This is a genomic window from Paraburkholderia sp. GAS206C, from assembly GCF_050435645.1.
Taxonomy (GTDB): domain Bacteria; phylum Pseudomonadota; class Gammaproteobacteria; order Burkholderiales; family Burkholderiaceae; genus Paraburkholderia; species Paraburkholderia phenazinium_B.
In genome coordinates this window covers 1-57,234 of the sequence record NZ_JBNDKR010000013.1, presented here as the reverse complement: position 1 = coordinate 57,234, position 57,234 = coordinate 1, and the positions used below count along the sequence as shown (strand labels likewise).

Annotated in this window: 54 protein-coding genes (1 of these 54 only partly in view); 32 read left to right on the top strand and 22 right to left on the bottom strand. The window is 58.8% G+C overall.

The features are described from left to right. On the bottom strand, positions 1-479 hold the 5' portion of the coding sequence (locus P3T20_RS31615; RefSeq protein ID WP_429288873.1) for a TetR/AcrR family transcriptional regulator. The gene continues 208 nt to the left of window position 1, outside the view; 479 of the gene's 687 nt are visible here — the first part of the coding sequence; it begins with the start codon at positions 477-479; its stop codon lies beyond the left edge, outside the window. Between the two features lie 97 nt (positions 480-576). Here P3T20_RS31615 and P3T20_RS31610 point away from each other — a divergent pair, with 97 nt between their 5' ends. The 3 genes from P3T20_RS31610 (at position 577) to P3T20_RS31600 (ending at position 3,503) form a co-directional block, all read left to right on the top strand. Continuing rightward, positions 577-1,710: an FAD-dependent oxidoreductase gene (locus tag P3T20_RS31610; RefSeq protein ID WP_429288872.1), complete on the top strand. Its 1,134-nt coding sequence runs from the start codon at positions 577-579 to the stop codon at positions 1,708-1,710. Between the two features lie 139 nt (positions 1,711-1,849). Continuing rightward, positions 1,850-2,494, top strand: coding sequence for an ureidoglycolate lyase (locus P3T20_RS31605; protein WP_429288871.1), 645 nt, complete (start codon positions 1,850-1,852; stop codon positions 2,492-2,494). A gap of 166 nt (positions 2,495-2,660) precedes the next feature. Further along, entirely contained in the window at positions 2,661-3,503 is an 843-nt protein-coding gene (locus tag P3T20_RS31600) for an EamA family transporter (RefSeq protein WP_429288870.1), read from the top strand. A gap of 191 nt (positions 3,504-3,694) precedes the next feature. Here the strand turns inward: P3T20_RS31600 and P3T20_RS31595 are convergent, their stop codons facing one another. Both P3T20_RS31595 and P3T20_RS31590 read right to left on the bottom strand, forming a co-directional pair. Beyond that, complete coding sequence (locus P3T20_RS31595) at positions 3,695-4,015, bottom strand: pyrimidine/purine nucleoside phosphorylase (protein ID WP_122157017.1); 321 nt, start codon at positions 4,013-4,015, stop codon at positions 3,695-3,697. A gap of 114 nt (positions 4,016-4,129) precedes the next feature. Further along, complete coding sequence (locus tag P3T20_RS31590) at positions 4,130-4,834, bottom strand: hypothetical protein (RefSeq protein WP_429288869.1); 705 nt, start codon at positions 4,832-4,834, stop codon at positions 4,130-4,132. A gap of 184 nt (positions 4,835-5,018) precedes the next feature. Between P3T20_RS31590 and lspA the strand changes: the two genes are divergently transcribed. Further along, complete coding sequence (gene lspA, locus P3T20_RS31585; RefSeq protein ID WP_429288868.1) at positions 5,019-5,528, top strand: signal peptidase II; 510 nt, start codon at positions 5,019-5,021, stop codon at positions 5,526-5,528. A gap of 63 nt (positions 5,529-5,591) precedes the next feature. On the opposite strand, the gene P3T20_RS31580 is transcribed toward lspA, so the two are convergent. From P3T20_RS31580 to P3T20_RS31570, 3 genes are all read right to left on the bottom strand, one after another. Further along, positions 5,592-7,139, bottom strand: a complete 1,548-nt coding sequence (locus P3T20_RS31580; RefSeq protein WP_074267327.1) for a methyl-accepting chemotaxis protein — start codon at positions 7,137-7,139, stop codon at positions 5,592-5,594. Positions 7,140-7,420: 281 nt separating this feature from the next. Beyond that, positions 7,421-8,512 carry an alpha/beta fold hydrolase gene (locus P3T20_RS31575; RefSeq protein WP_429288867.1) on the bottom strand — a complete coding sequence of 364 codons (1,092 nt, stop codon included), beginning with the start codon at positions 8,510-8,512 and terminating at the stop codon, positions 7,421-7,423. Continuing rightward, entirely contained in the window at positions 8,509-9,471 is a 963-nt protein-coding gene (locus tag P3T20_RS31570; RefSeq protein WP_429288866.1) for an AraC family transcriptional regulator, read from the bottom strand. Before P3T20_RS31570 ends, P3T20_RS31575 begins: the two co-directional genes overlap by 4 nt. A gap of 126 nt (positions 9,472-9,597) precedes the next feature. Here P3T20_RS31570 and P3T20_RS31565 point away from each other — a divergent pair, with 126 nt between their 5' ends. From P3T20_RS31565 to P3T20_RS31555, 3 genes are all read left to right on the top strand, one after another. Beyond that, positions 9,598-10,485, top strand: a complete 888-nt coding sequence (locus P3T20_RS31565) for an SDR family oxidoreductase (RefSeq protein WP_429288865.1) — start codon at positions 9,598-9,600, stop codon at positions 10,483-10,485. A 371-nt stretch (positions 10,486-10,856) separates the two neighbouring features. Beyond that, positions 10,857-11,723, top strand: a complete 867-nt coding sequence (locus tag P3T20_RS31560; protein ID WP_429288864.1) for a hypothetical protein — start codon at positions 10,857-10,859, stop codon at positions 11,721-11,723. Between the two features lie 232 nt (positions 11,724-11,955). After that, the gene (locus P3T20_RS31555; protein WP_429288863.1) at positions 11,956-12,915 is read left to right on the top strand and encodes an alpha/beta hydrolase; all 960 of its coding nucleotides are present in this window, start codon (positions 11,956-11,958) and stop codon (positions 12,913-12,915) included. Here the strand turns inward: P3T20_RS31555 and P3T20_RS31550 are convergent, their stop codons facing one another. Continuing rightward, complete coding sequence (locus P3T20_RS31550) at positions 12,916-14,091, bottom strand: GGDEF domain-containing protein (RefSeq protein ID WP_429288862.1); 1,176 nt, start codon at positions 14,089-14,091, stop codon at positions 12,916-12,918. A 443-nt stretch (positions 14,092-14,534) separates the two neighbouring features. Between P3T20_RS31550 and P3T20_RS31545 the strand changes: the two genes are divergently transcribed. Beyond that, positions 14,535-17,411 (top strand): sensor domain-containing phosphodiesterase, encoded by a 2,877-nt coding sequence (locus P3T20_RS31545; protein ID WP_429288861.1) that lies wholly within the window; start codon positions 14,535-14,537, stop codon positions 17,409-17,411. Positions 17,412-17,503: 92 nt separating this feature from the next. On the opposite strand, the gene P3T20_RS31540 is transcribed toward P3T20_RS31545, so the two are convergent. From P3T20_RS31540 to P3T20_RS31530, 3 genes are read right to left on the bottom strand one after another with little or no spacing between them, the layout of a single operon-like run. Next, positions 17,504-17,923 (bottom strand): c-type cytochrome, encoded by a 420-nt coding sequence (locus tag P3T20_RS31540; protein ID WP_429288860.1) that lies wholly within the window; start codon positions 17,921-17,923, stop codon positions 17,504-17,506. Further along, complete coding sequence (locus tag P3T20_RS31535; RefSeq protein ID WP_429288859.1) at positions 17,916-19,508, bottom strand: NAD(P)/FAD-dependent oxidoreductase; 1,593 nt, start codon at positions 19,506-19,508, stop codon at positions 17,916-17,918. The genes P3T20_RS31540 and P3T20_RS31535 overlap by 8 nt, the downstream gene beginning before the upstream one ends. A gap of 20 nt (positions 19,509-19,528) precedes the next feature. Then, complete coding sequence (locus tag P3T20_RS31530) at positions 19,529-19,948, bottom strand: winged helix-turn-helix transcriptional regulator (RefSeq protein ID WP_074267317.1); 420 nt, start codon at positions 19,946-19,948, stop codon at positions 19,529-19,531. Positions 19,949-20,053: 105 nt separating this feature from the next. On the opposite strand from P3T20_RS31530, the gene P3T20_RS31525 reads away from it, so the two are divergent. After that, positions 20,054-20,938: an SDR family oxidoreductase gene (locus P3T20_RS31525; protein WP_429288858.1), complete on the top strand. Its 885-nt coding sequence runs from the start codon at positions 20,054-20,056 to the stop codon at positions 20,936-20,938. A 255-nt stretch (positions 20,939-21,193) separates the two neighbouring features. On the opposite strand, the gene P3T20_RS31520 is transcribed toward P3T20_RS31525, so the two are convergent. Further along, positions 21,194-21,682, bottom strand: a complete 489-nt coding sequence (locus P3T20_RS31520; RefSeq protein ID WP_429288857.1) for a hypothetical protein — start codon at positions 21,680-21,682, stop codon at positions 21,194-21,196. Between the two features lie 437 nt (positions 21,683-22,119). Continuing rightward, positions 22,120-23,679 carry an FAD-dependent monooxygenase gene (locus tag P3T20_RS31515; RefSeq protein WP_429288856.1) on the bottom strand — a complete coding sequence of 520 codons (1,560 nt, stop codon included), beginning with the start codon at positions 23,677-23,679 and terminating at the stop codon, positions 22,120-22,122. Positions 23,680-24,190: 511 nt separating this feature from the next. Between P3T20_RS31515 and P3T20_RS31510 the strand changes: the two genes are divergently transcribed. From P3T20_RS31510 to P3T20_RS31465, 10 genes are all read left to right on the top strand, one after another. After that, positions 24,191-25,426: an urea ABC transporter substrate-binding protein gene (locus P3T20_RS31510; protein ID WP_429288855.1), complete on the top strand. Its 1,236-nt coding sequence runs from the start codon at positions 24,191-24,193 to the stop codon at positions 25,424-25,426. Between the two features lie 65 nt (positions 25,427-25,491). Beyond that, a complete protein-coding gene (locus P3T20_RS31505; protein ID WP_074267312.1) occupies positions 25,492-26,361 on the top strand; it encodes an ABC transporter permease subunit in 870 nt (289 codons plus the stop codon). 9 nt (positions 26,362-26,370) lie between these two features. Then, positions 26,371-27,441 carry an ABC transporter permease subunit gene (locus tag P3T20_RS31500; RefSeq protein ID WP_429288854.1) on the top strand — a complete coding sequence of 357 codons (1,071 nt, stop codon included), beginning with the start codon at positions 26,371-26,373 and terminating at the stop codon, positions 27,439-27,441. Continuing rightward, positions 27,438-28,148, top strand: coding sequence for an ATP-binding cassette domain-containing protein (locus P3T20_RS31495; protein WP_429288853.1), 711 nt, complete (start codon positions 27,438-27,440; stop codon positions 28,146-28,148). Before P3T20_RS31500 ends, P3T20_RS31495 begins: the two co-directional genes overlap by 4 nt. Then, positions 28,145-28,852, top strand: a complete 708-nt coding sequence (locus P3T20_RS31490; protein WP_429288852.1) for an ABC transporter ATP-binding protein — start codon at positions 28,145-28,147, stop codon at positions 28,850-28,852. Before P3T20_RS31495 ends, P3T20_RS31490 begins: the two co-directional genes overlap by 4 nt. Positions 28,853-28,865: 13 nt before the next feature. After that, entirely contained in the window at positions 28,866-29,852 is a 987-nt protein-coding gene (locus P3T20_RS31485; protein WP_074267308.1) for an acetamidase/formamidase family protein, read from the top strand. A 77-nt stretch (positions 29,853-29,929) separates the two neighbouring features. Continuing rightward, positions 29,930-31,084: a transporter substrate-binding domain-containing protein gene (locus tag P3T20_RS31480; protein WP_074267307.1), complete on the top strand. Its 1,155-nt coding sequence runs from the start codon at positions 29,930-29,932 to the stop codon at positions 31,082-31,084. Between the two features lies 1 nt (position 31,085). After that, positions 31,086-31,736 (top strand): ANTAR domain-containing response regulator, encoded by a 651-nt coding sequence (locus P3T20_RS31475; RefSeq protein WP_074267306.1) that lies wholly within the window; start codon positions 31,086-31,088, stop codon positions 31,734-31,736. A 47-nt stretch (positions 31,737-31,783) separates the two neighbouring features. Next, on the top strand, positions 31,784-32,548 hold the full coding sequence (locus tag P3T20_RS31470; protein WP_074267305.1) for an SDR family NAD(P)-dependent oxidoreductase: 765 nt from the start codon (positions 31,784-31,786) through the stop codon (positions 32,546-32,548). Positions 32,549-32,577: 29 nt separating this feature from the next. Further along, on the top strand, positions 32,578-34,122 hold the full coding sequence (locus tag P3T20_RS31465; RefSeq protein WP_074267304.1) for an amidase: 1,545 nt from the start codon (positions 32,578-32,580) through the stop codon (positions 34,120-34,122). Between the two features lie 8 nt (positions 34,123-34,130). Here P3T20_RS31465 and P3T20_RS31460 read toward each other — a convergent pair whose 3' ends face one another. From P3T20_RS31460 to P3T20_RS31445, 4 genes are all read right to left on the bottom strand, one after another. Continuing rightward, positions 34,131-36,713 (bottom strand): ATP-binding response regulator, encoded by a 2,583-nt coding sequence (locus P3T20_RS31460; RefSeq protein WP_074267303.1) that lies wholly within the window; start codon positions 36,711-36,713, stop codon positions 34,131-34,133. Positions 36,714-36,742: 29 nt separating this feature from the next. Further along, positions 36,743-37,780 carry a 3-oxoacyl-ACP synthase III family protein gene (locus P3T20_RS31455; RefSeq protein WP_074267302.1) on the bottom strand — a complete coding sequence of 346 codons (1,038 nt, stop codon included), beginning with the start codon at positions 37,778-37,780 and terminating at the stop codon, positions 36,743-36,745. Between the two features lie 213 nt (positions 37,781-37,993). Further along, entirely contained in the window at positions 37,994-38,932 is a 939-nt protein-coding gene (locus P3T20_RS31450; RefSeq protein WP_167379436.1) for an alpha/beta fold hydrolase, read from the bottom strand. A 195-nt stretch (positions 38,933-39,127) separates the two neighbouring features. Then, positions 39,128-39,853, bottom strand: coding sequence for an SDR family NAD(P)-dependent oxidoreductase (locus P3T20_RS31445; RefSeq protein WP_074267300.1), 726 nt, complete (start codon positions 39,851-39,853; stop codon positions 39,128-39,130). Positions 39,854-40,072: 219 nt separating this feature from the next. On the opposite strand from P3T20_RS31445, the gene P3T20_RS31440 reads away from it, so the two are divergent. Continuing rightward, positions 40,073-40,669 (top strand): TetR/AcrR family transcriptional regulator, encoded by a 597-nt coding sequence (locus P3T20_RS31440; protein WP_074267299.1) that lies wholly within the window; start codon positions 40,073-40,075, stop codon positions 40,667-40,669. A gap of 89 nt (positions 40,670-40,758) precedes the next feature. Here the strand turns inward: P3T20_RS31440 and P3T20_RS31435 are convergent, their stop codons facing one another. From P3T20_RS31435 to P3T20_RS31425, 3 genes are all read right to left on the bottom strand, one after another. Beyond that, complete coding sequence (locus P3T20_RS31435) at positions 40,759-40,917, bottom strand: hypothetical protein (RefSeq protein WP_167379435.1); 159 nt, start codon at positions 40,915-40,917, stop codon at positions 40,759-40,761. A gap of 159 nt (positions 40,918-41,076) precedes the next feature. Beyond that, positions 41,077-41,928 carry an aldo/keto reductase gene (locus tag P3T20_RS31430; RefSeq protein ID WP_074267298.1) on the bottom strand — a complete coding sequence of 284 codons (852 nt, stop codon included), beginning with the start codon at positions 41,926-41,928 and terminating at the stop codon, positions 41,077-41,079. A gap of 43 nt (positions 41,929-41,971) precedes the next feature. After that, the gene (locus P3T20_RS31425; protein ID WP_167379409.1) at positions 41,972-42,136 is read right to left on the bottom strand and encodes a hypothetical protein; all 165 of its coding nucleotides are present in this window, start codon (positions 42,134-42,136) and stop codon (positions 41,972-41,974) included. A 156-nt stretch (positions 42,137-42,292) separates the two neighbouring features. Here P3T20_RS31425 and P3T20_RS31420 point away from each other — a divergent pair, with 156 nt between their 5' ends. Both P3T20_RS31420 and P3T20_RS31415 read left to right on the top strand, forming a co-directional pair. Further along, positions 42,293-43,264 (top strand): LysR family transcriptional regulator, encoded by a 972-nt coding sequence (locus P3T20_RS31420; RefSeq protein WP_074267297.1) that lies wholly within the window; start codon positions 42,293-42,295, stop codon positions 43,262-43,264. A gap of 746 nt (positions 43,265-44,010) precedes the next feature. Next, the gene (locus P3T20_RS31415; protein WP_429288851.1) at positions 44,011-44,553 is read left to right on the top strand and encodes a GNAT family N-acetyltransferase; all 543 of its coding nucleotides are present in this window, start codon (positions 44,011-44,013) and stop codon (positions 44,551-44,553) included. 776 nt (positions 44,554-45,329) lie between these two features. On the opposite strand, the gene P3T20_RS31410 is transcribed toward P3T20_RS31415, so the two are convergent. Beyond that, positions 45,330-45,836, bottom strand: a complete 507-nt coding sequence (locus tag P3T20_RS31410) for a hypothetical protein (protein ID WP_090685957.1) — start codon at positions 45,834-45,836, stop codon at positions 45,330-45,332. A gap of 271 nt (positions 45,837-46,107) precedes the next feature. After that, a complete protein-coding gene (locus P3T20_RS31405) occupies positions 46,108-46,848 on the bottom strand; it encodes a Type 1 glutamine amidotransferase-like domain-containing protein (RefSeq protein WP_429288850.1) in 741 nt (246 codons plus the stop codon). Between the two features lie 369 nt (positions 46,849-47,217). Between P3T20_RS31405 and P3T20_RS31400 the strand changes: the two genes are divergently transcribed. From P3T20_RS31400 to P3T20_RS31375, 6 genes are all read left to right on the top strand, one after another. Next, positions 47,218-47,910 (top strand): M24 family metallopeptidase, encoded by a 693-nt coding sequence (locus tag P3T20_RS31400; protein WP_429288849.1) that lies wholly within the window; start codon positions 47,218-47,220, stop codon positions 47,908-47,910. 36 nt (positions 47,911-47,946) lie between these two features. Further along, positions 47,947-48,540, top strand: coding sequence for a pyridoxamine 5'-phosphate oxidase family protein (locus P3T20_RS31395; protein WP_429288848.1), 594 nt, complete (start codon positions 47,947-47,949; stop codon positions 48,538-48,540). Positions 48,541-48,890: 350 nt separating this feature from the next. Further along, complete coding sequence (locus P3T20_RS31390; RefSeq protein WP_429288847.1) at positions 48,891-49,445, top strand: GntR family transcriptional regulator; 555 nt, start codon at positions 48,891-48,893, stop codon at positions 49,443-49,445. Further along, complete coding sequence (locus P3T20_RS31385; RefSeq protein WP_429288846.1) at positions 49,442-50,338, top strand: ABC transporter ATP-binding protein; 897 nt, start codon at positions 49,442-49,444, stop codon at positions 50,336-50,338. The genes P3T20_RS31390 and P3T20_RS31385 overlap by 4 nt, the downstream gene beginning before the upstream one ends. A 1-nt stretch (position 50,339) precedes the next feature. Then, positions 50,340-51,860 (top strand): hypothetical protein, encoded by a 1,521-nt coding sequence (locus P3T20_RS31380; RefSeq protein WP_429288845.1) that lies wholly within the window; start codon positions 50,340-50,342, stop codon positions 51,858-51,860. Positions 51,861-51,903: 43 nt separating this feature from the next. Beyond that, complete coding sequence (locus tag P3T20_RS31375) at positions 51,904-52,041, top strand: hypothetical protein (protein WP_429288844.1); 138 nt, start codon at positions 51,904-51,906, stop codon at positions 52,039-52,041. A gap of 229 nt (positions 52,042-52,270) precedes the next feature. Here the strand turns inward: P3T20_RS31375 and P3T20_RS31370 are convergent, their stop codons facing one another. Then, positions 52,271-52,969, bottom strand: a complete 699-nt coding sequence (locus P3T20_RS31370; protein ID WP_429288843.1) for a TonB family protein — start codon at positions 52,967-52,969, stop codon at positions 52,271-52,273. 327 nt (positions 52,970-53,296) lie between these two features. On the opposite strand from P3T20_RS31370, the gene P3T20_RS31365 reads away from it, so the two are divergent. The 4 genes from P3T20_RS31365 to P3T20_RS31350 all read left to right on the top strand — a co-directional run bounded on the left by P3T20_RS31365 (position 53,297) and on the right by P3T20_RS31350 (position 56,603). Continuing rightward, a complete protein-coding gene (locus P3T20_RS31365; protein WP_429288842.1) occupies positions 53,297-54,127 on the top strand; it encodes a class I SAM-dependent methyltransferase in 831 nt (276 codons plus the stop codon). A gap of 464 nt (positions 54,128-54,591) precedes the next feature. Then, positions 54,592-55,317: a CPBP family intramembrane glutamic endopeptidase gene (locus P3T20_RS31360; RefSeq protein WP_429288841.1), complete on the top strand. Its 726-nt coding sequence runs from the start codon at positions 54,592-54,594 to the stop codon at positions 55,315-55,317. Between the two features lie 216 nt (positions 55,318-55,533). After that, positions 55,534-55,812: a hypothetical protein gene (locus P3T20_RS31355; RefSeq protein WP_074267276.1), complete on the top strand. Its 279-nt coding sequence runs from the start codon at positions 55,534-55,536 to the stop codon at positions 55,810-55,812. Positions 55,813-56,036: 224 nt separating this feature from the next. After that, positions 56,037-56,603: an NUDIX domain-containing protein gene (locus tag P3T20_RS31350; RefSeq protein ID WP_429288840.1), complete on the top strand. Its 567-nt coding sequence runs from the start codon at positions 56,037-56,039 to the stop codon at positions 56,601-56,603. Positions 56,604-57,234: the final 631 nt, after the last annotated feature.

Below are 57,234 nucleotides of genomic sequence, written 5' to 3'. Positions count from 1 at the left end.
GCGTTCTGCCCACCGACGCCAAGGATGTAGCTCAGCAGCGCGGACACCGTCGCCCACTGCTCTTCGTCTGGCACGCCAAGAGCGCGCAACGGCTGGCCGATGCGTTCGAGAACGCGCACCATCGGCAACTGCCCGGGGGCACGTGTCAGTGCTGAGCCAACCCAGGGATGCGCGTCGATCGCGTCGAACATGGCAAGCGCGAGCGCGCGAATGGTTGCTTTCGGCGTCGCGTCATCCACAGGCGCGCTCATCGTGCGAGCGACGATGGCGTCGCACGCAGCGGTCAGCAGATCGTTCTTGCTGGCGATGTGCCAGTAAATAGCACCAGGCCCCGTGGCGAGCCGCTCGGACAGTGCGCGAAAAGTCAGGCCCTTCTCTCCGCTGCTGTCGAGAAGCGCGATCGACGCCTCGATGATTCGATCCGGCGACAGCGAGTCCTCGCGCCGTTGAGTGCCACGTGCCTTTTTACCCTGCCTCATCTTGACGCCTATGGAATGTTGTTCCAATATTACTCTGGAATGACGTTCCATTGAGTGCCCGTAACTTGCGGCTACCTCCGGCTATCGAGGAATCAGGATGAATACTTCAGTTGCGATCGTCGGCGCGGGGCTCGGCGGGCTGACTCTTGCCCGCGTCCTCCACGTCCATGGCATCACTGCGACGATCTACGAAGCGGAAGCCTCGGCAAACGCGCGGGCGCAGGGCGGCATGCTCGATATCCACGAAAACAACGGGCAACTCGCGCTCAAGGATGCGGGACTCTTCGATCAATTCCGCGCAATCATCCACGCCGGCGGGCAGGCAACACGCGTGCTCGACAAGGACGGCAAGGTCCTCTTTGAAGAGCCCGACGACGGCACAGGCGGTCGGCCTGAGGTTCCGCGAGGCGAGCTGCGCAGGATTCTGCTCGACTCGCTTCCTGCTGACACGGTCCGCTGGGGACACAAAGTCACAGCGGTGTCCGCACTCGGCGATGGACGGCACGAATTGACCTTTGCCGATGGCACAACGGTGTCTGCCGACCTCCTCGTGGGCGCCGACGGCGCCTGGTCAAGAGTGCGCCCCCTTCTTTCCGATGCCAGGCCGGCATATGTCGGCACGTCGTTCATCGAGACGTACCTGTTTGACAGCGACACACGTCACAAGGCGAGCGCGGAAGCGGTCGGCGGTGGCGCGCTGTTCGCGCTGACACCCGGCAAAGGCATCGCCGCGCACCGCGAACCCAATGGGGTGCTACACACGTACGTGGAGTTGAACAAGCCCAAGGAGTGGATCGACAGCATCGACTTCTCCAACCCGGCGACTGCCTTGGCCCGCGTCGCCGAAGAGTTCGACGGCTGGGCGCCGGCACTGAGAGCGCTCATCACCGATGCTGAGACCGCCCCGGTGCCGCGCGCGATTCATGCGCTCCCGGTCGAGCACAGGTGGGCGCGCGTGCCCGGAGTGACGTTGCTCGGCGATGCGGCGCATCTGATGTCGCCGTCTGGCGAAGGGGCCAACCTCGCCATGTTCGATGGCGCTGAACTAGGAAAGGCCATCGCCGCGAATCCAGGTGACATCGAGGCCGCTCTTATCGCGTATGAGAAGGATCTCTTTCCTCGCAGCGCGGCCGAAGCTGTCGAGTCGGAAAGAATCCTGAACATGTGTCTTGGCCCCAACGCACCCGAGGGCCTGGTTGCCATGTTCACCGGTTATGAGGCCATCAGGTAATCACACGCCTTCCCTGCTCCTACCTCGCATTCTGGCGCGTGCCGCGGCGCAGCTTGCGTGATCCAGCCGGACAGGCGGCGCGTCTTCCAAGGTGCCCGCGGAAGCGAACAGGTACGGCCGAGTCGTGTAAACTGTCTCCATGTCCGAACCTATCGATTACCTCAATCCCGCTCTTCCTTCTGGGCTCCGCCGCGTGACGATGCCCGTGGTTGACGCGACCCCGTCGACACTTGAAGGCTTTGGCAAGCTTGTCGAAGACCCGCGTGAGTGCTCAATCGAAATCGTGCAATGGCCGAGGGTGGGTTCAAGACCCATCGACGCGGACACCGGTGATCAGGCAGGCACGACCGAGGGCGTCTTCGTGAGCGAGTGGCGTGGCGACATTCTCTACGGTCGAAACGAGGCTGTAGGCGGTCACTACGTCCTGGCATACGCAACAGAACCAGAAGCGGCCCGCGAAGACAATCCGCATGCGCCGGAGCGCATGTTGCTTTGGCATGCGAACTATCATCCTGACGGCGGGCAACTGTTTTTCCCGCTCGACCACCGCCCCTTCTACATCCCCTTAGCGTTACCCGGGGATGACATTGCACCAGAGAAGTTCGTGTGCTTTCGCTTCGACGGGCAACAGGGCCTCTACATCCATCCAAACATCTGGCATGAAGGCGTGTTCACGCTTGGCGGCACGCAACGGTTCTTCGACAAACAGGGTGCCGTCCACGCACGGGTGTCTGTCGAATTTGCCCAGGAGTTTGGTTGTCTTCTCGAAGCGCCCATCCGCTGAGACGCCTAAGGGTCAGCCGTTGACCGCGGCGCCTGCCCGCCGCGGTCAATGAGCCATGCCTTCTCACTCACGAGAGTTTATCTAACGTGAGATCTCAACTTATATGGTTTGTCAGCTGATGCCGGGATAGATATCCTGTTTGCCATACCCTTGGCTACAAATCTAAATGCTTAGTTATGCTGGCGGTTTCGTTCTGCTTGCCGCCCTGCTTCACGCGAGCTGGAACGCGATGCTGCATGGCAATCGCGACCGGTTCCTCTCCATGACGTGGATGAGCATCGCCATCGCGGCAATCTCCACGCTCGTCGTCCTGTTCGTACCGTGGCCAGCCCGCGCGGCGTGGCCGTACATCGGCGCATCGGGACTCGTTCATATCGTCTATAACGTGACGCTCGTGCGGTCATATCGCCGCAACGATCTGGCACAAGCGTATCCGGTCGCGCGCGGCTCGTCGCCGCTGCTTGTCACGCTCGGCGCAGCACTCTTCGCACACGAAGCGATCGGCCCCTTGCACGCTCTCGGGATTGCAATGATCTCCGGTGGCATCATCGCGATCGCGCTGCAGGGGCAACACGTGTCGCGCGCAGGCGTGCTGGCTGCGCTGACAACCGGCGCGACAATCGCGGTCTACACGGTGATCGACGGCATCGGCGTGCGCTTATCCGGCGGCCAGGCGCTCGCCTACACCGCGTGGATGTTCATGTTCTATTGGCTGATGCCGGTGCTGTTCGTCGCGGTGCGTGGGCTCACGGCGCTGTGGGAACCGGTGCGAGAGGCGCCGCTGTCGGTCGGTTCGTCGCTGATTGGCGGTGTGGTATCGATCGCTGCATATGGCATCGTAATCTGGGCACTGCAGTCGGGCGCGATGGGTGCGGTGTCCGCGTTGCGCGAAACCAGCGTGGTATTTGCAGTGCTGATCGGGCGAGTATTCTTGCGGGAAACGGTAAGCGCAAAGTGCTGGCTCGCATGCATGATCGTCGCAGCCGGGGCGATTTGTCTGGGGCTTTAACCCGGCACGATTCAGATCTCGCTCGACACGGCCAATGACGAGCTATAACCTGCTGACCGTCGAATTCAATCACTGGCGTGCGCTGTGGCACGACCTGGTTGCGGCGCGTTCGATACAGGAAGGGGTGGGAGCAACCGTAGTGTGCCTTGATTGCATGAGTACGGGGCGCCGCACGCCCCACTGCCCTGCGCTTACAGATACGTGCAGACGTAGTCCAGCGTTTCGATCACGTCGATATCGAAGCGGCTCTTGCCGGGCACCGAGAATGTCTCACCCGCACCGTATGTCTTCCACTCGTCACTGCCTTCGAGGCGAATGCGGCATTGGCCGGCCTGCACTTCCATGAGTTCCGGCGCGTCGGTCCCGAAGTTGAGCGTGCCGGGCAAGATCACGCCGAGGGTCTTGCGGGTGCCGTCGGCGAAGAGAACGGTATGCGAGACACATTTGCCGTCGAAGTAGACGTTGGCTCGTTTGATAACGGAAACTTGATCGAATTGCGTTGCGGCCGACATGGCGTTCCTCTGGGTAATCGTGAATGGATGCGTTGACGTTGGGCGGCCCCGCTGCGCGGGCTTTCTAACGGGCGCAAGCCTGTCATGATACAGGCCCCGACGCGGCCCAGAAAGCTAGTCGGCCGAGCGCCAGCGACCAGACTCCGGGCACACCGCGACACGTTCGCCGTTCAGGCAGACCTGCTCTGTGTCCAGTTGCAACTCGGTCGAAGGGTCGATATCGAAGTCGACCTTAAGCGCGTGCGCTACGTGGATATCTTCGATGGGTAGCTCCCAGGTCAGGAATATCTGCTCCCAATCCTGATCAGGCGTGAAATCAGGCACATTAAAACCATTACTGCCGCGCGGAATTACGCCATGCGGCTGGCATGTGTCGAATATGACCGCCGTTCCGCGGGTTAGAGGAATACGAAGGTCCAAAGAGGGAAAATGCAGGTCCAGCCCTTTGTCCTCACTCAGGAAGAGATTGCAAAAGGCCGCGCTGCCATATTGCTCACCGTCATAGTGATAGCGCGCACCGCGGCTGGCCATGAGGGCTATGTCACTAGACGCCAGCACATCGGGCAGTCCAAGCGAGGACGTCCAGTCGAGCATCGTCTGCACGCAGCGCGAGTAATCGGGCCAGCGGGCACGTGCCCGCGCTAAAGGCATGACTTCGACGTCGCCGGGCTCCAGAACCATGCGCGACGATATCTCCCTGTCCCAATCCGCAAGCAGACGCACGGGCGGCACGGGCACGTCGATCGTGTCGAATAGAACGATGTCGCTAACGCGCCGGCTGCGGATAGCGTCGCCGCTCCAGAAATAGGAGGTCAGCATGTCTTGCTCTCGATGCGGATGCGGGACATGGTTCATCGAAGCATTGTAACGATTCGACAGGACCTTTCAGGCCAAAGAGACCGCCATCCATCGGTTGCTGACTGTGGATCAAACCGGCTGGACGCAAGCAAAAGCCTGGCTACAATACAACGGACTCCTTCCCCGTCTATATGCGGCATCTCCAATGACGACAAAACAGCGAATCGCCACCGCAGTGCTCTGCGCGCTTGGCTGGATCATAATCGACCAGCTTACAAAGGCATTGTTCAAGCAGATCTTGACCCCAGGAGACATGCTGTCACTCGTGGCAGGAAGCCTCCTGGTGTTTCCAACTTATAACCACGGTGCATTCTTGAGCCTTGGCGCAGGAATGTCCGACGCGACTCGCAATCTGGTTTTCATATACGGCGTGCTGGCGATCCTCGTCGGCCTGTGTGTCTGGCTAATGCGTTCGCCAAGAGCCGGCCGCCTGGAAGTGGTTGGCATCGCGAGCATTTTGGGCGGTGGTCTTAGCAATCTGCTCGACCGTTGTCTCTACGACGGCCGCGTCTTCGATTTCCTGAACGTGGGAATCGGAACACTGCGAACAGGCGTGTTCAACGTCGCCGACATGGGAATCATGCTTGGCGTGGCACTGCTCCTTCTCAGCGGTTTGCAGCGCAAACCCACCCTACCGGGGCCAGCAAGCGCATAACGCCGTCGGCGCTCGCTACGCGCTTGCATCGGCGTATTACAAAGCCGCGCGACCCACGTCGATTCAAACCGGCAACTGGAACACCGCCACCACATCGCTCATGCGGGTGGCCTGCTCCTCGAGCGAGACGGCCGCGGCCGCCGCCTGCTCGACCAGCGCTGCGTTGCGCTGCGTAACTTCATCCATCTGCGAGACGGCTTTGTTGACCTGCTCGATGCCGTCGCTCTGCTCTTCGGACGCAGCCGCAATCTCGGCCATGATGTCGGTCACGCGGCGCACCGCGTCGTTGATCTCCGTCATCGTCTTGCCAGCGCGACCGACCAGCTCGGTGCCGTTCCCCACCCGGTTGACCGACTCGCTGATAAGCGTTTTGATTTCCTTGGCCGCCGATGCGCTGCGTTGCGCCAACGTACGCACTTCGCCCGCCACGACCGCAAAGCCCCGTCCCTGCTCACCTGCTCGCGCCGCTTCGACTGCCGCGTTCAACGCGAGGATATTGGTCTGGAAAGCAATGCCCTCGATCACGCCAATGATGTCGGCAATCTGCTTCGAGCTCGCGTTGATCTCGTCCATCGTCGTCACGACCTTTGAAACGACATCGCTGCCTTCGTGCGCAACACCTACCGCGACTCTCGCGAGATCGCTCGCCTGACGTGCATTGTCGGCGTTCTGGCGCACGGTCGAAGTCAGCTCCGACATGCTCGAGGCGGTTTCTTCGAGCGAAGCCGCCTGCTCTTCGGTTCGCTGCGACAAATCGGTGTTGCCCGCAGAGATCTGCGCGGTCGCCGTGGAGATGGATTGCGCTCCGTCGCGCACCGAGACCATCGCCTCCCTGAGGCGGGACTGCATCATGCGCAGGTCTTGCAGCATCTGACCCATTTCGTCGCGCGAACGTACCTCGATGTGCCGGCTGAGGTCGCCATCGGCAATCGCGCGGAAGTGGTGCATGGCCTCATCGAGCGGGCCTGCAATCGATTTGCGCAGCGCATGCCATGCGAATGCAGCCATCGACAGCCCGATCAGAAGACCGACCGCGGCGAGCGCGAGAATCGTGTGGAAACGATCCTGCGCGGTGTCGTACCGGCTGCGTGCCTGATCCGCCTGCATTCTCTCGAGCTCAGCGGAACGGTCCGTGATTTCGTTAAACGGCGCCGTCATCTTGTTCGAGATCAGATCGGCCAGTTGCGCGGTGTCTCGCCGGTCGATCGCGGCAAACACCTGGGCAACCGGCCCGTTCATGGCAAGCGTCCGCTTGGCTTCGACCGCTTCGGCCAGCTGCTGCTCTTGCGGCACCGAGGGTAGCGCACGGTAGGTCTGCCAAGCCTGGTCGCCGATCGCAAACTGCTCGCGTGCGCGAGTTTCGAGGCTTGCGACATCCGGACGATCTGGCTGAGCAGCAATCCGGTCCAGCACCAGCCGGCCGCGCGCGTAGAAGAAATTGAACTTGCCGATCGCAATCGCCGACGCGAGTTCGTTGGAATAGAGCTCCTTCTGATCTGCGTTGCTCAGGGCAATGCCAACCACGCCCAGAACAGCGCCAATCGTCATGAGCAAGCCGAGGAAGCCCATCGCAAGGGCGAGACGGGCGCGGATCGTGATGTTGGAAAACATAGACGCCTCAAGGCACAGCCAGCGGAACAGGAAAACGTCGCACCGGAAAGGCGCGCGCGGTCATTGGGGTTTACGGCAATAGATCGGGAAAATGAAGGGGCAATTCGAACTTCAGGTGTTCAACGGGCTGAGAACGGCGTAGCAAAAGCGTAGTAACAGCTTCGTCACCATGTTACGGCCCGTTGCAGGACGCGTGATGGGTCCTGCAACGGGCCATCAGAAACGCTTGCGCCGGCACGATACGGGATGACCGTGCTGGCGTCCTTCGGTCATTGCATCGGTCAGTGAGCCTGGGCCGTGTCGCTCAGCAACTGCACCAGGTAGGGCTTCCATACTTCAGGATGAGCGAGGGTCTGGTGGCCGTAAGAATGCGCAGTCTCGGGTATTTCGACGTACCCACCGTTCGGCACCGCTTTCATCTCCCGTTGCATGATGCCTAAGTCCGCGGCGTTGATCAGATCGTCGGCAAAGTTGACGGCAAACAATCGCGCGCGAATCTTCGACAGATCAGGCGCCGGGTTGTAGTCCCACGACGATTCGAACCAGTACAGCACGTCGTTGGCGTCGCTCTTCTGGGCGTTGTCGACCAGCGTGTCGTACAGATGCGTGGCCGCGTCGCGATCTGGAGCTTCGCTTTGCATGCGAGCCGGATTGTTGGTGAAGATCGTGAAAACCGGCATCACGCGAGTCCATTGGGTGGGCGGCACGGTGTAGTCGCCGCCCTGCCAGCCCGGGTCGTTGCGAATCGCGCCGACGATCATCTGCCGCCAGAGCCAGTTGCGGCCGGCCATCGGGATGGGTTGGCTGGCAATCGGCATCAACGCATCCGCCATCTCCGGATAGCGCTCACCCCACATCCACGTCTGCATGCCACCCATCGACGTACCGAGCACCAGGCGCAGATGACGAATATGCAAACCCTCGACGAGCAAACGATGGTTAGCCTCGACAACATCGCCATAGCCGTAGTGCGGAAATCTCGCGTGCATGCCATCGCTCGGCTTGCTTGAACCGCCTCGGCCCAGGCCATCGGGCATCACGATGAAGTACCGGCTCGTGTCGAGCGGTTCGCCGGGAGCGAAGAGTTCCTGGCGCATGGTCGGCGTGAGGAAAGCTTTGCCGGTGCCGGTAGTGCCGTGCATCAGCAGCACCGCGTTGTCGATCTCGCCGTGCGCATCGCGCCGTGGCGTGCCTAAGGTGGCGTAGTGGATATGAATATCCGGCAACGTAGCGCCGTCGGCGAAATGGAAGTCGTGTTCGGTGAAATCGGCTGCCTGTTCGGAAGCAGGCTCAGTTGTCGCAGCGTGGGCCGGCACGAGGCCGGTCAGTACGAACATTCCTGCCGTGGCCAGCAGGGATGTGAAGCGGATCATAGCGGTGTCCCGTCGATTGTGCGGAAGGAGAGAATATCGTAACTGCGTGACGTCGTGCTCTGCCGGCTGTGCTGCCTCGGCGAACAGCCTACGACGCGTTTGAAAGCCTTGCCGAACGCGCTTTCGGACTCGTAGCCGAGCGATGCGGCAATGCGAGGAATGGAGTCGTCCGGATTCTTCAGCCGGTCGCACGCCAACAGCATCCGCCAGCGGGTCAGGTACTCCATTGGGGACGTCCCCACGGTCTCCTTGAAGCGCAGCGCGAAACTCGAGCGTGACATGCCTACGCGAACAGCCAGCGACTGCAACGTCCACGGATGCCCCGGGTCATCGTGCATGCAGGTGAGTGCCGCGCTTAGCTGTTTATCCGCCAATGCGAAGAGCCAGCCCACGCCCGCATTCGCCTTATCGCCCAGATGCAGGCGCAGTGCCTGAACCAGCAACATGTAGGCGAGTTGCTGGGCGATCAACGATCCCCCAGGTTGCCGATCGCGCATCTCTTCGGTCATGCGCTCGAGCGACCAACGCATCGCCGCCCTATCCGATTCCTTGCGGATATGCACGATGGCCGGTAACGAGCCCAGCAGCAACTCGGTGTGGCCGCCAGTGAGGACAAAGTGGCCGCCGACGAGATAACACCCTCCGCCTTCGCTGCTAGCGGGATTGCTATCCAGGCCGCCTGTTATCCGCAGTTGTGCAAAGTCCACAGGCTTCGCCGAAAGGTCAGTGGCGAGACAGAAAGGCGGACCCGGCGGCAGCAAATAGCAGTCGCCAGCAGTGAGAAGCACCGGGTCGGCAACGCCATCCACGGATAACCAGCATTGACCGGAGGCTACCGCATAGCACTTGATGCCTTCATGTCGCGGCCATTGAATCGCCGTGTTGGGCTTCACTGCAACACCACCCGATACAACGCTGCGAGGTTTTAGCAGGGACAACAGATCTGAGAGCGGGTCCATGAGATTCCCGGACGATTGATCTAAAAATGCGGACTATATGACATTGATCGTATCACGGGCGACGCCTACATTAGGCATCGTTGGACTGCGACTGCAGCCCTTAACCTACATAAAGGCCAATTCATCATGCGTATTTTTGTTACCGGTGCGACCGGCTTTCTAGGTTCCGCCATTGCCCAGGAACTCATCAATGGCGGCCATCAGGTACTCGGACTGACGCGATCGGAGGATGGTGCGCGTTCGCTCGCCGCGATCGGGGCCGAAGTGCATCGTGGCGATGTCGAGGACCTCGACAGCCTGCGCCGCGGCGCGGGTATGGCCGACGGTGTCATCCACACTGCCTTTAATCACGACTTCACAAGGTTCGCTGCGAACTGTGAAGCAGACCGGCAAGCTGTCGAAGCAATGGGTACTGCGCTGCTCGGCTCGCAACGCCCTCTCGTCATTACCTCCGTTTGCATGTTGGGTACCTCTGCGCCTGGCAAGCCGGCAACGGAGGACTACACGAATCCCGACCACCCGAGCCCGCGTAATGCGTCGGAACTAACTGCGATTGCTCTGGCACAGCGTGGCGCCCACGTATCGGTGGTGCGGCTTCCGCAAGTCCACACTCCCGTCAAGCAAGGGCTTATTACCAATCTGATTCAACTGGCTCGAGAGAAAGGCGTTTCCGCCTATGTCGGCGACGGGCTTAATCGTTGGGCTGCAGTGCACCTCAGCGATGCAGTCCGTGTCTATGTGCTGGCGATGCAGAAAAACGTAGCGGGCAGCCGATACCACGCGGTCGACGAAGAAGGTATATCGCTTCGGACGATTGCCGAAACCATCGGTCGAGGTCTAAACGTACCGGTAAAGAGCATTGCCGCTGAGGAGGCACCCGCAAACTTCGATTGGCTCAGTCCATTCGTCAGCCGCGACATGCCCGCATCCGGCGCGCTTACGCAGGAACGACTTTCGTGGCAGCCGAAGGGGCCGGGACTGATCGCCGATCTTGAAGCGATGAACTATAGATAGAAGTTGAATATTTGGTAACGTGCGCCCTGGAAAAATCCGTTACCAAATATCACCCTCCGAATCAGGAGGGTGATAAATTATTAACGCCGAATAAAACGGTATAGAGAGATACCACCACATTGCTTTGACTTGGCGCACGCGTCCAACTAAAGCAATTCAAAAATATAACAGCAGGCTTACAACCAAGAAAAATGAAAAACATCAATCGACCAGGGATAGCGATCGCGGTTACTTTGTCAGTTCTACTGATAGGGTGTGGTGGGGGAGGTGGAGGTAGCAGTTCATCTTCGACTGCGGGCCTGAGTGCGGATCAGAAAGCATTCGAACAGTTTGCGCTGGCGCCGAATGCCTCATACAACGTTCAATGGTCATTGCCAGCCTCAGGCACGCCGGTAAACGGCACTAACTATCTGATTGAATCGCATGCGTCGACTGCCGCGTCTCCGTCCACCGGCACACAACCGCTGAACGGCACTCCGTCGACGTCGCTTGCCGCCACGTTAAGTGTTCCGACCACCTTCGACAATGGCCGCTACCTGATCAACGGTGCAATAGTCGTGGGCTCCGGATCGCTTAACACTGCGAGTTTCCAGGGCACCGGCATCGTGGTCGACGCTCTTGCGACCGATGGCGTGACGGTGGTAGCAAGCCAGTTGCGCAGCAATCTTTCGGTGGTCCCCTTGAGCGGAGCCGTCGCGGCCGCTCCGACCGCTCTGGCGCAATGGTTCAATGCGCTTTACTACAACGCATCGCTACTCAGTGCATCGGCCGTCTGGGGCACTGGTTCCGCATATCTTCAATACACGGCGACCGAAGTTGCTGATACCTATACGGTTGTCGATTACGCCGGTTCTACAACGGGCAATACGCCCGATCCAGTGGCAGGCGGTACGACCATCGCCGCTTTGATGGCTGCAGGAGGCATTGTCTCGAACGATGACGGCACGACCTACACGCTGACCAATGGCAGCGTGTCGTCGATCAACGGCGTGACGACGTATGTGTCTTCGGCGGTGCGCCCTAACCTGACGACACCTACCTACAGGACCTTTTACCAGCTCAACGGCAATGTCTATGAGGGTAACTTCGTTAAGGCGGGAACCGTATTGGGCGGCAGCGTGTACCTGGTCGCGGCACCCGGTACGTCCACCGGCTATACACTCAATTACTCGCACCAATATCAGATTCGCCTGAATGCCGTTGCCGTCGCCAGCTTGCGTACAGCGGTGACGTTTTAAAGGGCGGCCTCAGCCGCCGCTCAGTTGAACGGCTCGCAAAACGACACCTTGCCGCGTAGCGCGTTGCCTGCGGCGGCAGGGTCCTATCCTGCCGGCAACGAATGTCCGGCGTTCTACCACGCGCAAAGTTGCTTTGCAATTCAGGAGATATGCGCGCCCTCGCTGCCACTCTACTATCCGTGCATAGGTCCGATCGCCGGACGATGTCTCTTACACGATAAAGGAGTTAGCGATGGAAAATTCACCCGCCAACGGCGTATCTAACTCTTTTGTCGTGACGCATCCACTCGATCCTGAGGACGGCAAGATCATCGCGATGATGCGAGCCGGCGCCAGTTCCACCAAAGGGGTGAGGCTGGGGATCGAAGCGCGCGGGGCCTTCGATGCCATGATGGAAAGCGTTTTGCCGCACGAAAACGTGACGTTCGAACAAGACGCAGTGGGCGGCGTCCCAGGCATCTGGGTGATTCCTGAGCACTGTCGGCCGGGCGAGGCGATCATCCATTTGCATGGAGGATGGTTTAACTTCGGCTCCGCCAACGCATTCCGCCATCTTGTCGCGCATATCGCGGCGAGAAGCGGACTAAGGGCCTTCGTTCCGGACTATCGGCTGGCTCCCGAGCATCCGTTCCCCGCAGCCGTTGACGATGTGCTGGCCTGCTATCTCGGACTTGGCGAGAGGAACATCGAGCGGATTGCTATCACCGGAAACTCGGCCGGCGGTAATCTCGCCCTGATCCTCGCCTCGCGCATCGCCGGCAACGACGTCCCTGCGAAGGCGACGCTTGTTGGCGTGGTTGCCCTGTCACCCGTTACCGATCTGACGCTCTCGGGCGCCACCTACGAGACACGCGCAGACGCCGATCCGCTTTTCACACGCGCTCAAGTGTCCGAACTTGTGCATTCCTATTTGCGTGGTGCCGATCCCAAACATCCCCACGCTTCGCCGCTCCATGCACCGTTGAGCGGTTTACCTCCCGTTCGCGTTCACGTGGGAGACGATGAAGTGCTACTGGATGACTCACGTGAATATGTCCAGCGCGCCTTCGCCGCAGGTATCGATGCACGGGTCGATGTCTGGATGGGGATGCCACACGGATTCCCCGGCAGGATTGGAACGTTAAAGGCTTCGGGAGAGGCTCTCGAGGCTATCGGTGTGTTTCTCGGAGAGAAGCTGCAGTCGGGGATCTGATCAAGCCGTTTGCGCCAAAAGCTGCGCATCCCGCTTCGCCGCATACATCCGCTGATCCGCCAGCGAACACAGTTGATCCAGCGTTCCGGCGTCTTCTGGAAAAAGCGCGATGCCAATGCTTGCGCCCAGTTGGACCTGCTCGCCTGACACCTTCGCAGGCGCCATCAAGCTATCCTGCAGGCATTTGGCGAGACTGACAGCGGCGTCCCGATTCATCGGGCACTCAAGTAGAAGGCTAAATTCGTCGCCACCGGTCCTCGCCAGAGTGTCGCCGCTTTGGACACAGCCAGCAAAGCGATGCGCGACATCCTGCAACGCCAGGTCGCCGGCACGATGGCCGAATCTGTCATTGATCGACTTGAATCCATCCAGATCGATCGCCAGCACAGCGACCCTGACACCTTTCTGCTGTGCCCGCGAGAGCGCCGCGCCCAGCCGGCTTTCGAACAGCCTTCGGTTTGGCAAGCCGGTCAGCTCATCGTGGTCCGCCAGATGTTGATTCTGCTTGAGCTGATTTTCAAGCAGCAACATGATCATGCCGACCGCAACCAGGAACTTGGGCAGATTCCACATTTCGACGTCGAACTCAACTTTGGGCAGCCAGAGGTCTGTGAGCAGCCCCATAGGAAAAACCGCCGCCCAGGTCAACAGCCCGACGAACGTGACGATAAAGCCACCGGTGCGCGCCTTCAGCATGAACCAGCACTGAATGCAGCAGTACAGGTAGGCGGCGCAAAGCATCGTCGCTGTCTGCACGCCCAGGGTTGCGGGGAGCATTTCGCAAAATAACAGGGCGACGGCTAGAGCAATGTCGAGCACCACCGTTGTAAGGCGCGTAGTGGTTCGCTGCACAGGCGGATAAGCGCAGAAGATGGCAAGCGGGACCAGCGCGAGCAAGGTCGCAACAACCATTCTCGGCGGCGCAGGCACGCCGGGCCAATCCGCAAGGCAGATGTACAACGTGTAGACGAGCGCACGGCTCCAGAACATGAGCCGGCTACTCCAATGCCGAGGCTCCGCGTCCATTGACCAGCAGAAGAGCTGCGCACACCAGATGAGCGCGGCCGTGCCGATGGCATCTGCCGCCGCGCCCCAAGCTCCGGGCAACGCGAGAAACGAATACGCGGCGAAGTGTATTTCGATGCAGATCCAGCCGCGCAACCAAAGCCGGGTCATGGTCGAGCCGGCAGGCCGTGCGACCGCTACAAATGCGTAGATCAGTAATCCGACCGAGAACAGATCCGGTAATTCTCGCCAGGACATAATGCCTCAGAAATCTCGTTCACCGTTGCGATGCGGCACCTGAAAAGAAGCCCATGAAAGTTAGCGACCGCTACGTGAATTAACGGCAGGCGAAGAACATTCTGAAGGAATGATGTCAGTCGCGCGTATTTATTGGCAATTTTGATATTTCTGCGCCACGCCTTATTCTTCCCTGCTGCGGCGCAGGCTCGACGCATTCGGCTATCAAAAACCCTTCAAGCCTCAGCTTCCCGTGCCGTTAGCACAAGGAGCGTATCCAAAAAAAAGCGGCTGCGCGCCCTCGCGGAATACACACCACCGACAAACATTTGAGTGAGGTTGAGGTTTGGCGTTGCACGACGAACGAGCGTCTTCCGATGGCTGACGCATCCGCACGCGAAAATCCGGCGGAGAGCACCGCGCTGGCTGCGCCGGCAATCGATGCCCAATTGCGGGCGGTGAGGAACGGCAGCCAGCCATGGGCCGAAACGTGGGCCTGGTATCGCGCGGGCGAGCAGTTGCACCTTGCCGGCCACGGCGATGCATCGCTCGACTGGCCGCAAACCATCGCCGAACAGGGTCTCGTAAAACTCTGCGCTGGCCGGGGGTGGCTGCGCTTTGCCACGGGCCGCGGCGAACGGGTGCTCGGCTGGCTCATTGCGCCAGCCGCATTTGCTGACGACGAATCCCTGCAGGAATTCGCCCGGAGTCTGGGCGAACGCGCTCAGACCGACGCCCTCGCGCGTGCCCAGAACACGCAGCGCGTGCTGTATGAAATCGCCTATCTCGCGAGTTCGGTGCCTGATCGCGCAGAGTTCCTGAGGCGCGTGCACGAGCGCCTCGGTACGCTGATCGACGCCGAGAATTTCTACCTGGCGCTGTACGACCGCAAAAGCGGCAAGATCACTTACCCGTACTATGTTGACGTGATCGACGCCGATGTCATCGAAGCGGAAAACTTCGACATTCTCGATCCTGCGCGTCCGTCGATGACTGCCCAGGTGCTGACGACCGGTCAGCCGCTCTTCGTCGATGCTGCGACGATCCGCGCCGGAAAGGACGCCGGTATTTTCTACCCGATCGGCGACTGCCCCGAGTTCTGGATGGGCGCGCCGCTGAAGAATGCTTCGGATGAAGTCTTCGGCATGCTTGCAATGCAGGTGTACGACGTCTCCCGGATCTACAGCGCCGAGGACCGCGAGCTCTTCCTGGTGGTAGCGCGGCACGTAGCCATGGCACTAGACCGGATCCTGCACCGCGCCGATCTGGAGGAACAGGTCGCGCGTCGCACCTCTGAACTCTCGCAGGTCAATGCAGCGCTGCGCGAAGGCATCGCCCAGCGCGAGCGTGCGGAACACCTGCAGGCAACGCTCTTTCAGATCGCAGAGCTTTCGAGCCGCCCCGGAGACATGGTGGGATTCTTTGGCAGCCTGCACCAGATCGTCGGTGAGCTGCTCTACGCGCACAACTTCTACATCGCACTCTTTGATGCGGAAACCCAGACCGTTTCCTTTCCGTACTACGTCGACGAGCATATCCACGAGCCACCGCCACCGCGCTTTGGGCGACGCGGCCTTACCGAATACGTGATCCGCGAGCGTCGCCCTTGCCTTCTTGACGAGGACGGCGCATTACGCCTGATAGCCGAAGGCGAGATCGAAACGAACACTTCAGAAGTGCGGCTTCGCTCGTGGCTTGGGGTACCGCTGTTCGATGGAGATGACGTACGCGGAGTGCTCGCCGTACAAAGCTACGCGCCACTCGTTCGTTACTCGCAGCGCGATCAGGAACTGCTGACGTTCGTGTCGCACCATATCGACACCGCGCTGTCCCGCCGGCGAGCCGCCGATGCCCTGCATGCGGCGAACGCAGAACTCGAATCCCGCGTTCAGATTCGCACGCGGGAGCTCGACAACGCCAACGCACGCCTCGTGCATGAAAATTTGCACGACTCGCTAACCGGGCTGCCGAACCGGAGCCACCTGCTCCAAAGGCTGCAGACCGCATGGAGTGCCTATTGCGAAACGGGCAGCCAACTGACGGTGATGTTCCTTGATCTTGATCGCTTCAAGATCGTGAACGACAGCCTCGGCCACCACTGCGGAGACATGTTGCTCGTTCAGGCGGCGGATCGCTTGCGCGGCTGCCTGCGTTCGACCGATCTGCTGGCGCGTCTCGGCGGCGACGAATTTGCAATTCTCTCGCCAGATGCTCCGTTGAGCGATGCCGTTTTCATTGCGGAGCGCATACTCGCCGCATTCGATCTGCCGTTCGATATTGACGAGCACGCGGTTTTCTCTTCGTGCAGCATCGGCATTGTGAACGCCGACTGCCAGTACCACAACAAGCCAGCCGACCTCCTGCGTGACGCCGATATCGCGATGTATCGCGTGAAAAGCGCAGGCCGCGACAGCTATGTCGTGTTCAATCACGAGCTGCGAAGGGAGGTGCTGGATCAGGTGGAGCGCGAAGGTGCGCTGCGTAATGCGCTTAAACGCGACGATGAACTGCTGCCGTATTTCCAGCCCATCGTCGACGTCGCGACGGGCGACGTTGTCGCGCTCGAAGCGCTGATTCGCTGGCGGCAGCCTGACGGACGGATTGTCAGTCCCGGCGAGTTCTTGCCGCGGTTCGAAGGCTTGCGGCTAATCGGGCGACTCGACCTTTACATGCTTACCCGCGTCGCCATTATTTTGTCGGAGCCGGAGCGCGCGAACTGGCCGCCCGTCCACGTGAACTGCTCGAGCTTTAGTATCACGCGGCCTGAGTTTGCGGACGACGTGCTCGCGCTGTTGCACCGGCACGGCGTCTCGCCCTCGCGCGTGTGCCTTGAATTGACGGAAGGCGCGCTCGTTGCCGAACCCGATCTTGCGCGCAGCACGATGCAGCGTCTCGCAGATAACGGCATGTCTGTTGTACTCGATGACTTCGGCGCCGGATTCTCGTCGTTGAGTTATGTTCACCAGTATCGCTTCAGCGGTCTGAAGATCGACAAGTCGTTTATCCTCGAACTCACCGCGAGCGCCCGCAGCCGGGCGATCGTCACAGCGATCGTGCGAATGGCGGAATCGCTCGGTCTGCCGGTCGTCGCAGAGGGCGTCGAGGATGCGGGGACACTCGCGATACTGCGGGAAATGGGCGCTGCCCAGGCGCAGGGGTATTTCTTCGATAAACCGATGCCGCTTGATGCTCTTCCGGGTTTGTCGAACCGTGAGCGCGGCGCGGGCACGGTTGCGAAAGCGTCGGCTTGCTAGCGCTCTGGGCTTTGTCGGCCCCCGGCTGATCACGTGGACGCGGCGGATGTAGCGGAATTGTGCGAGCTCATCGACGGCCATGCCACGCGACATCAACGCAGACTTCTAACCTGCCCTGCCGTGACATCCCCGTCAAACCGGTTGCCGAAATGGGTTCTCGTGTAGTTGACGACAGCAGCAACCTGATCGTCACTCATCGAGTCGCCAAAAGATGGCATCCCCTTTCGGCCGTGCAGTATGTTGACGATGACGTAGGGTGCCGCTTCGACCGCCGGATTGTCAGCGAGCGCCGGGTAGTGACCCGCGCCCTGTGCGCCTTTTCCATCCGGCATATGGCATCCCGCGCAGGTAGCGTTGTAAAGCGCTTCGCCGCTCATTTCGGTGAAGCGGTAGCCAGGCGAAAGCGTGAAGGCGCGTGGTGCGTCCTGCACCACCGCCTGAGCCGATACCTTCGCGGCTACCATCAGCAAGGCCATCAGCATCGCGCCGGAGATCGACCACGGCCTATCCATTGACGATTCTCCGATGCAACCGGGTGATCGCATCCAGCGACGACAACACCGCGCCTTCCTGCCATGCCGGGATATGGGAAGCGTGTTCCCCGGCAAGGACGATCCGTCCGTCGATTTGGCAGAGATTCTCGTAGTGCGCCTTTCTCAATGCATCTGTCCAGGCGGCGAAGCAGCCATTCGTGAACGGCGATCGGCTCCAGCTCATTGCGAAGCCGTTCTGGTACTCGCTCGCATATTGCGGATGAATCTGGCTACCCTGGCTCAATGCCATGGCGATCCGTTCCGCCGGGGGCAGCGCACCCATCTCATAGCTGGCGGGTCCCCACATGTAGGCGCCAAGCAGTACCGCAGGACCGGTCGATCCGTAACCTGTTGCCGGATAGCCGATCGTCGAGATCGGCAGGTCGGTATAGGTGATGCCGCCGTAGATCTGCTCGTCTTCTTCCCAGAATCGCCGGCCGAATTGCAGCCCGATTTTCACGGATGTCTCGTAGGGCACCGCATCGATCGCGGCGCGCATGGTCGGGCCGACCGCCATGTCGATCTGACTCAGAATCGAGAGCGGGATGGTGCACACCAGCCAATCCGCGTGCGCGTTCCGTTCGGCTCGAGTGACCGTGTCCGTGTAGCGCACGCTGACGCCCTGCTCGTCCTGCGAGATGGCCGTGACTCTGGCGTTGAGCACAACGGCACTCGCAACCTGCGAATAAAGCGCATGGGCAATCCTGTCCATGCCGCCGACGGGCTGGAAAATGGTGCTCTGAAAGTCCTGCTCGTTCCCGGACGAGAGCCATTGCCACAGACGGGATGCAAGCAAGGGATCGCGCGGGAGCAGATTCGACGGTACCGCCATGGGCATCAACCCACCGCCATGCGCGGTCGCGAATCCGCGGCGTTCACTGCTTCGCTGGTTCGGTTGATAGACACCATGCCGATCGAGCGCACCCCATTGGCGCAAGGATTCGAGTAGTAGATGCGCATCGTCGGCTGACAACGCATCATCGAGTGCTTCCTTGTGGATTGCTTTGGAAAGCAACTCGGCGATATAGCCTTGATAGTCGGTCTGCACCTCCCGGAATCGTTGCGGCTTGCCGCCGAAAGCCTCCGTCGAATGCAAGTATGCGTTGTAATTCACCTGGATGAACGGCTCGAGCGGTACCTTCAGGCGTTTGGCATAGTCGAGCACGCCCTGGTGGTGATACGGAATGCGCCAAGGCCCTGGGTTCAGGTAAAGCCCGTCTGCGAAATCGCAGTACTGGGTGGCGCCGCCGAGTTCTGTATAACGATCCCCACCCCTAACGGTCCAGGCCCGACCACCCGCACGGTTGTTGTACTCAAGCACCTGCACCTGGTAACCCGCGTTCCTCAATTCAAACGCTGCGACGAGGCCAGCCATGCCCGCGCCGAGCACGAGAATTCGTGTTCCTTTGGGCGCGCCATCAAGTCTGATCGGTCCGGCGTAGGTCGAGGTGGCGGCGAACCCCAACGAGCTCATGCCCTGCATCATGGCGGCCGCGCCGAGGTTCTTGCCGATCAGCGTCAGCAGTTGCCGGCGGCTTATCGCATTGGTGGTTGTTCTCGACATAAGGGCGGGCGCAATGCGACTTACGCAGATTCCCTCTGGCTATCAAATTGCCGGCGAGCCGCTGTGACTGCAGCGTGATTCTCGTCGGCCCATTGAATCAAAACGTTCAACGCCTCGAACATCGAATGACCGAGTTCAGTCAGGCTGTATTCGACGCCCGGTGGCTTCGTGGGAAAGACCTCGCGATTCACGTAGCCGTCGCGTTGTAGCTCATGAAGCGTCTGTGTGAGCATTCGCTGCGAGATGTCCGGCACCAACCGGCGAAGTTCACCGAATCGATGTGGGTGCTCAGCCAGCGCCAACATCAGCAGCGAACTCCAGCGCCCGCTGATGATATCGATGACGTCGCGCACCGGGCAATTCGCCAAAGGACCGAATTGGGTCCGGGCCTCGTCCAGCCTTGTCTTGAGATCGCCAATCGACGGCTTGGTGGTTCCCATTTGGTAACTATCTCCTGAAAAACTGCCTTCTTTACTGAAGAGCGCAGACGCCTGATTATCGAGGCGCTCTCAAAACGAGAGTAACACTCAGAATGAGGCTAGTCCATGAGCGACACCATTTTCGTCACCGGTGCATCCGGTCAACTCGGCCAGCTTGTTATCAAGCATCTGCTTGCGCGCGGCGTAACGCGCGACCGCATCGTCGCCGGCACCCGCAGCCCGGAAAAGCTTGCCAGCCTCGCGGCAGCGGGCATTGAGGTTCGCAAGGCGGACTTCGAAGACCCGGAAGGCCTGACCGCAGCGTTCAAAGGCATCGACACCGTCCTGATCATTTCCACAGATGCGCTGGATGGGGTAGGCACACGATTGAAGCAGCATCGCAATGCGGTCTCGTCAGCCGTCGAGGCGGGAGTCAAGCGTCTCGCCTATACGTCGATGCCCAATCCAGGGAGTTCTTTGCTGACCTTTGCACCGGACCATCTGGAAACCGAGCGGACCATCAAGGCCACCGGTACGCCGTACGTGATTTTCAGAAACAGCTGGTATCACGAGAACCTGCTCAGGTCGCTCCCCAACGCGCTGAAAAGCGGGCAATGGCATACAGCGGCCAAAGGTGGGAGAACGTCGTACGTCGGAAGGGAGGACATCGCTGAAGCGATCGCCGCAGAGCTGGTCACGACAACCTCAGATAGCCGGACCTACACACTGACTGGGTCTGAAGCGCTGTCCACCGAACAAATCGCCGACCTGGCTCGCCTGGCTACAGGCAAGCCGCTTGCCGTCGTCCATGTGTCGGACGAGCAACTCGTCATGGAACTGAACGCGGCTGGTGTTCCGGGCGTGTTTATTTCTGTATTGGTGTCAATCGAGGCAGAGGTTCGGGCTGGCAATCTTTCTATCGTCACGGACCATCTCGAATCGCTCATCGGCCGCTCTCCGAAGCGGCTTGCCGACTACCTGGAAGAGGCCAAGGCCACCTATGCAGTTTGAGCGTCTTCCTGCGCTGTAGCCGGACGTCAAAGGTTCGCTTTGGGAAATGCGTGGCTTGACTGAACGCTCCGAAACGATCACTTCGCCCCGCCAGCCGGCTTCGTTCGACAAGCCCGGCTACCTGTGCACGAGTCCGGGTGGGCAGGTGGGGTTGCGCTGCCGAGGCTAGCGATGCATGTCAGCACGCCCAGCAACGTGCGCGATTTCTCTGGAATTACACGAACTGGGCGTCTTTCGGAAAACTAATCGCAACGATCAATTGTTGTCATGCGCATAGCCATCCGATGTCGTATCGACACTCACGCGGATAAGTACCCCGCTGCTCCCAGTCACACCACCGCCCTGGAAAGTAAGGGAGCCCTCTTTCTTGTAAAAGGTTTCAAAACGATAGGCATCCTTTCCAAAATAGAACGGGATAAATGCCTTGCCTGTAGTGTAAGTGTGAGAATCATTAGGCATGCCGATCAAGTCCTGGACTTCCTTCTGCCCCATACCAATCCGAAGTTTCGCAAACTTGCTGTTCTTCGAAGGCGTACCGATAATTTCGCCATTGATTTGGCCGACACGGACCTTCTGGATGGGGCGGCCATCGGCAGTTGAAGATAACTGCTGGTTGTTTGCTGCTGTAGACGCTGAAGCTTGCGGTTGTGATGAAGCTTGCGGTTGTGACGAAGACTGTTGCAGCGCCGAGCAGCCACACAGTGCCGTTGCAAGACCGATAGCGACGATAATTTTCGTATTCATGAAATTCCCAGTTTTTATTATTACAGTGTTTGAAAATCTATTTTCTTGGCCCGTTCCGCGAGGTGCTGGTCGAGCGAACGTCCGGATCGTGTTCGACCGTAGTCCGCCGGTGACTGATGCATTACCAGCCCAGAAATAATATCGGATTAAAAAAGGAAAACTTTAGACCTGCGCCCGGCTTTCTTTCATCCGGGTCGAGGCTTCAAAGACGGGGCACTCGCCGAACACCCCTCCTATTGCACGGCGTGACAGACGCGGCGTTGATCCTCGACCGCGCGAGGTATTCTAAAATTTATTCGGTTTGAGTTAATTGCGTATCCATTGCGCATAATTGGGTTGCCCAATTGAGGCTGCCAAAAGATTTGCCGTTTGTGTTTTTGCTTCAACGCTTTCGTTTTCGCAGTCGCGGCATTGGCCTCCGTCTGATATAACTGGCCCTAGGCGGGGCCAGGCACACCTTCAGGTTTGCCGAACCATCGCGCCAAAGCTTCGGCAGGTTCCTCATCGCGAACCGCGGCCTCACTTGCCCACGCAACAAACCCGTCAGGGCGCAGCAATACCGCGCGCAATCCCAGCCGTTCCTTGACGTCGCTCGCGACGTAGGTGACCCGCTCTCGCCAACGGCTCGCGAGCGCCTGAAGCGATGCGCCTGGGTCGAACTCCAGGAACAACCCTCTTCCTTCGCGCAGAAGACTACCGACCTTAGTCCCGTCGACGAGCTCGAAATCAGGAGCACTGCGGCCTACCAGCGGATGACCGTCGCCAAGATCGTAGCGAAGCGAAACGCCCCACACGCGCTCAGCAAAGTATGTCGCGCCATCGCGGGTCTCGATGAGGTCACGGATGACGGCTGAAAGCGCACGCGTGCTTTGGGTGGGGCGCATAAGCGCAACCTGCGCGCGCGACCAGTCAAGAACGTCCGCTCCCACCGGATGCCGTTCCCGCTGATAGCTGTCGAGTAGATCGGCCGGCGCGTCGCCACGGATCGTGGCTGCCAGCTTCCAGCCCAGGTTCATCGCGTCGCCCAGACCGAGATTGAGCCCTTGACCGCCCAAGGGGGAGTGGATGTGTGCGGCATCACCCGCGAGCAGTACGCGTCCTTTGCGATACGTTGTCGCCTGGAAAGCGCGATCCGTCCAGGTGGTAGCGATCTGAAGCTTCGTCAGGGTGATATCCGTGCCGGACACGCGGCGCAACACCGCCTGCACATGCTCCAGCGTGATCGGTTGGATCCGGTGAAAAGCGCCACCGTCGAATTCCACCATCGCGATCGTGCCAGGTCGTGCATAGGTGTACATACCATTCGACGTATAGTGCCGGCCAGGGCGGAGTGCTTGCTCGTCGGCCATCTCGACTTCAACGGAATAGCCAGTGAACTCGGGATCGGTGCCAACGAACTCAAAGGCGCCCGCCTTGCGCATAGCACTGCGACCGCCATCGCAACCGACAAGCCAGCGTCCAGCGAAAGTTTCGCCGCCCGCGTGAACCTTTACTTCTTCGTCGGACGCCGTTATCGCGTCGGCGCTAAAGCCACGCCGAATCTCAGCCCCCATCGCACTGGCTCGGCGGGCCAGGGCAGTTTCGAGCGTCTCCAGTTCGACCGCCATACTGGTGCCGGCCGGGCTTGGCAGGCGATATGGCCACTTCGATGTGTCGATGTCGTCGTGATAGAACTGGATGCCCGCGAAGTGGCCGGCTGGCCGACGCGGCTGTCCCATCCAGTGTGCAGCCTTTGCACTCTTGCCCGCGGCCTCGCTCTCACGCTGCGCCGCGACTACCTCATCCAGCAACCCACGACGATACAGCGCTTCGAGCGTAGGCGCCGAAAGGCCGCGCATTCCGAATGGAAGCTGCTTCAATGGGGAGTGTGTGTCCTCAGCTTGCTCTAGCACCAGGACCGAGAGGTCAAACAGGCGCAACTCGCAAGCGAGAAACAGGCCGACGGGGCCAGCGCCGGCAATTACAACGTCATAGATATCTGAGTGATGTCTGCGCATGAACTACTCCTGTGTCGATGTCCGACCGGAGCGTTCCTCGATTGAGAACCACACGGACGAACGTTTGGACGCCTGTGCAGCGTCGAATGTTCGTCGTGGGGATCTCTTGCGCGAGGCCAAAGACCAGAGCTTTCGTTACCGAAAGGACTTGGGCTTACCAAACCAAGTCTGCCTTTTCCGACATCGCTTTATAACATTGTGGCGATGGCGTGGCAACAACCGGCGGCCGAGGCGGGCCGACCACAGTTGGCCTCGTTGGACCGGCGTCGGCAAGGAGGGGACGCTCGTCGCTACATGGAACCCGTAATTCACCGCGTAGCGTCCGCATCGATTTTTGGCCATGTTGACAACTGAAAATACGGCGCTTTAGACTTTCCTCTCACCCCGTGGCCTGACAATGACGTCCGCCCGGGGACCCGGCACAGAAGCCCTCTGACGAACATCAGTTCGTCAGAGGGCTTTTTTTTGTCCGCATTTTTCCCTGTCTAGCGTTCACCTCTGGAGAATCCGCATGTTGCTGAAGCCGTCGGGCTGGATGCGTCTCGCCCTTATCGCAGGACTTGCACTGACTTCGCTCGCATCGAGCGCCGCCGATCCGGTGAAAATCGGTTTGCTGGAAGACGCCTCGGGTAATTTCGCACTGGCGACCATTCCGAAGATCCACGCCACGCAGCTTGCGGTCGAAGAGATCAATGCCAAGGGCGGCATTCTCGGCCGCCCCGTGCAACTGATCGCCTACGACACCCAGTCGGACAACACCAAGTTTCAGGAACTTGCGCGGCGTCTGGTCCAGACCGACAAGCCGGACGTCATCTTCGGCGCATTTTCCAGCGCCTCGCGCGAAGCGATCCGCCCGATCATGGACCGCGCGCATCAGCTTTACTGGTACGACAACCAGTACGAGGGCGGCGTGTGCGACACCAACACCTTTGTGACCGGTGCGGTGCCCGAGCAGCAATTCTCGACGCTCATTCCCTGGATGATGCAGAAGTACGGCAAGAAGGTGTACACCATCGCCGCCGACTACAACTTCGGGCAGATCTCCGCCGAGTGGGTGCGCAACATCGTCAAGGAAAACGGCGGGACGATGGTCGGCGAGGAATTCATTCCGTTGTCCGTATCGCAGTTCGGCCAGACGATCCAGAACATCCAGAAGGCGAAGCCCGATTTCGTGGTCACGCTGCTGGTTGGCGCGAACCAGTCGTCGTATTACGAGCAGCAGGCTTCGGCGCATCTGAATCTGCCAATGGCGAGTTCGGTGAACGTCGGTCAGGCGTATGAGCACAAGCGCTTCAAACCGCCTGCACTCAAGGACATGTACGTGACGGCGAACTACGTCGAGGAAGTCGATACGCCCGCAAGCAACGACTTCAAGAAGCGCTTCCATGCGAAGTTCCCGAATGAGCCGTACATCAATCAGGAAGCAGCGAACGCCTACGATGCCATCTATCTGTACAAGGCCGCCGTCGAAAAAGCCGGTTCAACAAACCAGGACGCCGTGCGCAAGGCGCTCGAAAGCGGAACCATCTGCACTGACGGTGAGCAAGGCAAGGTCTGCATCGACCCGAAGAGCCATCACGCGAGCCACACCATCTTTCTGGTCCACGTGAAGGAGGATCACTCCGTCGAGATTCCAAAGGTGTGGCCCGACGTGCAGCCGTACTGGCTCGGCAAGGTCGGCTGCGATCTGCCGAACAAACCTGATCATCGTCAGTACACGCCGTCGAATCTCCCCAAGAAGTCCTGATTTAAGCTGGCACGCGGCGGCAGACGCATTGCCGCCGCGCGCCAGCTCCTGAACGTGGAGCACGCATGGCCACCTTATCGGTTCTCTATTCGCTCATCTATCAGTTCGGCGACAGCTTTGCCTATCTGGTGCTCGCGGCGCTCGGCCTCGCGGTGATCTTCGGCATGATGGGCGTCATCAATCTCGCGCATGGCGAGTTCATCATGTGCGGCGCGTACGTCACGATCATTGCGGCCAAGCGCGGCGTGCCCCTGCCTCTCGCGATGCTGCTTGGCGCGATCGCGGCGGCGCTGGCTGGCGTCGTGATCGAGCGGCTTGTCATCCGTCATCTGTATGACCGTCTGTTCGATTCCGTCGTGGCCACGTGGGCCATCAGCCTCATCGTTCAGCAGACCATGCTGCTGGTCGCCGGTCCCTCGCTTGAAGGCATCAGCACGCCGTTCGGGTCGTTCTCGCTTGGCGAGTACTCCTTTTCGACGTATCGCGCCGTGCTGCCCGGCATCGCGCTGGCGATACTGTTCGGCCTCTATCTGCTGTTCTTCAAGACCAATTACGGCGTTTGTGCACGCGCGACGATCCTGAACGCCAAGATGGCGCAATGTCTCGGCCTGCGCACCGACCGGCTTTATACATTGACCTTCGCGCTCGGCGCGGGCCTCGCGGGCCTCACCGGTGCGCTCTATGCCCCGACCATGACAGCGGTACCGACAATGGGCAGCAACTTCATCGTGCAGGCCTTCGTATCGGTGGTCGTCGGTGGCGCCAACGTGATCGCAGGAACGACGCCGGCCGCCGCTGTGCTCGCCGTCATCCAGACCGCGCTCACTGCCTCCTACGGTCAACTGTTCGGACAGATCGGGCTGCTGGTCACGGTCATCGTCGTGATCCGGCTGATGCCGCAAGGTCTCGGCAATCTCTTCACCCGCTTGCGCTAGGAGGCAGAAGTGAAGCAAACGAAGCTGCCTTCGACGAGCATCACGACGCGCGCGCTGCCTTACGTGCCGTGGCTCGTGGCGCTCTGCCTGCCGCTCGTGGTCGATGCGAACACAAGCGGCAATCTCGCCTACTGCCTGCTTTGGGCGTTCAGCGCGGTCGGGCTCGCCGCGATGTGGGGCTATGGGGGCATCCTGTCATTCGGGCAAACCGCCTTCTTCGGACTGTCGGGCTATAGCTACGGCATCTTCACATTGAACTACGGCGATACGTGGCTCGAATCATGGCTGGGTCTGGGCGCAGGGCTGGTGGTGAGCGTCGTCGTCGCGGCGCTGATCGGCTACATGATTTTCTACGGCCGCATCAAGGGTGTTTTCATCGGCATCGTCACGCTGTCGGTAACGCTCGTGCTCGAAACCTTCATGTCGCAGACTGCAGGCCCGCAATGGGCGATCGGCGAAGCGCGGCTGAACGGCTACAACGGCATGGGCGGCATGCCGCAACTGACCATTCCATGGCCGGGCGGCCCGCTCACGCTGGAAAACGCGAGCTTCTATTACCTCGTGGTGATCCTGCTGATCGTGGTTTATGCCGCGATGCGCAAGCTGCTCAACGGCACGTTCGGTCTAACCCTCATCGCCATTCGCGAGAATCCACAGCGTGCGGAGATGCTGGGCGTCGATATCCGCCGTCATCAATGGCTCGTGTTCGTGCTCGGCTGCACGCTGGGTGGATTGTCGGGCGCGCTCTACACGATCTGGGGCTCCTACATCACACCGTCGACGATGGGTCTCACTGCCGCCGCGATGCCCGTCATCTGGGTTGCAACGTCGGGCAGGAAAAGCATAGGCGCAGCCATTCTCGGCACGGCGCTGCTCGTCTGGCTTTCGCAAAACCTCGCTGTATACGGCAGCCAGTACGCGTTGATTCTGCTCGGCGCGATTCTGCTGATCGTCGTGCTGGGCGCGCCCGAAGGACTGCTGCCGTTCGTCACGCGGCATCTGCGGCGTGTCTCCGGCCGCGCGCATGACGGTGCGCGCCATCGGAGCGCACGCCTCAAGCAGGAGGAAGGCAAGTCATGACCACGCTACTGGAAACGCGCGGACTCAGAAAGCATTTCGGTGGCGCACATGTCATCAACGGAATCGACTTCAGGATCGATGCGGGCGAGATTCGCTGTGTGATCGGGCCGAACGGCGCGGGCAAGAGTACCTTCTTCAAGCTGATCACTGGGGAGCATCGGCCGTCGGAGGGCAGCGTGATGTTTCTCGGCGAGGACATGAGTCATGTGCTGCCGCACGAGCGCATCCGCATGGGCATGAGCATCAAGTTCCAGATTCCGGGCGTGTTCCCGGACCTGAGCGTACGCCAGCATCTGCAATTGTCGCTGCATCGCGCGAAGGACGACCGGCCCAAAAGCCTCGACGAGCTCTTGCAGCGCTTCATGCTGGAGAGCGAGGAACATGTCCTCGCGCGCAATCTGTCGCATGGCAAGAAGCAGTGGCTCGAAATTGCCATGGCCGTGTCGCTGCGCCCGAAGTTGCTGTTTCTCGATGAACCCGTAGCAGGCATGTCGGTCGAGGAGACGCACGCGACCGGAGAACTCATTAAACGTCTGTCGGCAGCCGGTCTCACGATGATGGTCGTCGAACACGACATGACTTTCGTCAAGCAGATCGCTTCACGCGTCACGGTGCTGCACGGCGGCCGTGTGCTCGCGGACGGCCCGCTCGACGAGATCCTCGCGCGCGACGATGTCGCCGAAGTCTATCTGGGGAAGAGGAAATGAGCGCGTTGCTCGAGGTATCAGGCGTAGAGGCAGGTTACGGCGGCGGACGCGTGCTCAACAGTGTGTCGTTCAGCGTCGGCAGAGGCGAGGTGCTCGCGTTGATCGGGCGCAACGGCGTTGGCAAGACCACGTTGATGCGCGCGTTGATTGGCCTCATCACGCTCGATGCGGGTGAAATCACGCTTGACGGCGATGCGATCGGCCACCGGAAACCCTACCTTCGCGCGCAGCAAGGCATGGGCTACGTGCCGCAAGGACGCGAGATTTTCGGCGCGTTGACCGTCGCCGAAAACCTTCAGGTCGGCGCACAGGCGAATCGCGCACAGGCGGCGCGAATGAGAGAGAAAGTCGTCGGCTACTTTCCGGTTCTGAAGCAGCGCTACGAGCAGAAAGCGGGAACCATGAGCGGCGGCGAACAGCAGCAACTGGCAATCGCGCGCGCGCTCATCGGCTCGCCGAAGGTGCTGCTGCTCGACGAGCCATCGGAAGGCATTCAGCCTTCCATCGTTAATCTGATCGGCGAGACGCTACAGCAGATCGCGCGCGAAACGGGCATCGGTGTTGTGCTGGTCGAGCAGGACATGGGCATGGTCGAACGCATCGCGACGCGCTGCTGCGTGATGGACAAGGGCCGTATCGTCGAGACATTAACCCCCGCGCAGCTTGGGGACGAACACCTGATTCGCCAGTATCTGGCACTGTAACGGAGAACAGCACATGAAATGGCTTGAAGAATCGATCATGATGAAGCGCGGAGTGGGCGCTGATCGTGAACCGGTGGAGCATCATCTTACTGAGGAGCTGCAGAAGACGTATCACTACACCATCGGGCCGTATTCGCAGCCGGTGCTGCACGTCAAGCCGGGCGACCGCATCGTGGTCGAAACCCGCGACGCATTCGAAGGCAAGATCAAGGAGGAAACCGACAAGCCATCGCAAGTTTTACAGGTGCCATTTCTTAATCCGCAGAACGGCCCGATCATGATCGAGGGTGCGGAGAAAGGTGACGTAGTCGCTGTGTACATCGAAAAGATGGCGCCGCGCGGTGACGATCCGCACGGCTTCTGCTGCATGATCCCGAACTTCGGTGGCCTGACCGGCACCGACTACACTGCCCTGCTCAACGAGCCGTTGCCGGAAATCGTGCGCAAGATCAAGATCGACGAAGAGAATGTGTACTGGAGCAAACGCAACACGCTTCCGTACAAGCCGCATATCGGCACGTTGAGTCTTTCGCCCGAGATCGATTCCATCAATTCGCTCACGCCCGACAATCACGGCGGCAACATGGACGTGCCCGATATGGGGCCGGGCAGCATCACGTATCTGCCGGTGCGCTCGCCTGGCGGGCGGCTCTTCATCGGCGATGCGCACGCCTGCCAGGGTGACGGCGAAGTCTGCGGCACAGCCGTCGAGTATCAGAGCACGACGACGGTGCGCGTCGATCTCATCAAGAACTGGCAGATCGCCTGGCCACGCCTCGAGAACGAGGATGCGCTGATGAGCATTGGCAGCGCGCGGCCGCTGGAGGACGCGACGCGCATCGCCTATCGCGAGCTGGTGCTGTGGATGGCTGCGGAATATGGCTTCGACAAATGGGACGCGTACATGATGCTCAGTCAGGTCGGCAAGGTTCGTCTTGGTAATTTTGTCGATCCAAAATACACCGTTGGCGCGATGGTCGCGAAGCACTACCTGAAATAAAGCGTCAAGCAGCAAGAATCAAGGCAGATCAAAGCGCGGGGCACCCGCCCTGCGCGCTTTCGAGAGTGCATCACGAAATGGCTTTGTCCGATGTCATCCGAGTGGGCCTTCTTTGCTCTACGAGCGGCTCGACCGCGTTGCTTGAGCAGTCACAGTGGCGCGGTGCGTCCCTCGCCATCGAGGAGATCAACGCGAACGGCGGCGTCGGCGGCCGCGAACTCGTCGCCCTGCACTATGATCCCGCCTCTGACCCGACTGCATTTCGTGAACTTGCCGAGCGGCTGATCCTGCAGGACGGTGTCAACGTCATCTTTGGCGGATACACCTCGACGAGCCGCAAGGCCATGCTGCCCGTTGTGGAGAAACATAACCGGCTGCTGATCTATTCTCAGCAGTACGAAGGCTTCGAATACTCGGACAACATCATTTATAGCGGCGCTTCGCCGAATCAGAACGGCGTGCAGCTTGCCGATTTCATGACGGAAGCCTATGGCGCGCGCGTCTACTTCATCGGTTCGCGCTACGTCTATCCCTATGAATGCAATCGCACGATGCAGGAGCTCCTGCTTCAGCATCCTGAAGGTGCGATTCTCGGTGAGCGTTACCTTCCGCTCGACGCCACGCGCGATCAGTTCGCGCAGGTCGTCGCGGACATCAGGCGCAAGTCGCCAGACTGGATCTTCAGCACGGTCATCGGTGCGACCGTGCCCTATCTCTACGACGCTTACGCACACGCGGATCTCGATCCGTCACGTATGCCTATCGGCAGCCTCAATACCTCCGAGACCGAAATTCATGCGATGGAGCGCGGCATCGCGGCGGGGCATTACACGGCGGCGCCCTATTTCCAGAGCATCGACACAGCGGAGAATCATCGCGCGGTGCGGCGCCATCAGTCGCGCTTCGGCGCGGACACGCCCACCGACATGAACTGGGAGGCCGCGTACTATCAAATGCATATGTTTGCGGAGGCATGCGTGCGCGCAGGCTCCGACGAGATCGGCACCATCATGCCGCATCTGCTCGGCTCGGAATTTACTGCGCCGCAAGGCCGGGTACGCATCGATCCGGTCAATCATCACATGGCGCTTTATCCGCGCATTGGCCGCGCCAATGCGGACGGCCAGTTCACCATTCTGCGCGAATCGAAGTTCGCGGTCGGTCCCGATCCGTATATGACGCGTCAGACGCTCGGAGACTGGGTCACGAAGTTAAGCACGCGGGACTACTGACGTGAACACGCGAGCCGACAGAGGGCAGCGCAGCCTCACGAGTTCGATCCTCGAGCGCATTGCACGCGTGGTCGTTTTCCATCCGGATGACGGCGACGGCCAGACGCTCATGAACCATCTGCGACGCATGGGCTTTCAGGTGGAGCGATGCTGGCCGCCGACGGACACGCTACCCGAGCAGACCGACCTCGTGTTTCGCGCGTTGCTGCCGGAAGAGCGCGCGCCGAAGAACGAGTGGTCGGGGCCCGATGCACCGCCTGTCATCTGTGTGGTGAGCTATGAGAATCCGACCTTCATCGATCAGGCCATCAAGATGGGTTCGGACGGAATCGTGACGACGCCAATTCGCGCATCGGGGCTGCTCTCCACTGTGGTAATGGCGCTGTATCACGCGAAGCGCGTGCGTCAGCACGCCCAGCGCATCGCCCGGCTCGAACAGAAGCTGCTCGACAGCCGGCATCTGCAGGAAGCGAAAGAAATTCTGATGTCCATGCACCACGTGAGCGAACGCGAGGCGTACGACATGCTACGCGCGCAGGCGATGGAGAAGCGCGTGACCGTCGACGATATCTGTCACTCCGTCATTCAGGCGGGCGAGGTGCTGCAGATCGCTCGTGGCGTGGCATCGGAGCCAGGGCGCGAGAAGGATTGAATGCGCCGTCAAAACGTTATTCATCGATAGGCAAAGGAGCGACCAGCATGGACCTGCAACTGAAGGGCCTGAAGGCAATTGTGACCGGCGGCACCAAGGGCATTGGCCTCGCGATCGCGCGCACATTGGCCGCAGAAGGCGCGGAAGTCGCCATCTGTGCGCGCGACGAGGCCAGCGTCAAGTCGACCGCTAGCGCATTGCAGGAACTGAGCGGCGCACGCGCGTCGGGTACGGCTGTCGATGTATCGGATGGCGCGGCGCTGAAGGCGTGGGTCGGGCGCGTAGGTTCCGAGTGGGGCGGACTCGATATCGTCGTGGCCAATGTAAGCGCGCTCGCAATCGGTAACGACATCGAATCCTGGCGCAAGGAGTTCGAGACGGATCTGCTCGGCACCGTCAACCTCGTGGATGCCGCCATGCCGTTTCTTGAGGTGAGCAAGGCCGCGTCGATCGTCGCCATATCGAGCGTCTCCGGACGTGAGATCGATTTTGCCGCGGGGCCGTACGGCGTGTTCAAGGCTGCGCTTGTTCACTACATGCAGGGACTCGCGAATCAGCTGGCATCAAAGGGCATTCGCGCAAATACCGTATCGCCCGGCAATGTGTATTTCGAGGGCGGCGTGTGGGACTGGATCGAGCATAACAATCCAACGCTGTTCGAAACCGCTCTGGCATTGAATCCAACCGGACGCATGGGCAGGCCGCAGGAAATAGCCAATGCAGTGGCATTCATCGCGAGTCCGGCGGCGAGTTTCGTCAGCGGCTCGAACATCGTCGTCGATGGTGCGCTGACGCGTGGCGTACAGCTCTGAGGAACGCGTCGACTCAACAGGAGCATTGAATGGAACAAGGTAAAGCGATGAACATCGATCTGGAAAATCTGACGGTCGAAGCCGTGCAGGCTGCGTTTGCGGCCGGAAGTTTCAGCGCCGAGCAGCTGGCCCGGGCCTGCTTCGACAGGATCGAGCGATACAACGCGAAATACAACGCGCTGATCTTCCTGAATCCGGCCGCCATAGAAGATGCCCGAAGAATCGACGAGCGACGTGCCGCTGGCGAGCGGCTGGGTCCACTCGCCGGCGTGCCGGTCGTCATCAAGGACCCGATGGACATGGTCGGATTCCCGACCACGGCGGGATGGGCAAAGCTGTACAGCAAGAAAGGCGGTATCGATCTGTTGCCCGAGCGTGATTCGCCGGTTGTCGCACGCATGCGGAGCGCGGGGGCCGTTTTGCTCGGCAAGACGAACGTTCCCGTGTTGAGCCATACCGGCACGCATGCGAACGACAGTTGGGCGGGACCGACAATCAATGTGGTGATGCCCGAACGGGCACCTGGAGGCAGCAGTGCGGGAACGGCCTCGGCGGTGGCGTCCGCCATGGCGGTTCTGGGACTCGCCGAAGAAACCGGTGGGTCGATCCAGAACCCCGCATCGGCACAGGACCTCGTCGGCATCAAGCCGACCATCGGGCTGGTGCCGAACGCCGGTGTGGTGCCACTTTCGGCGAATCGGGATGTGGTGGGGCCTATCGCCCGAAACGTGAGAGATGCCGCGCTGTGCCTCGACATTCTCGCGGGATATTCGAGCGAAGACCCGAAGACGCTCACCAGCGTCGGACGGCAGCCCGAAGGCGGCTATGCCGCGGGACTGGACCGGAATGCGCTAGCGGGCAAGCGCATCGGTTTATACGGTCCGGGATGGCGCGCCCAACCGCTTTCCGATGAAGCCGCGGCGCTGTACGAGCGAGTCAAGGGCGAACTGGCCGCGCTCGGCGCGACCCTGATCGACGATCCGTTCGAAGGTTCGGGGTTCGCCGAATTGCGGCAGCCGACCCCGCCGCTTTCGAACTTCGACGCACGGGGTCTCGAGTCGATTCCTTACGATATCGAGAAATATCTGGAGCGGCTCGGCAAGCATGCACCGTTGAAGACCTTCGCGGCATTCGCCGAAGCAACCAAAGACGAAGACGCTTTTGGACCGGATGGCGTGCTGCACTATTTGCATAACCTCGCAGATTTCAAGGCGGCGCTGGCCGATCCCTCGTTGCCGCCCGAGATGCCTGAGTTCGTCGCGCTGAAGGCGCGCTATCTGCGCATCTTCGAAACGGTCATGGCGGAGCATCGTCTCGATGCACTGGTCTTTCCGCAAATGCGATGCGAGCTTCCTCCGCTTCACGGCAAGAGCACGATCCAGGAAACGACGGTGGGCGAGATCAATATCGCGGGGCTGCCCGGCATCGCAGTGCCGGCGGGCTATTACGAGTCGGGATCGCCATTTGGACTGATCTTCGTCGGCCGCCAGTGGGATGAGGCGGCGTTGCTTGGATATGCCTATGCGTATGAAAATGGCACAAACCACCGGAAGGTGCCGCACCTCGCGACCTGAGTGGCGAGCTACCTGCTACGCGGCAACCTCGGATAGCTCCGACGCGCTTTTACCGCGTCAAAATACGTCTCGAGCGCCTCGGCTGAGCGGTCACTCAACGAGCAGATTCGCGCAAGCCAATCGCCCTCGGCGAAAACCTCGGCGTCCAACAGTCGTTCATAGATCGGTCGCGTGAACTGATGCAACGCCGTTGCGCCGATGTTGCCACTAACACCGAGAAGCAGATGCAGGGCATCATGTGCGGACCCAACGTCGCCGTCAGCAACGCTGGCAGCAAGTCGCGTCACCGTCGAGCGCATCTGGTCAATGCCGCTGCGCAACGTCTTGTTCAGCAGATCGAGCGTCACCAGTTCTTCAAGATGTTTTTCGTCGAGCAGCGGGATTTCCTCGATCGGTGCAAAACTGTAGACCGGTGCTTTTGGCTCCGGGACCGCATCTGCCGCCAGTGATGCGCGCAGAGCACGTTGCCGGGCAAACTGCCGCGAGAGAGCAGCGTATAGCGCACCGACCTGGACGGGCTTGACCATGACCTCGTTCATGCCCGCAATCAGGCATGCCTGCGCGGCTTTGATGTCGGATTGGCTAGTCAATGCAATGATAGGAACGTTCGCGTACGAGTCGGTGCGAGAACGAATCGATTTCGTGGCCTCCAGGCCACCCATTCCCGGCATGTGCATGTCGATCACGATGGCATCAATGGCGTTATGCTCCTGCAACCGGGACAGCACCGCGTGTCCATGTTCGGCTTCGACGACATTGGCGCCGCAACGCTCCAGGTAGCCCTTGGCCACGAGCCTGCTATAGGTATCGTCGTCTGCCACCAGAATCGTTTTGCCGGAGAACTCGTCGAATGCGTGGGTCGGACGGTGCCGGTTACCGTTTTCCATGAGCGACTGGAGCGCACCGATCAGTTCCGTCATGCTGCTGGATTTGCTGATGATGTCGTCCATGCCGGCTCTGCGGGCGAGGACGCGAGCAACATTGCCAGGCTCCGCCGTATAGCCGACGATCAAAACACCGGCCCCATTCGGGTGTTCGCCGTCAGCGCGAATTTTCTCCGTGGTTGTGTAGCCATCCAGAACCGGCATATTGATATCCATCAATATGAGGTCAAAGGGCCACGCTCCCTCCCGAAAAATGGCTAGGGCCAGTTGCCCGTTTTCCGCTTCGGTCATCTGTGCACTGACTTTTGACAACGCGCGCCGGACCCTTGCCCGTTGAGTCGGGTCGTCGTCTACGACGAGGACACGCTTGCCTTCCAGAATGGGCTTGGCACGCTCAAAAATTCCGCGCTCGTGTTCGCTAACGTCACGGTCGGAAACCACAGGGAATTGCAGCGTGAATTCTGTAAAACTACCCACTTCCGAACGGCAGCTGATTGTGCCGCCGAATGCACGCATCGCCCGCTGGCAGTAGGCGAGCCCCAAGCCCGTGCCTGCGGAATTCCCGGCTGTCCGGAAGGGTTCAAAAAGATGCGGAAGGATGTCTCGCGAGATGCCGGAACCCGTGTCATGTACAACCACCGCATGCTTGTCTACCGTGACCGTGAGGGTCGCGGCTGGACGTGCGGCTATGTGGTGGAGGGCATTCTTGATCAGATTGAACAGCGTGAAGAGATAGACGGTTTCGTCGATCTTGAAGGTGAAATCCTCCGACACCACGAGTTTTACCTTGCTGCGCTCGGTGTCATCATCGAAGCCGTATTCGTCGAGCGCTTTTCGGGTGATGACTCCCGCGCGCAGATAGACAAGGCTGTCCGAGCTTATAGGCTTTGCACTGACTTCGTCCAATGTCATCGCGATGATGCGCATGCCACGTTCGATGGTTAGTTGACCGTGAGCGAGATGGCGATAAAGCGAGGCCACACTCTCAGGAGACAAGCCCGATGACGTTGTGGATTCGGCGGTGGCAGGCAGTGCGTCTTCAACACGATCCAGGACGTGCCTCAGTTGGCTGAGCGGATTGCGCATTTCGTGGGCAATCGTACCCGCAAGCGCCTGAAGTGCTCCGGCTTTCGCCTGCGCGGCGATCCCCTTCATGTTGCTGTAGCTGAACGTCAGGCCTGCACCAATGCCAAACGTAAAAATCGGGAAATACGTGTATATAAAAAGATGCGTGTCCAGATAAAGCGATTGCGGAATCAAAACCCGCGCGCATAGCACCGCCAGACCAATTCCCACAATAAGATTTAGTGACAACGCCGCGAATGAAGGAAACAGAACGATCAGGAAAAATATCATCCCCAGCTCGGCCATTGACCAAAGTGTCGAATAATGATTGGCGATCAGGTAATACGTGAAAAAAAACGGCAGCGTGTAAGCCACCGTTACGAAGTAGTACCATGACAGAAAGCGTGCCACTGAAACGGGCCAGAGGCGCCGTAAAAGCAATAAAGCACAGGCGACCATGCCGAAAATCCGCATCGGCAGACTTTCAAATGGTTGAGGATCGACGTAGGTCCACCATAGCCAATAGGCAGGATGCCCGATCGTGCCAATTACGCCAACCGCAAGGATATTGTAATCAGACACGCTCGCGGAGTCACAAATCCTCCGTTTGAGATAGCGAATGCTTCCTGAAATGGCTTTCATGTCGTTCTTTGTGTTTGACTGGCCCAGTCTCAGAATCTAAAGCTACTAGCGTTGAATGACATCCCTGCGCTGCCGACCCAGCATAACACCCGGTCGCCCCGCTTCAGTTGACCGCTCTCCTTGGCGAGAGAAATGGCTGCCGGGATCGAGGCCGACACGAGGTTCCCGGTATCGGGATAGATGTGGTACATCTTGTCGTCGATTCCGGCCTTTTCCCCGTAAGCATGCCACGCCGCCTTGGACGATGCGTGCGTGAACACGATGTCGATGTCTTTCTTCGGAGTGGGTAGTTTAGCCAAAACCGTCGTCAGTTCATCGGAGTTCTTGTGCAACTCGTGACCGAACGATGTAAAACGCATTTCGCCATTTTTGCCGATGCGTTCTGTCGGATGACAAAACTCTTCGTAGCCCGGGATTGGGATCGTGCAAAGGTCCGAAATTCCCGGTTTCGCGCGAAAGGAAAAGCTGAAATTATCCGGCTCCTTCGCGACGAGCAATGTGGCAGTCGCAGCCTCACCGATCGTGAACGACGGCAACGTATATTCGATCTGGTCCTTATTTTTCAACGCAAAATTCCCCGGATAGAGTGGACCACCCGCCAGCATGTTGAACTCGGCATTCACAATCATGGCGTTTCTGTACTGACCGGACTTGAAGAGGCTGTCGATAATTGCCATTGCTCTTGTCCAGCTCATACATGCGTCAACCACATCGAAACATTCGGCATTTACGAACCCGAGCGTACTGGCCATCATGTGACTGTTGCCAGGTTCCAGAAATCCTCGCCCGATGCCGACAAAAATAAACAGCTCGATATGCTCCGGATTCAAATACGTTTCCGATAGTACCTTGCGCGTGGCCATTGCAACATGATCGATCGGGCTTTCGTGGCTTGCGCACCAGCGCCGATGGACCAGTCCACTTCTATCGAGCAAAGTCTTGATGGTACGTGTAGCCCTATCGATATCGCCTTCGTATTCCGTTGAATGGAAACGAATCATATCGACAACTTCATCATTCGTCACGACTCTGGATGGCAGGCTGACAGCTACATTTTTGATAAGCATAAAAAGTCCATGAAAAGTGTATTTCGGTGAGTGAAAGTACGTTCAGCGCCAATAGCGCGCGGGCACCGAACTTCCGGTGCCCGGCCTTTGCGGCGCTGGTACCTTACCGCGCCCACCGTGTGTTACAAATATCTCGGGCTTTCGATGCTGTTTTTAGAAACCGCTTGAGGCTTGTGCTGCGATGCTATGGGAGGCGTGACGTGCCTGATCTGGCTAGAGCACTCGACCGAGGAAGTCGTGCATCCGCCTGGCGATCTCCTCACTCTTGTCGGCCAGCGCGCAATGACCGCTGTCTGTCAAATGGATCTCGGCGGCGGGCACGACTTCGCGATACCGCAACTGACTCTCGGCCGGAAACAGGATGTCGTTTTTCCCGCTAACGACCAGCGTCGGCGGCTTTTGCGCGCGCAGGTAGTCCTGGGCACTCTTGAGTGCGGGACCATTGGTGCGGATGTCGTAGAGCAGATCGAGCGAAATATCCGCAGCGCCGGGGCGCTGCAACGAGGAATAGTCGATTTGCCACTGCTCCGGATCGACCAGGGACGTATCCTGAACACCCGTAAGATACAGATCGCGGATCACGTCGAGGGTTAGATAGTATTGCCTGACCTTCTCGCGGCTCTCGTCCGTACCGTCCTTCCAATACGGCACAAGCGGCCCGAACCATGGGCTCGCTCCCAGGAACAGCGGATTGTTTTGCGCGACCAGCGCTCTCATCCGGTGAGGCGTTTTCAACATCACGCGATATCCGACGAGGCCCCCGAAATCCGTCGCGTACAAAACGTATTGATCGATGCCAACCTTGTCGACGAACTTGCCGATCGCCTCGCCGAGCGCGTCGAAGGTATAGGGCGCGTGCGAGCGATCGGGAATATCGCTGTTGCCGAAGCCGGGATAGTCCGGAGCAAAAACATGGAAGTTCGCCGACAACTCACGGATGAGATCGCGAAACATCGCGGATGACGACGGCCAGCCCGGTAGCAGTAGCACGACCGGTGCACCGGGCGCACCTGCTTCACGGTAAAAGATCGAAACTCCGTCGATATCCACCGTGCGGTAGTGGGTCGCAAAATCCGGCTTGCCAGCAAGCGACGATTTTCCATCCGGGTTGGCGGGCTGGGCTTTGGCCGACGTAGCGGTGGTTACGACCATGGCTGCAGCACCAGCGAGAAGACTTGTTGCAAAGGAACGGCGCGTAATCATAAAGGGCTTGTCCTGCGAGGGTTAAAACAGAACCATCCGTTGTCGCGGCAAAAAATCCCCGTGACCACGTCTGGGGCGCATCAACATCCGCCGATCCAGCCGGCGAATGCTGTTATCGATCCGGCCAACCGATCACCGGGGCATTCAGGCGCCGAGGTGCAGCGAGACGTATTCCAACTTCCGGTTGTCGCTCGACCACAGTTGCTCGACTTGCTGCGCCAGCGGATCGGGGAAGATGTAGGGGTGCCCTTCGGCGATGCCTTTCACGATATTGACGGCGGCATATTCCGGCGTCGCCTTGTCCGGATAAGGCACCTCCTTCGCCAGAACCGTCTCGATCGGTCCGGGATAGATGCCGATAACCGTGACGTTGTCTTTTTCCAGCGTCCCGCGCAGAGACTGGGTGAGAGAATGGAGCGCTGCCTTGGAAGCCGAGTAGCCGGCCATCAAGGGAACGGCCGACAGTCCCACAACGCTGCATATATTCGCGATGGTGCCGGACTTGCGGGCCACGAACTGCGGGGTGAATGCCCGGAGCACGCGAAGGGTGCCGAAGTAATTCGTCCGCATGTCGTCTTCGAAGGCTTCCCAGTTGTCGCCGAGATAATTGCCGAAGGCCAACGTGCCCGCGTTGTTGACGAGCACGTCCACATCCTGCATTGCAGCGGCAGCCTCGTTGACGGATGCGTCGCTCGTGATATCCAACTGCAGCGGAACGACCCGCGAGTCCCCGAACGACGGTAGCGCTTTCGGATCACGCGCCGTGGCATAGATTTTCGCCACATCGACCTTCAGCAATTCCTTTACGATGGCCGCGCCAATGCCGCGATTGGCGCCGCTTACTAGCACGACCTTGTTCGAAAGAGTCATGATCTTCTCCTGAGTGTTTGATTACCCATTGCCGGGATACGGAAAATCATTCGGCGCGAGCCGAAGATTGACGACGTCTCGCCGGGCGCGCGTCGAGACGAACGCCTGCGTCGCAGATGTAAACGAATTCGTTTACCTTCCGATATTTGTAAACGACGTCGTTTACTTTGTCAACGGAATTTGCTATAAACAGGAGATGGAATTTACGAGGGTGGGGAGATGGAGCAGGAAACGGAAATCGAAGGCAAGAAGCTCGAGATCGTGAAATATGCGTTCGACCGCTTCTACGATGCCGGCTTCCATGCAACGGGAATGGAAGCGGCCCTGGCCGGCAGCGGCATATCCAAGCGCACGCTTTACAAGTATTTCCCGTCGAAAGAGGATCTGATCGCGGCCGTATTGCGGCTCTATGGCGAGGGCGTCGTGCAAGAACTCTTCGATCCGGTCGCGCACATCAGCGACCCGCGCGAGCAGATCATCCAGTTCTTCGACGTACGCAAGATTACCGGCCGGATGCTCACGCGTGGCTGTCTGGGTACGAAGGCGGCACAGGAATATGCCAGGAAGCACGAGGGCATCGTCGAACTTGGCATAGCGGCAAGTTCACGTGGCGAAGTGAAGTTCCTCGAACTGTGCAAGCGGGCGGGCTTTGCCAAACCTCAGCGTCTCGCCAAGCAACTCAACCTGCTTCTTCAGGGCGCGTTGGCGCTCTCGCACGCCTCGGGCGAAACATCGGCGTTTTTGCTGGCCAAGGACGCGGCGGCGGCGATCCTGGAGAACGCGCCTCTGGTGCAGACTACGCGTGCAGGATCGTAGCGTCGGGTCAGGTGGACCGTGTTGGTCGGGCTCCCCGCGAACAGCGGTTCTGGCGAGCCAAAAGATGCTTGCGCGCGCTCACGCAATACTCATAGCACCACAAGCGAGCGCAAATCGTAACCGGCAGCCTTGAGTTGCTTTTCAATGCCAACTGCTTCGGCGCGAAGCATTCCGGCTTTTTCCGCATCGCGCTGAAATAGCTCTGCGTCCGTCGCTTGCAGCTGCAGGTCACTCCACTGTGCAGCCATCTGACTTATATCCATGATTTCCCCCACCCGGTTAGAGTGCTTTTGGCACTGGTAATCGCGGCGCTGATGACCGCGATATACATGGTCATCGGAAGAAATCGCGCGGAATTTAGCCCTTACACAAACTATTTCGTGTCAGACGGCCACTCCGATTGCGCGTCAGAGGCCAAGTTTTCGTTCGCTCATCCACTTTACAATCGCCGGGTCGCGATGCGAAAAGAAGCTGCTCGTGCCTGTCTCCAACGTCGCAACGGCCGTCATGTCCTCTTCGGACAACTCGAAGTCGAAGACGGCCAGGTTTTCAAGCATCCGCTCTTTCCGCACGGATTTCGCGAGAGCAACGACGCCGCGCTGAACCAGCCATCGCAGCACGACTTGCCCCACGGTCTTGCCGTGGCGCCCGGCGATCGCTATCAGCCGATCGTTCTGGAACAGGTTGTTCCGTCCTTCGGCGAAGGGCGCCCACGCCTCCGGCTGCACGCCATGCTCGCGCATGAACTCCACGCTCTCGGCCTGCTGGTGAAAGGGGTTGACCTCGATTTGATTGACGGCTGGTGTGACCTCGTTGAAAGCCGTGATGTCCATGAGGCGGTCCGGCTGAAAGTTGCTCAGTCCGATCGCACGCAGCTTGCCGGCGCGATGTGCCTCCTCCATCGCTCGCCACGCGCCGTGAACGTCGGAGAACGGCTGATGGATCAGGAACAGGTCCAGGTAATCCAGATCAAGTCGCTTCAGCGACTTGTCGATGGCCACTCGAGCACGTTCATAGCCAGCGTCCTCAACCCACAGCTTGCTGGTGACGAAAAGCTGGTCGCGGGGGACGCCGCAACGCTTGAGGCCACGCCCGGTCGCCTCCTCGTTCTTGTAGGACGCAGCAGTGTCGATCAGACGATAGCCTGCCTGCACCGCGTCCACGACGCAGCGTTCGCATTCTGTCTCGTCGGCGATCTGGAAGACACCGTAGCCGAGGATCGGCATCTTGATTCCGTTGTTGAGTGTTACGTCTTGCATGTTCGTTCCTTGCTGTTGAAAGTGACGGCGGCATGAGGTCTGCTCAGGACGCGCCGGGCTCCCTGGTCAAGCCGGTCTCGTCGAGCCACTCGTTGGCGAGATTCATCGTTTTGCGCTCCTGATCCGCCTCCATCACGAAACGAACCACTGGTGGCGCGGTCTCTCCCCATATCGGAAAGCCATACGCTCGTGCGAAGACATCATCCACGGCCCTGGTTCGACCCGTGGCCGGACCATGTCCGTTACTTTAGGTGTCGCAGTTTCAAGCGACTAGTGGATTACTCCTTGCACCAGTATCAAGCTCAGATTGATACTGGATGGACCGTGCGACGCGTCCCGACGCACTTCAGCAGAAGAATCGATCATGCCCACGAATGATTTCAAGGCCATCGCGACGTTCGCCAAAGCCGTGGAACTCGGTAGCATCCGGAAGGCCGCGCTGGCCCAGGGTGTCACGCCCCAGGCTGCCAGTCAGGCCATTGCGCAGTTGGAACAGCATCTTGGAGTCCGCCTGTTGCATCGGACGACGCGCAGCCTCGCCCTAACCGAGGAGGGCCAACGGTTCCTGGAGAACACACAGCCCGCCCTGGCTGCGCTGGACAGGGCTCTGGTCCTGGCGCGGGAGTCCAAGGATGAGATTGCGGGGCCGCTGCGGATCGTTGGGCCGAAATCGTCGTTCGCCGCCATCCTCATGCCGCTGCTCGACGAGTTCTGTCGGAAGCACCCCGATATCCAGCCGGACGTCCAGCTCGATGACGGTATCGGCAACTGGGTGCTGGATCGCGTCGATGTCGGCTTCAGGATCGGAGCGTCGCCCAGCGAGGGTGTGATCGGTCGGCAACTCTTCGCGATACAGATGATCGTGTGCGCCGCGCCAAGCTATCTGAAAGCGTACGGCGCGCCATCGACGCCCGAGGATCTGGCGGCGCATCGCTGCAGCGTGTTCCGGCATCCGGGCACACGCAAGGTGGCGCCGTGGTACTTGACTGTGGATGGCAAGCTGGAACATCGGCAGATGTCTCCTGCGTTCGCGACGAACGATTCGGAGCTGGAATTGCAAGCCGTGCTCGCGGGGCAAGTCATCGGTCAGCTCGCGAGCTTCTCGGCGGTGACCCACATCCGGGCTGGCCGACTGGAGCCAGTTCTCCTGCAGCATATGAGCGCGCATATCGGTTTGCACGTGTACTACGGAAGCCGGGCTGCTCAGCCCAAGCGAGTACGAGCGTTCCTGGACCTCGCCTTTGCTCGCCTGCTTGATTGCAGCGAATACCTGCTCACTGAGAAAGAGCTAGCCCAGTTTAGGTCGCGATCGAAGCGATACAGCCGCAATGGGTAGTGCGTTGGTTCATCAACAATAAATTCAGTACTCTCAAATTGAATGGCCGCGATCGGCTGTGAAGCCGTCGTTCACCGTGATCGGTCCACGGTCGGCAACGGGTCCAAGGGAAGTTCGAGGTTGAGTCGGAGAGATCAGCCGTGGGCCGATGATGAGCTTCCGGGTTCGGCCAGTTTCGCTCAGTCGACGGCGGAGCCCAGATCGTCGACAATGTGCTTCCCTGGCTTTGAGATTACCTTTCACGTCATGCGCAGATTACAGGCGTCGCGCTTCTTTATTGCGGGTGGCTCTGCAGAGCCAGTCTTCATGCTAGACGGTGCGGTCTCGGAGTGACTCTTCGCGTCGGGATTCTGGAATCGAATCAACTACTCGCTCGGAACGATGTTCGACCAATTCGAAGAGGATGAGGCTGAGCCTGCGGTTCTCGTACGAATTGCGTCAGAGTTAGAGATTTGGGTTGGATCGCTTGAATCGCAGGGCGAAGAAAAGGTGCGCTTCGTTTACGGTTGGTCCCCTACTGGAGACGCCCATACTGTCGAGGTTCAGCGGACGGATCTTATCTCCCAACTGGTCATGCTACGAAGCCTTCTTGCTTCGGCTGCTGCCAACAGAAACGTTCTTGAATTCAGCCTTTGACTGTGCGGCCCGCTATCAAAATGGGCATGGCGCGGCCAGTAAGGGACATTCGACAGAGAGACGTAGATCGTCGACAATCCGACGAGACCGGCAGGCACACAGGGGAAAAAATGCCGCTACGTTCGGAAGAAATCCACATTGAATCAGAGCGGCTTTCGATTCGGCCGTTCTCGGCTGACGATGCTGATGCCAGCTTTCGCTGCATTACGCCTTCACTAACTCGTTTCATGTCGTGGGAGCCACCCGCCAACAGAGACGACTTCGATCGCATCTGGCTGAGTTGGTTGCCGACAATAGCCGAGGGGACGGACTTTGTGTTTGCAATCCGTCAACGGGATGATGGGAATTTCCTTGGATTGGCCGGACTCCATCGTGTTCGGAACGCGAGCGCGGAATTGGGCATTTGGATTCGGGAAGACTTTCACAAGCAACGCTTTGGTCGTGAAGCTGTAGGTCTTGTTGCGAGGTGGGCAAGCTTGGCGCTTGGCGTCGAGAGCTTCACTTACCCGGTAGCCGAACAAAACTATTCGAGCCGCCGCATCGCCGAATCTCTTGGCGGTGTCATCGTGGAGCGGCGCGAGACACCGAAATACACGTCCGTGATCTACCAAATACCTAACCAATCAGCGCTCGACCAGGAGCGAAAGATGTAGTGTTGCGGCGAGCTTCGGCCAGTACGCGACATTCGACGCATGCCTCTAGTTTGGTGACAATCGACACCGGCTGTGGATGCGCACCGGGAAGCGTAAGGTTAATATCCTAGTTGGGTATTCTTGAATCGAACAGATTGAAATGAGTCGAGAGAAAAGGACGGCTGATGTTTGAGTTCCTGAAGCGCCTGTTTAGCGGCAAGCGGAGACGGCTTGGATCATCGCAAACTTCTTCCTCTGCGCTACCTGATTTTTTGACGACTTCCGACTTACACGTGCACGACGTGGGTCAGACGAATTCGTCTTCCCATGGTGGCCACCATCCCTCGTCATCACATTCGTTCGACTCCTCATCCGACGGTGGTGGGCACGCCGGTTAGGCCAGGGTTGATAAAAGCAATGCGTCGCATCGCACCCGCATCAGCCGGTAGCGGCTTCCCTCAAGGACTAAGCGCATATGAAAACGAGAACTTCTATGTCGGTCTTCGCAATCACAGGATGCGTTGTATTTGGCGTCGCAGGTCTCTATATTGCAGCAGGATTCGCCCCGGGACACACATCGCTTTTCTCCCGTACCGGTGGAGTAGTTTTTGCCGCATTTTTCACATGGGTCGCCAGCAGATACATCCTCCAGCTTCGTCGCGGCGTGCGATTGTAGCGCCGCGAAAAATCTTGGTCATCTGTTCGTATTCGACAGCCACCGGCCACTTTCGGACGTTCGACGTCGTGGCCTGAATCGTTGACACCTTCAAGACCAAGTTGAATGGATGCGCCGTCCGCTACCTTTTCAATAGGGCCGCGTAGTAGTCGGCGATGTTGTCCTCCGTCCCCTTTGTGATCCGATTGAATACTCGTCCCCATGGCCAGAAGCTGGAACCTGAGGTGGTTCGCAGACCCGGGAATCGGCTTCCGCCAAGGGTGACCATACCCCATTCGCCACCATGATTGCGGCGATACACCTCTCCGACGTAACTTCCGTAGGCTTTCGCAAATGACATGACTTGTTCGTCCGTTGGCTTGGGACTCGTGCTGACGTAGGATGAACTCATTTGCGCCAAGGCCTTTTCGACATTTGCAATACTCGCGTCCGACCAGTCGAGTTTTATTCCAAACTGTTTCGCGGAGAAGTCGACGGCGTCTAGCGAGTAGGCTTCCGCAATTTTCTGGATTTTTGGATCAGGAGAAAAGGACTGGTCAGATGGGGTTTCTGCCAGCGCAACTCCACCACGAACGCAAGCCATCAGGGCGATCAGCGCTAACAGGAAGCGCTTTACGATTGTTTTCAAGAGGATTCCCACTCCAAGACAACTCTGAGTCGCTGCAGCGAGTCAGAGTGTTGAATTTTCGCCTCGACCGATCTTATACGTCGGAGCAGCCTATAAGCTATGTGAACGGCAGCTTTCGGCAAATCTGAAGGTCCCCTGTGGGTCGAAAGCAGAGCTCCGCGCAATATCGTGGCTGCTCAACGCCGGCCGGCTCAACGTCTCCAGTTAACCAAGGGATTTTCCTTTGGAAGAGAGCGCCCTTTCTTTTCTTCGCCGCCACGCATGCGCCCCTCTACGCAGTCGGCAAAAACAATTTCCACTGACCTTCTGAAACAACCTGGACGGCACTGTTAGTGACTGCGATGGCAGTCTGATCATCAATGGCATAGACCGGCGCCGGTATCCTGGCAGCCCATTTTTCAGCATTCTGCAAGGAGGCATCAGGATGATCCGGATTGTCCAAATGCGGGATCAATGCAAAGTCAACCCAGCCTGCTCCGTGGGCCGTGACCAGGAGGCTTGAGACCTCGCCCTCTGATGTTGAGAACGAAAAGCTCTCAGAGGTCAGCGCGTCGCGATTACCACTGGGCGGCCGACTGTAGTTTTCTGAAAATGTCGAAGACACCGCCATGCTACCGGCGCTAACGCCCACGTAAACCAGTTCATCGCGCAGTGAAGGCAATAGCTCGACGAGGCCGGAACGACGCATCCAGTCAGCCAGATAGATAGGGTCACCGCCCCACACCAACAGGACATCCGCCTCTTCCACCAGGGGGATCCAATCTTTTTTAGAGAGGCTCGGCAGTGCGGTGAGCTCAAGAACACCCAGCGACTTCCAGCCCAGTTCGCACAACGGGCTTCGCGCTTTTCCAGCGAACGCCTGCCACGCCAGGGCAGCATGTCGCGGATAGGCGTACATGGCAGTAGGAATGAAGAGCGCGCTGCACTCGGCGATCGGCTTGCCCAACAGATCAACAAGTGCGGCGTGGATGCTGGCGTTGGTGATGCCGCCGGACGTCAGAAGAAATTTCATACGGTTTCCCTCCTTTCTATGAGCATGTTTAGCATCTCATCAGGTTGACGAACGGCGACCGCCATATTCGACAATCGTCCATTTTATTTTTCAGATGCAGATTCCGATGGTGGCTGAGCGGTATTTGGGCATAGGCTTGGCTTCATGCCCGCGTTCGGGATCTTTCTAGTATTGATTGCCCCATTTTGGTCGCCAAAGAGGCTATGGGTCGCACGCCGTCGGTCGTCGCATTGCGAAGCATCTGCCGTATATGCTGATTGCATGATATGGGGTCCGGCCAGGAAGGGGCGTTCGACACGAATGCTTGAATCACCGACAATCCACGGTCGAATGTGCGCGAATACATACCTCGATACCACGGAGCTTGTCTTGCCGATCCCAGTGAATCAACCCGTTCAAACGGCGGCCAAAGACGTATTGCAACGGTTGGTTGGATACATAACACCCGAGTCCACGGAGACTTCGATCGCAACCACAGCGGCGGCTATGCTTGCCGATCGCGGTTATCCAGACACGTGGTACTACAACTGCCCGGCGTTTGTTCTACTGGGTTCACGTAGCAAGGTTTCATTGTCGGGGCGGGCGTACGAGCCCGACATCGAACCTGTCGGATTGAGAAACCTTGTGACAGTCGATCTAAGTCCGCGAAGTGGGGAGATATGGGGCGACTGTGCGCGGTCGTTCTACATTGAAGAAGGCATCGCACGCATAGAACCGACCAGCCCGGAGTTCGTGTCCGGATATGAGACTGAACGCCGTCTGCATCAGGCGATGCGTGCGCTTGTTCGCCCCGATACCTCGTTTCACGACCTGTACGAGTTCGCCAATGAACAGATTCGTGAGGAAGGGTTTGAAAACCTCGACTTTCTCGGTAATGTCGGCCACAGCATTTGCCAACACAGAGACGACCGGCAGTATATCGAAGTCGGGAATCATCGCCGTCTCGGCGACGTAGCGTGCTTTACCTTCGAACCTCACATCAGCCAGCACGGTGGCCGATGGGGATTCAAGCACGAAAACATCTATTACTTTGACGAATCCGGGGCGGTGCACGAACTGTGATCTACAAGAACAAGTATTTGCCCACGGAGCAAACGATTGACTACCTTTGATCCTGCTCAGCAGCTGGCTCGTCTGGTTGACGAGGCCCGCCGTCACGGAGATCCATGTACCCCTTATGCTTCGTTCATAACCGTCGACGGAAATGGAAGTCCGGCAGCACGCATCGTTACCATTCGAGAGGTTGGCGCTCAGGGCATAAGAATTTCGGTCAATGCGGAGAGCCCTAAAATTCGCCAACTCCAAAGCAATGGAAAATGGGAGTGTCTGTTTTTCTGGCCCGTCGCGATGATTCAGGTGCGCGTCAGGGGCGATGCATCGCTTGCGCAGACCGATCATACGAGGGCTGAATGGCTTGCTCGCGCACCGGAGAGCCGTTTGGTTGATGTCTACCATGCGCAAGTTCGTCAGCAGAGTTCACCAGTCGAGACGCGAGAGCAGTTGCTGAATGAGATCGCAGCGCTGAAAGACAGTTTGGCCGAACTTCCAGCATGCCCCGACGGCATTGGAAGTCTATGGCTCGTGCCGTCGTACTTTGAAATTTGGCGTGGCTCCCTTGCTGATCGACTGCATGATCGTAGGGAATATTGGCATGACGGTGATCGATGGAACGAACGAGTGCTAGTGCCGTGACCCTTGATACCAGGGATGCTCTGTTGCGATATCTGCCGAGAAGCGAGCGGCGCTTACGAACCAGTTGAAACGTGCTCTCTGAGCAGTTGAACGATCGCTTTGGAGAAAACCGAATGTCCCTTGAGGGTCCGCGTGCTGCCGAACGCAGCCATCTGAGCTGCTGGCAATTCATGCAGCGTGCATGAGACAGGGATCAGCCACAAACGGACCCTCGGAGCCGCAATGAAGATCGTGAACAATTTGATCTATCCCCGCCGTCTGCTGATATGGTCCATACCGGACCTCAGCCCGGTGACAGAACTGCAGCTTCAAACAGGCCGGTTCTTACTTTAGAAAACCTCGCCTATCTGATGAGTGCGATCTTCGATGCTTATGCGCAGGAAGATCAAGCATCCTCCGGATCGTTCCGAAGCATTAAATCGCGGACGCCAGCAGACCAAAACGACGTACATGACAACGACGAAGGCCCGTTGACACTTTGGTGTACCATGTGTCACATTATAAATATGACATCATTCGATTACAAGCCGCAATCTGGTCAGTCGATATTCGACGCCGTGGTCTTTGCCGCCAAGCGCGCCTTCATCAGCGGCGATTACCTGCCGGGGCAGGAGTTTCCGTCGGTCAGGGCGTTGGCGGCGGACCTGAAGATTCACCCGAACACGGCTCACAAGATCATCCAGCACCTGATTCACGAAGGTTGGCTCGAGGCGCGGCCGGGAATTGGGACAGTCGTCTGCGAGCCGCCCCAGGCGCGCCCGGGAGAAAAGGCGCAACTGCTAGGGCACGAAGTCGAGGCACTGGTGGTCGGCGCACGTCGCGTCGGCCTGACGCAGGCGGAATTGCTCGACGCGATCGTTGAGCGTTGGAACCAGATCGACATAGCGAGGGGAACACAAAAATGATCATCGAGGCCCGCAATATCGAGAAGCGCTTCGGCCCGTCTGAGGCGCTCAGCGGCCTGAGTTTTTCGGTCGATGAGGGAAGCGTCTATGCGCTGATTGGCGCCAATGGCGCCGGCAAGACGACCACGATCAAGATGATGATGAACATCCTGGCGCCGACGCGGGGTGATCTCACCGTGATGGGCACGCCATCACGTGAACTCACGAGCCGCCACCTTAACCAGATCGGCTATGTCTCGGAGAACCAGGTGCTTCCTGGGCAAATGGCCGTGGGCACCTATCTCGATTACGTGAGACCGTTTTATTCGAATTGGGACGAAGCGCTTGAAAAAGCCATGCTGAGACGGTTCAATCTGCCGATGGAGCGGAAAATCCGCGCCCTTTCACATGGTATGCGTATCAAGCTCGCGCTTGTTGCCGCCCTGGCCTTCAAACCAAAGCTGCTGGTGCTGGATGAGCCGTTTAGCGGCTTAGACCCGCTGGTACGCGACGACCTGGTCGAAAGCGTGCTGAGCCATGCTGAAGACCTCACTATCTTCATCTCATCGCACGAACTGAACGACATCGAGGGTTTCGTTAGCGACGTCGGTTTTCTTAACCAGGGTCGCCTGCTGTTCGAAGAATCGATCGAGGTCCTGAACGCGCGCGTCCGCTCGATTCGCGTCACGTTGCAATCGCCGGCCCGTCCTCCCGATACCTGGCCCAGGGCGTGGATCGATCCCGGTACCTCGGGCAATGTTGCGAGCTTTGTGCATACGGCGTTCGCCGAAGATCAGCTGGCATCTGAAATGGCCACCGTATTCGGCGACGTCAAATTCGTTCAGGCCGAGCCAATGGACCTAAGGTCGATATTTACCGCGTTCGCGCGGGCCGAACAAATGACGGGGAGATGATATGTGGCTGCATATTTTGAAAAAAGATCTGAGACTGAATTGGCCGTACGTAGCAGCGGTGTTGGCTCTGAAAATCGCGGCGGTCTGGATCATCCTGCACATGGGGATCTTCGCTGAGCCACTGGAATTGGTGTTGCTACACACGTTCAGCGATCTGGCGTTCGCTGTGGTGGCAGGCTTCGCCATCATTGTGGTCGTACAGAGCGACCCCGTTGTGTCGAACAATGACGACTGGCTGATCCGGCCGATCCGTCGAAGCGACCTCGCGCTAGATAAAATTGCTTTCGCCGCCCTCGTGACCTTCTTGCCGACCTTTGTTTTCGACCTTGGCGTCGGCCTTATACATGGGCTAGATACGCAGCCGGCAATCAGTGCATCGGCCTATACGGCGCTCGTCATATTCATCGGTGTCGGTTTGCCCGCATTAGCCGTCGGCACGATTACCGCTAGCTGGTCCCAGGCCGCAGGCATCGTTTTCGCGATTTTTCTGATATGGATTGCCGGCTTCATAGTGACCGATGGCGGGATGGTTGACCTTGACAACTGGCCTGTTCAACTAGCGCTCATGGCTATCCTTGTTATTGCGAGCGCACTCATCCTTGGCCTGCAATACAGCCGCCGGAACACGACGACTTCGCGTGGCGTCCTCGCCGTGGCAACAATTTGCGCGATTACGGTGATGTTCACACCGACATTAGCAGGCCATCTGATCCTACGCTTCACTGATTACGGCAAAGTGACGACGGGCGACCCGATCCGCCTGTCGTTCGACGACCAGTCCAAGGCCGAGGTGATCGGCAAGGCCCAGCAGCTCGGCGACCCTGTCATCTACGTTCCGCTTAAGGTGGTGGTCGACCCGAACCGTATAGTCACGATCAATAGAGTCATCCTTAGTATCGCCAGTAACGACGGCAAGCCGTTATATAGCGGCATCATATCGGTCGCGTCTGCCTATCCGCCCCATCAGGTCAGCAACCTCCTGGGCAATACCTTCGACGGCACGAGCAATGACCGCACGTCGAACTATCAAGCGGTCAATCTTCCGAGTGACGTATTCGCGAAATTCAAGAACACACGGGGGCGGTTGTCTCTGACCTATCTACTAAACTCCTATGCCCCGGTCGCAACCGTTAACGCCGCGCTGCCCTTCGGCACCCCGCAAAAGGTTGCCGGTTTCGGCGTATGCGAAACACGGCTCAATCCCGCCAATGACCAGGTCGTCGACCTCTATTGTTTTCCGGCCACGAATAGCTCAAAGTGCATCGCAGCATCGGCGCTCGATCCCGCCGGCGCTTCGATCGGCGCGCCGCAAACGAGATGTCGGGCGACATCTACGCAGTGGGGCCTCGATACGGCGGCTCTGACCGACCCTGGCCAGTTCGTGGTGCAACTCCCCGCGGCGGACGGCGCCGGTATCAGGCCGCTTACCCTTACTAGCTATAGGGCAGCCGGTCGCTTCATCCAGACAGTTGTCCTTCCCCAGGTGAGGCTTACGGATTTGCAGCGCTCTGCCGGGTCGTGATGACACGTGTGCGAATCATGCTGCCGCAAGTTTTCAGGCGGGGTTGTCCGATGATCTGGCCGGTTATATCGGGGTGTCGAAATCGGACCGGTCGCAAAGCGTAGTGCTGCAGAGAGACGCGTTGCTCGCCGCCGGCGTGACGCTGGAACGCATCACGATGCCGGAGGTTTTTGGCCCGTGAATGGCTGCTTTCGAGCAACGCGAAGGACCGTTGAAGTGCGATCAGGGCCGTTCGCCGTCGGCCCGAGTTCGGCCATGAAGGGACACTTGGTGCGCTCTTTCGGATGGCGGAAATTTGACCGGCAACTGCCATTGGGCCAAAGGTGGTCGCAACGTTAGCGACGCTGCCGGTCAACCCAAAGCGAAGCATCAGGCGCATCTACGGCCGCCTACCGCTACGCGTTTAAGGATTAAGCAGGTCCGGGCTGAACCGTCACCCTGAAGTTCTTTGGCGTTTTTCCGTCCAAGTCGGGCGGCATCGGGTCCGAGTGTTGGACCGCGCTAAGCGCAACTGCATCCCATTCTGGATTCCCACTTGACCGGACTATTGTTGCTGACAATAACTTGCCGTTAGGAGAGCAGCGAACTGAAATTGTTGTTCTCAGATGGTCGGTCCGTCCGTCCCACACAATGTTGGCTCGAACAAGGCGCTCGACCTTTGCCGCGAACGTCTCGGATGACACGTCAGGACGAAATTCCGCTGAGGTGACGGTGAACAGGAAGTTAGTCTCGACTGGGATAGCGTTCCCGTCCACATCTAAAAACGGCTTGCAAACAGCCAGCCGTGCCTCGCGTACCGCGAGACGGTCAAAGGTCACATCGCCAGATGATTGCTCTAGCACAGCGTCTTCCACCTTACCCTGTACATTGAGAAATACTCGGACAGCGGAGCGCAAGCTTTGCGGCGGCAGTTTGTGCAGAGCGCCGGGCGGTAGGCCATATTGGCACGGAATGGTTTTGGCCGGGACATAACGCGCGGATTGCTGTGCATGCGCGCTTCCGATGCTTATTGCTATTATCGTTGCCAGCCCGATGTGAAGTTTGCTTCTCATATTGATTTGTTGGGTATAGGCGATGCGGGATGTGGGCGCACTTTGCCATGCCGTCAATGACGAGTGCCGTAGACACGCTCCCTCAGCCTGGGCACCGCACAGCCGACTTTACCGCAGCATATCAAGGATGTGATGCTCGGATGAGCGATCACAATGGCTGTATGGTGGCCGCAGAACGTCTCATGGCAGTTGCCAAGCGGACATTCGCGGCTCAAGTCTAATTGGCCGCTCCGGGTCGCCTGCTGCCGAACGCAGCCGTCTGAGCTGCTGGCAATCCATGCAGCATGCATGAGACAGGGATCGGCCACTAATGGCCAGTCGACACTGGTCACCTGAATCGCTGACAATCGTCCACAAACCAGCGCTATTAAGGAAGGGTCGGCAATGCTCGCCTCGTCAAAACGGATAGAACAGTCTGCGGGACGCACGGTTTTCGGTAACGATGCCAACGGTTATGCTGAAGGTCGTCCCGATTACCCTGCTCGCGTCTATGACATCCTGCGGACGACTTGCAGGGCGACCCCGTCGACCCGGGTGTTCGAAATTGGTCCAGGCACGGGACAAGCAACCAAAAGACTACTCGACCTTGGCTGTGCGGTAACGGCCATTGAGCCAGATAACCGTCTCGCCGAGGTGCTGCTCGCGAAGTGCAAATCAAAGACACCAGGCCGCCTCTCTCTTCATATAGCAGCGTTCGAAGACGTGGATTTCTCGGACGAGAAGTTTGACCTTGGTATTGCCGCGACTTCGTTTCACTGGCTGGAGCAGGAAAGTGCTCTTGCTAAGGCCAAACGACTCCTCAAGCCGGGCGGTCAATGGGCCATGTGGTGGACAATTTTTGGGGATTCCTCGCGTGAAGATGAGTTCCAGTGCAGGACTCGTTCCCTGTTCGCGAATCTTTGGCGCAGCCCTTCGCACGGTAGTGAGTCGCAAGTCCCGTTTGCTCTGGATGCAGAGACGCGTAAGGCCCAATTGCGGGGGGCAGGATTTGCATCTGTATCCCATGAACTTATTCACTGGACAACGACCCAGACGACGAGTCAGGTACTGGCACTGACGAGCACCTTCTCCCCTGTGGCTCAATTGCCTCAGACAGAGAGGGAAATCTTGATGAAAAGGCTAGAGCGCATTGCGGACTTGGAATTTGGCGGGGTGATGGCACGCAATTTTGTCACTGTCGTATATACCGCGTCATGTCGTTCCGATGTGAGCTAAAGAGCGGGGCAATTCCGCCTCCTAGCAGCAACATGGAAGCTTTGGCAGGTATAGCCATTTTTTTGTGCAGCAACTATCCGCTCGCCCTAGGTGATATGCCATAGACTGACCTCTCCGCAACCATGAAAACACCGCCTGCCTGAAGGCACAAGCAAACATTAGATAACTACAGCGCGCTGATGGAGGACCAGCGATCAGTAAAACGCAAAACTTGATGGTTGAATTTTTCGACAAAAAACAAGACGCACATGAAAAACAATCCCATTCGGAACGCCCTCCATTCTTTTCGGAATCGCATTTCGTCCAGCCTCGCAGTTCATGGGCGCTTACGTACCCGGCGCTCCATCCGCTTGTTCTATGCGGTCTTTCTGCTGGTAACGTCGACCGTAGCGGGTATCGCATACCTTTTTCATTACTCGTTGCGCGTTCACGGTGCAACAATGACACCTGGTCACGAATTACTGATGCGAGTGATTTTCTGCGGCGCGGCGCTGGTTGCGACCAAAGTCATCAGCGGGTTCGAGAAGGAGCCTTGGCTCGCTTACGGCCTGGACGCAAGACACCGCACCGTTCACTTCGGATTCGGACTGTTGGCAGGCACACTGGCACTGTCTGGGACGATGGCCGCTTTGGTTCTGACCGGAGGCGCGAACGTCACGCGCATGGAAAGCCTCGGCGGCTCGCCGATCGCGTCGGGAATGCTTTGGGCGCTCGTGTTTATACTGGTCGGGTGGTCCGAAGAGCTGATTTTCCGAGGCTACGTGTTCTTCAGGCTCGCTCGGGACGTCGGCGCCGTTGCCGCAGCCGTCCGGACTTCCTTGGCGTTTGGCTTCGTCCACGCATTCAATCCCAATGAAAGCATTCTCGGTCTCGTCCAGGTAGTGCTGTTCGGTCTGGTTGCCTGTTTCGCGATCTGGCGCACAGGGTCGCTCTGGTGGGCCGCGGGCATGCATGCCGCGTGGGACTGGAGCGAGTCCTTTTTATTCGGCGCAGCGGATAGCGGGAGAATGGTCTCAGGTCATTTTCTGACCAGCCAGGCAATCGGACCCAGCTGGTTTAGCGGCGGGGCAACGGGCCCGGAAGGCAGTCTGCTGGCGATACCTGCGGTAGGGATACTTGCCCTTATCGTCCTGCTTGCGCTCCCGAAGACCGGGGCGGCCATGTCATTGAGAACAAGACAGGCAGCCTGATCAACGTCCGGACTATTTTCCCCATTCCCGGACCAAGATGTGGCGAGGAACCTGCGACCTTGATTTCCGGTGCGAACGTGATGGCCCGTGCTTGCGTTCTGGGCTGCGATTCCATCAGCGCGCGAAGACGAAATATGCAAGCGAGCGAAATACTGTCTTCCAATGATGTAGCCGACGGTAAAACCTTGCGAGAACTCAAGAGCCCTAGAGGAAGCCATGCTGGCGGAAACATTCAAGCGAACCATATCTCTTTTGATCCCCGCGACGTTGATAGGGATCGTCATTGGGTACCATGAAACAGGAAGAGTGACAGTCGTTGGAGTAGTGGTGTACATCGCCGTGGCGCTGGTTTCGGGCATGGCGCTTGAGAGCTTAAGCCTCTGGTATAGCCGGCGCTTCGGAACGGGCACGACTCCATCGATTGTCAAGGCTGTGTTTTGGCTAGTTGCCGCAATCTCCCTATATCTGTTCTTTCGCCACTTTGACCGTGGATGATTGAAGGCCACCCGTCTGGCGTAGTACGCAATAATCCTGTCAACTTTGCGACATTCAAATCGTCAACTCGCGGACCAGTTCCACACGGACTGCCGCGAAAGCTTACTGGGCAGCGATCTCCGGGACGCGAAATAAACATGTCAACTGCCGCTCCGCGTCCGCCATGAGCAAAATCCAGAATGTTTAGCGCGGACACCTGATTACTGGTCGTTGGCGCTGACCAAATGGACCGCCCCAACCGCAAGAGCAACCCGGCCATGAAGAGACGGTCGACGGCCTCTCACAAATCGCCGACAATCGGACAGCTACAAACTCATTTGGGGACGAACGTGTCGCTGCACGATGATAACGAAAGCTACATCAGTCGGCTGAGGAAAAAGGTTGGCAGTGATTTGATATTGAGTCCCTCCGTTGCAGCCGTGATTCACGATCACGAAGGCAAACTGCTCCTTCAGGAAAAGTCATCAGGTGAGGCATGGAGTTTGCCAGCCGGCGGAATTGAATTGGGAGAAAGCCCGCAAGAAGCAATCGTCCGAGAGGTAATGGAGGAAACAGGATATGCTGTTTGCATTCACAGCATTCTAGGCGTGTTCGGCGGGCGGTCGTTCCGATACACATATCCAAGTGGCGATCATGTCGAGTACGTAGTGACGCTGTTTCAATGCAAAATCATCGGCGGCTCCGGAGTGCCCACCGATTCCGAAACCAAGTCCACCCAGTATTTCGGAAGGCACGATATGCCGGAACTGGCACTACCGTATCCGAAAGACGATTTGTTTCGCGCATTCTAGGAACATCGTCGATCCACCTTGCCGACTGATAGACCCTTGGGTTCAGTTTATGCGGCCCTTCGATGCGCCCGCTCGGACTGTCCAGAATCAATAGCTGCTTGAGCAGTTCAGCGGCAAACATGAGCGGCACTATCTGCATAAAAGGCTCGATGACAGGCGTCAATAGGGTGCGGCCTCGGCGCGGCCCTAAGCTCTGCGTGCAACGTCCTGAACGGTGGGTTGAAGGTCCGCTTTGCGTCAAGTCGAACGGCAGAAACGCCGCAAACTACGTCTTGGCGCGTGAGCGCTGAAGCTCCGGTTCTGCAGGCGTCCACATGAGCGCGCATAACTCTGCCCTACACCGAGGCGGGACACACCCCTTACAGTCGCAAGTAACGGCGCGCCGTCAGGTCTTCGGCGACGCGAGAAGGTCTTCAAGGATGCGCTCAAGATGGATGGAATGAATCGCTAACGGCGGGCGGGTCGCAACGGCCTCCGTGCTCCCCATGTCCATATCGGGGAACCGGCAGCTTCTACAAACCGCCCATCAACTTATTGGGTGTGATCGGTAATTCGCGCACCCGCACGCCGATGGCGTCGTAGACCGCGTTGGCGACGGCGGCGGCAACCCCTGTGGCGCAGAGTTCTCCGA

Coding starts and splice junctions, on each gene's coding strand:
- P3T20_RS31610 (WP_429288872.1), top strand. CDS start 577: ATGAATACTTCAGTTGCGATCGTCGGCGCGGGGCTCGGCGGGCTGACT.
- P3T20_RS31605 (WP_429288871.1), top strand. CDS start 1,850: ATGTCCGAACCTATCGATTACCTCAATCCCGCTCTTCCTTCTGGGCTC.
- P3T20_RS31600 (WP_429288870.1), top strand. CDS start 2,661: ATGCTTAGTTATGCTGGCGGTTTCGTTCTGCTTGCCGCCCTGCTTCAC.
- P3T20_RS31595 (WP_122157017.1), bottom strand. CDS start 4,015: ATGTCGGCCGCAACGCAATTCGATCAAGTTTCCGTTATCAAACGAGCC.
- P3T20_RS31590 (WP_429288869.1), bottom strand. CDS start 4,834: ATGCTGACCTCCTATTTCTGGAGCGGCGACGCTATCCGCAGCCGGCGC.
- lspA (WP_429288868.1), top strand. CDS start 5,019: ATGACGACAAAACAGCGAATCGCCACCGCAGTGCTCTGCGCGCTTGGC.
- P3T20_RS31580 (WP_074267327.1), bottom strand. CDS start 7,139: ATGTTTTCCAACATCACGATCCGCGCCCGTCTCGCCCTTGCGATGGGC.
- P3T20_RS31575 (WP_429288867.1), bottom strand. CDS start 8,512: ATGATCCGCTTCACATCCCTGCTGGCCACGGCAGGAATGTTCGTACTG.
- P3T20_RS31570 (WP_429288866.1), bottom strand. CDS start 9,471: ATGGACCCGCTCTCAGATCTGTTGTCCCTGCTAAAACCTCGCAGCGTT.
- P3T20_RS31565 (WP_429288865.1), top strand. CDS start 9,598: ATGCGTATTTTTGTTACCGGTGCGACCGGCTTTCTAGGTTCCGCCATT.
- P3T20_RS31555 (WP_429288863.1), top strand. CDS start 11,956: ATGGAAAATTCACCCGCCAACGGCGTATCTAACTCTTTTGTCGTGACG.
- P3T20_RS31550 (WP_429288862.1), bottom strand. CDS start 14,091: ATGACCCGGCTTTGGTTGCGCGGCTGGATCTGCATCGAAATACACTTC.
- P3T20_RS31545 (WP_429288861.1), top strand. CDS start 14,535: ATGGCTGACGCATCCGCACGCGAAAATCCGGCGGAGAGCACCGCGCTG.
- P3T20_RS31540 (WP_429288860.1), bottom strand. CDS start 17,923: ATGGATAGGCCGTGGTCGATCTCCGGCGCGATGCTGATGGCCTTGCTG.
- P3T20_RS31535 (WP_429288859.1), bottom strand. CDS start 19,508: ATGTCGAGAACAACCACCAATGCGATAAGCCGCCGGCAACTGCTGACG.
- P3T20_RS31530 (WP_074267317.1), bottom strand. CDS start 19,948: ATGGGAACCACCAAGCCGTCGATTGGCGATCTCAAGACAAGGCTGGAC.
- P3T20_RS31525 (WP_429288858.1), top strand. CDS start 20,054: ATGAGCGACACCATTTTCGTCACCGGTGCATCCGGTCAACTCGGCCAG.
- P3T20_RS31520 (WP_429288857.1), bottom strand. CDS start 21,682: ATGAATACGAAAATTATCGTCGCTATCGGTCTTGCAACGGCACTGTGT.
- P3T20_RS31515 (WP_429288856.1), bottom strand. CDS start 23,679: ATGCGCAGACATCACTCAGATATCTATGACGTTGTAATTGCCGGCGCT.
- P3T20_RS31510 (WP_429288855.1), top strand. CDS start 24,191: ATGTTGCTGAAGCCGTCGGGCTGGATGCGTCTCGCCCTTATCGCAGGA.
- P3T20_RS31505 (WP_074267312.1), top strand. CDS start 25,492: ATGGCCACCTTATCGGTTCTCTATTCGCTCATCTATCAGTTCGGCGAC.
- P3T20_RS31495 (WP_429288853.1), top strand. CDS start 27,438: ATGACCACGCTACTGGAAACGCGCGGACTCAGAAAGCATTTCGGTGGC.
- P3T20_RS31490 (WP_429288852.1), top strand. CDS start 28,145: ATGAGCGCGTTGCTCGAGGTATCAGGCGTAGAGGCAGGTTACGGCGGC.
- P3T20_RS31485 (WP_074267308.1), top strand. CDS start 28,866: ATGAAATGGCTTGAAGAATCGATCATGATGAAGCGCGGAGTGGGCGCT.
- P3T20_RS31480 (WP_074267307.1), top strand. CDS start 29,930: ATGGCTTTGTCCGATGTCATCCGAGTGGGCCTTCTTTGCTCTACGAGC.
- P3T20_RS31470 (WP_074267305.1), top strand. CDS start 31,784: ATGGACCTGCAACTGAAGGGCCTGAAGGCAATTGTGACCGGCGGCACC.
- P3T20_RS31465 (WP_074267304.1), top strand. CDS start 32,578: ATGGAACAAGGTAAAGCGATGAACATCGATCTGGAAAATCTGACGGTC.
- P3T20_RS31460 (WP_074267303.1), bottom strand. CDS start 36,713: ATGAAAGCCATTTCAGGAAGCATTCGCTATCTCAAACGGAGGATTTGT.
- P3T20_RS31455 (WP_074267302.1), bottom strand. CDS start 37,780: ATGCTTATCAAAAATGTAGCTGTCAGCCTGCCATCCAGAGTCGTGACG.
- P3T20_RS31450 (WP_167379436.1), bottom strand. CDS start 38,932: ATGGTCGTAACCACCGCTACGTCGGCCAAAGCCCAGCCCGCCAACCCG.
- P3T20_RS31445 (WP_074267300.1), bottom strand. CDS start 39,853: ATGACTCTTTCGAACAAGGTCGTGCTAGTAAGCGGCGCCAATCGCGGC.
- P3T20_RS31440 (WP_074267299.1), top strand. CDS start 40,073: ATGGAGCAGGAAACGGAAATCGAAGGCAAGAAGCTCGAGATCGTGAAA.
- P3T20_RS31435 (WP_167379435.1), bottom strand. CDS start 40,917: ATGGCTGCACAGTGGAGTGACCTGCAGCTGCAAGCGACGGACGCAGAG.
- P3T20_RS31430 (WP_074267298.1), bottom strand. CDS start 41,928: ATGCAAGACGTAACACTCAACAACGGAATCAAGATGCCGATCCTCGGC.
- P3T20_RS31420 (WP_074267297.1), top strand. CDS start 42,293: ATGCCCACGAATGATTTCAAGGCCATCGCGACGTTCGCCAAAGCCGTG.
- P3T20_RS31415 (WP_429288851.1), top strand. CDS start 44,011: ATGCCGCTACGTTCGGAAGAAATCCACATTGAATCAGAGCGGCTTTCG.
- P3T20_RS31405 (WP_429288850.1), bottom strand. CDS start 46,848: ATGAAATTTCTTCTGACGTCCGGCGGCATCACCAACGCCAGCATCCAC.
- P3T20_RS31390 (WP_429288847.1), top strand. CDS start 48,891: ATGAGTGCGATCTTCGATGCTTATGCGCAGGAAGATCAAGCATCCTCC.
- P3T20_RS31385 (WP_429288846.1), top strand. CDS start 49,442: ATGATCATCGAGGCCCGCAATATCGAGAAGCGCTTCGGCCCGTCTGAG.
- P3T20_RS31380 (WP_429288845.1), top strand. CDS start 50,340: ATGTGGCTGCATATTTTGAAAAAAGATCTGAGACTGAATTGGCCGTAC.
- P3T20_RS31365 (WP_429288842.1), top strand. CDS start 53,297: ATGCTCGCCTCGTCAAAACGGATAGAACAGTCTGCGGGACGCACGGTT.
- P3T20_RS31360 (WP_429288841.1), top strand. CDS start 54,592: ATGCGAGTGATTTTCTGCGGCGCGGCGCTGGTTGCGACCAAAGTCATC.
- P3T20_RS31355 (WP_074267276.1), top strand. CDS start 55,534: ATGCTGGCGGAAACATTCAAGCGAACCATATCTCTTTTGATCCCCGCG.
- P3T20_RS31350 (WP_429288840.1), top strand. CDS start 56,037: ATGGACCGCCCCAACCGCAAGAGCAACCCGGCCATGAAGAGACGGTCG.